Here is a 53,696-nt window from a genome sequence, read left to right as displayed (position 1 = left end):
TGCCGCAATGGTCGAGCAGCCAGAGCAAGATTAATTGCGCATTTGGCTCTGGCTCCATCCACAGTTCGGCCAAGTCATACTCCGAGAACAGCTCGATCAGACCGCGCCCCTTAAGGCCCGAACTGTCGAGGCGCCAGGAGGGCGTATCGTCCAGCCAGTGAGGACCCGATGGGTGCATCGTATGCGGCGCAAAGAATGCATTAAGCTGCGCAGCGGATGGCGGCGCCCCCCAAACAAGCCGACGCTCGGTCGCAATGACGAGATCGGCAAGGCCGGCCTGTTGGATCGCGCCGGCGGCGGCCGAATCTGTTGTCAAGATCAGACGCTTCATCGCACCACCCGATCACAACGGCGCAAAAAGAAACGGGCACCGAAGACGTCGGCAACTCAACGTCTTCAGCGCCCGCTCCTCGCGAAAAACTTTCGGCGTTAAGGCTTACTCCTCCGCCGGCTCCTCGCCGTCGGCGTCGCGCTCCGGCGTGCCGGCCAGAATCTGCTCGGCGATCAGACCGGAGTTCTGGCGGATCGCAGTCTCGATCTTGGCGGTGATGTCGGGATTGGCCTTCAAGAACGCCTTCGAGTTCTCGCGGCCCTGGCCGAGGCGCTGGCTGTCATAGGAGAACCAGGCGCCTGATTTCTCGACGATGCCGGCCTTGACGCCGAGATCGAGAATTTCGCCCATCTTGGAGACGCCCTCGCCGTACATGATGTCGAACTCGACCTGCTTGAACGGGGGCGCCAGCTTGTTCTTCACCACCTTGACGCGCGTGGTGTTGCCGACCACCTCGTCGCGCTCCTTGATCGCACCGATGCGGCGGATGTCGAGGCGGACGGAGGCGTAGAACTTCAGCGCGTTGCCGCCGGTGGTGGTCTCGGGCGAGCCGTACATCACACCGATCTTCATGCGGATCTGGTTGATGAAGATCACCATGGTGTTGGACTTGTTGATCGAGGCGGTCAGCTTGCGCAGCGCCTGACTCATCAGACGAGCTTGCAGGCCCGGCAGCGATTCGCCCATCTCGCCCTCGAGCTCGGCCTTCGGCACCAGCGCCGCGACCGAATCGACCACCAGCACGTCCACCGCGCCGGAGCGCACCAGGGTGTCGCAGATTTCCAGCGCCTGCTCGCCGGTGTCGGGCTGCGAGATCAGGAGCTCGTCGATGTTGACACCGAGCTTGCGGGCATAGACCGGGTCGAGCGCGTGCTCGGCGTCGATGAAGGCGCAAATGCCGCCCTTCTTCTGCGCTTCCGCCACCGTGTGCAGCGCCAGGGTGGTCTTGCCCGAGGATTCCGGCCCGTAGATCTCGACGATGCGCCCCTTGGGCAGGCCGCCAATGCCGAGCGCGATATCGAGCCCGAGCGAGCCTGAAGACACCGCCTCGATGTCCATGGAGCGGTCGTTCTTGCCCAGCTTCATCACCGAGCCCTTGCCGAACTGGCGCTCGATCTGGGAGAGCGCGGCGGCCAGAGCTTTACTCTTGTCCATGGAAGATCCTTCGACGATACGCAGGGCAGTTGCGGACATTGGGTCGTGCTCCTTATGGCGAGGATTCGCGTCTGGGACAAACGGTTGCGAGGCGGCTCGGCGAAGAAAGCAATGTACCCTATTTGTTCTAGGTTCGCAATATGTTCTTTTGCGGATTTAGATCCTGCGGACCGCGTGCGCGTCGCACTCCGAGCCGCGGATCGTGTCCAGTCGATCGGGGACTTGATTGATGCAGTCGCGCCGCTCGAGCGGGTGCCGGAATCGAAAGGGGCCACCTCTCGGTAGCCCCCTGCCGGTCGCAATATTTGTTCGGGATGAAATACCAGCCTCGGCTTGCCAAGTTTTCCCGAGGTATCGGGTTCCGGCCATATCGAATGTGAATCAATGTCCTAATTTCAAATCGCGGGTGTCCTGATCAGGACAGCACTCGGATTCGGAGCTGTTCATATCTAGGGCCGGGCGCCCTCGCTCGGGGCGAGTTCGAATCCCCCGCGGTCATAGCGCCGCGGCATTCGTTGACGGGCCGCGGCTTTTTTTGAGAGGCGGCGCCCCCCGACCGAAGCTGACCTCCATCAAAGGCACAGCCGGCCGCCGCCGTCATAATTCCGTAATCCTTCGGCACCGAACCTTTTCGCGGTCTCCGGCCTTCTCCGGGAGAGACCGGAATTCTGGGGATCTCAGTCATGACGGAAAACGAGCACCGCGAAACGATCAAGCGCAATCGCCTGCTGCAGGCGGCGCATGAGGAGATGATGAAGTTCGAGCGCAAGGAGAACGAGTTCCGCAAGAAGGATCGTGAGGAACGCGTCAGCGAGCTCCATCTTCCCCTGAACGAAATCAAGATCCACTAAGTGCTGCCGGAGTCGGGTTCGTAGGCCCGCAACGGGCGACGGCTGACGGCGCGCCACCCGCGTCCTCGCTGACGGTGGTCGGTTTCGGCGGGGCGCCTCAGCCCATGGTGACGCCGCAAGGCCCGAAACAGCGGTTGCGCACAATTGAGGTATCTAAATACTACCTCTAAGCCATTGAGAGAGCGAAGACATTCCCACGCTGTCTACTGTGCATGGGGTTGTTTTCCAGTTTTGATGGCGGCGGGGCCTGCCCCCGGTCGCCGCAGAGCACGGCTGCTACGCGGCGGTCTTACAGCAGCGCCAGCAGCACGAGGCCGATCACCAGCACGACGAAGCCAGCCGCCGTCGCGGCGGCAAATGACCGCTCTACGTTATCCATGATGCCACCCCGTTGCCGGCGTGCCACGTTTCCCCCATGGCTGCGCCGAACGATCCGGAATCTTGCCGACCGGTGTGTCCGCAGTTGTGCGAACGAATGTCGAAATTGGGACCGGTGCGGGGCCAGTCTGCGGCCTCGAGCGGAGCTCGGAAGCCTGCCGCCTGTCAGGCTGCCGTAAGCGGAGCGGGCTAGGATAGCGCGGCTATGGTGTTGCAGCCCAGCACCTCAGCCTCCAATAACTTCTCTGCCCCGCCTGGCTCTCCCCAGGCGGGGCTTTTTCATGCCTGCCGGCCGGCCCGCGGATCCCTCTCCTCCTGCGTCAGAAGCAGCGCGAAAGCGCGGATCGCCGGCGCGGCCAGGAGCACGATCGGCAACATCGCGGCCCAGGCGATCAGCCATGACACCATCCAGTGCGCGACGAACGTCATCGCATTGTCGGCGGGAAAGCTGGCGATCCCCGCCGCGACCAACGACGTCAGTCCGGACTGGATGATGCCGAACACGAAATGACTGTAGCGGCGGGGAATGCCGAGCATCGCGGGCCCTGTTGCTTAACCGTCCTCAGCCCAAGCAAGGCACGTGCCGCAGCTTGCTAAAACCAAGGCCCCTTCCGGCGGGAACGGCGCGCGCGGAGTCTCGATCTCTGCGCGAACGGCAACCGGGGGCGCAGCCCAGGAACTCTGTTCATGGACGGAGAACCACGGGGTTGGACCGATTTTTCTTGTCTGCGGAATATTGTTACGACCATCATGTTAGCGATGATGGAAAGTGAATCGTGGGAGGCCGCCATGAATCACAGGGGCATCGAATTCACCATCGCCAAGACGGCGATCCCCGGAATCTGGCAATGGCAGTTCCGCATTGGCGAGCAGGTCAAGACCGGCAAGACCGAGACGAAAATTGACCTGCTCGCGATCCGGCGCGTGCAGCTGCGGATCGATCGGGAGCTGAAGCGATCGGCCGCGGCACAGTCTGAACCGGCCGGATAAGGATCGATGGTCGTAGCGGAGCGTGCGCCGCACCGCGAGGGCGGCTGCATCATCCGTAGCCGCCCGGAATTGATCTGAAGCTGGTTTGGGATTGGACTGCGCCTGCCCATGGCCTTGGGGGCGAGGCCATTGCGCGCGATCGGTGCCAGCCATGCCGCTCTATTTCTTTCGAATCCGGAATGGCCGTTATTCCGGCTGCGCCGATCAGGCGACGGAATTCGCCGATCGCGATTCCGCCTGGAAGGAGATGACCAGCGTCTGTGCCGACATGACCGCCGGCATTGCCCGCAAGCTCCAGGAAAATTCCGAATGGCACATGGAGCTGCTCGACGAGGCCAAGGAGCCCGTATTCCGGATCCGCATCGTTGCCGAAACCCTCGACTAGCAAGACTTCCGGATCGAGCCGGCGCTCAAGCATGATCCGGAAAAGTGCGCAGCGATCTTCGAAAAGGATCGCGCCTTAATCCGCGCTGGGCAGCCGCCGCATCGTGAACTCGATGTCGCCGCCGGGCAGTTCGCGCCAGGTCTCGACCGCGCTCATGTAGCCGGCCTTGGGGTAGCGGGCGAAGAAGGCCTGCGCCCGTTGCCGCGCCGCCGCGCGTGGCAGCGTGAAGGTCTCGCGCAGATAGCCGTCGCCGACCGTTGGGCCGGGCTTGCCGGCCGCCTTGCGCCGGCGCGCCATCCGCTCGGCGAGATCCCGCGGACGATCGGCCATGTCCTTGCCCTCCTCTACGCACAACGCTCACGGCCAAATGTAGGGCGCGGGCCGGACGAAGAGGAGTCCCGGCCGAACGGCTATTGCCGCCCCGAACGGAGCCGCCGTCAGTTGGCGGCCGTGCCGCCCTTCGACTTCTTCGGCGCGCTGGTTGCCGCCGAGGCCTTCGGCGCCGGCTGCTTCGGCGGATCCGAGCGCATGCCGCCCCAGGGATCGTTGGACGCCTTGGAATCCGGAATCTTCTTCAGCGTTTCCTTGTAGGCCTTGTCGCGCTCGGCTTCCGCGGCCTTCTCCTCGGGGGTCTTGCTCGGGACGTCCTGCAGCAAATTGAGATTTGGCATTTGCGCGTAGGCAGGTCCCGCCAGCACGACGGCCAGCACCGCGGCCAAACGGAAAAGCTTCATTCTCTACTCCTTGATCATCCCTGGGGCACGGATCGCCCGCGCCGCGTCATCCTGGTCGCCGGCGCTCGCGGCCCGCTAGAGCCGATCCGACCTGCACGATTTCGGCCCATGCAGCCAGTCGTCCCAGATCGGGCCGCATCTGGTGCACCCGCTCAGCGCGAGGCCGAGCGCAGCCATGGAAAAAACGAGGACGCACCGACGCAACATCATCCACCCGTACCCAAGCCAGGCATCATACCGGGCCAAGTCGGGCATTTTCAAGCCGACGGGACCGGCACGAGACCGGGTGACTTTGCCGCGCCGGTGCGCGCACAATGGGGCGAAACATCCGGAAATACAGGAGAGCGCGACAGCAATGCAAATGCAGCCAGACGTCGAATTCGGCCTCGCCGACGCCAGACGCATCCTCGGCGAGGTTTTTGCGCCCTGGGTCCAGGATCTCGACCTTGCGGTCGAGCGCATCGAGCACGCTCCGCCGGCGGACGTGCCGGACTGGCAGCCGGCCGCGCTGCTGCGCATGCCGTTTTCGGAGCGGCTGTGCCGGAATGGCGGCGTGGTCTGCGGCCAGGCCCTGATGGCGCTCGCCGACACCGCGATGGTGATCGCGATCCTCACGGCCAATCGCGGCTATCGCCCGATGACCACGGTCGACCAGACCACCCATTTCATGCGCGCGGTCTCCTCGTCGGACGTGTTGGCGGATGCACGCGTGGTGCGGCTCGGGCGCACCATGAGCTTTGGCCGCGTCACGCTGCTGTCGGCCAGCGACAACAAGCCGATCGCAATGGTGTCCAGCGCGTTCGCGATGTTGCCGGGGTGATCCAAAAAGCGAGAGCTGCGTGAGCGCAAAGCGAAAGGCGGACAGCACAACGCCACCGTGTTTTCAAAGGTGGCACGATCAGCTTCGAGCACGACGGCATCGCTTGCACGGTGCGCAACATGTCGGCGAGCGGGGCGGCAATCGACCTCGGCGCCCCCGTCGATTTGCCACCATCGTTCACGCTCTCGATCGCGCGTGACGAGTTCGTACGGAACTGTCGCACAGTTTGGTGCAGTGACAAGCGCGTCGGCCTCGCCTTTGTGCAATAGTCCGCGCGATGCCTCGCTGAAGGGCGAGCAGAAGGTCACCTTTCCTCGATGAATAGCGGCGTCGCCTCGAATGGCTTCGCCGCGCACCTTGGGCGGGTGCACCGTGAGATCGCGGGCGCGGGATTCGAAAGCCGAGCCGGAGCCCGCCTGTTCTATTTCGGCTTCTTGGCCGGCTCGCCCGGGCGGGCTCCGCTCCACGGGTCGTACTTGTCCTTGGGCTCGGGGATGCGCTCGAGCGCGGCCTTATAGGCTTTCTCGTCGACCTTGGGCTTGTTATCCGCCGGCTTGGCTGCGTCAGCGGGTTGCCGCCGGCTCTGCGCCTGAGCCGCGGCAACCGTCAGTCCCAGCACGGCGGCCGCAATGACCAAAATCCTCATTGGTGCAATCCCCTTCCTCTGGGGTGCAAACTAGCCCGCAATCGCGGAATAGCAAATGCCGCGGGTTTCAAGATTGGATGGAGAGTTCAGCAAATCTTGATCGGCAAGGACTTCGCCGCACCGCATTCGTGCCTATCTGTTCGCCCGCAGGGGATCCTCAGGGATGTTACGGATTGTTGCTCATGCGGCGCTGCTCGCCGGCACGCTCGCGCTCGCTGCCTGCGGCTTTGCCGACAGCCGCGCGCCGGTGCCGGAGTTCATGCGGATCAAAGAGGCCGAGCAGCCGCCGCCCGAAGCGCCGCCGGACGTCAAACGGGTGGTGCGCGAGCAGATCGACGTCGTCTTCCTCACCACCTCCTATCCGCGCGAGGTGCACGTCGCCCCGCCTCATCGCGAGGTGCGAGGGCCGGGCTGGACCGCCTGCGTCCGCGCACAGCTCACCTCCGCGACCGGCTCCTCGCTGGGCGCCCAGACCTACATCGTGACGATCAATGGCGGGAAGGTCGTGGACCGCCGGCGGGCGGAGCCCGACGACATCTGCGGGACCGAGACTTACGAGCCGATCTAGCGCGACCGCGACAATGGAGGTCTCGCCCGGTCGTTTTCGGACGCCGTCATCGCATCGGACTCGCACTGCAAGAATGTGGACGCTATAGCGAGCTCCATGCTCGACTTCGACACTCAGTACGGCGCTCTTTGCCGCCGCGACGTCGCGTTGGACGGCGTGATATTCGTCGCGGTGAAAACGACGGGCATCTATTGTCGTCCCGTCTGCCCGGCGCGCACGCCCCTCGCTCGCAACGTAACCTTCTATCGCAGCGCGGCCGCGGCCGAACATGCTGGCTTCCGTCCTTGTCTGAGATGCCGCCCGGAATCAGCGCCGTTCTGCCCTGCATGGAAAGGCTCCAGGACCACAGTCGAACGTGCGCTCGCCCTCATCGAGAAAGGAGAGCTCGACCACGGCAGCGTGGAGCGGCTGGCTGAACAGTTGGGAGTCGGTGCGCGGCACCTGGCGCGCCTGTTCGCCCGACATCTCGATGCGTCTCCATTGCAGGTGGCGCTGTCGGTCCGAGTGCGGCGCGCCAGGCACCTGCTTGATACAAGCGATCTTCCGATGGCCATCGTCGCCGAACGCTCCGGCTTTTCGAGCGCGCGCCGCATGAGCACCGCGTTCGCGCGACTCTACGGACGTCCGCCATCGACCTTCCGGAGAAAGGCCGACGCCTCGCAACTCCGACACGGGTGAGTGCGATGGGGAGATTCAGATGATCACCAAGAGATATGGAACGGTCGAGGCCGAACGACAGAAGCAGATGAGCGGGCTGGAGTTCGTCCAGGGCCTTGCCGCCGGAACCCTGCCCCTCAACACGATCGCGCAAACGCTCGGCTACGATGTGGTGGAGGCGGAGAACGGCCGCGTCGTCATCGCGCTGGTGCCGACCGGCGCTCACCTCAACCCGGCAGGTACGGTGCACGGCGGTCTCACTGCGACCTTGCTCGACAGTTGCATGGGCTTGGCGGTCCAGTCGACCCTCGACAAGGGGATCGGCCAGACGACAATCGAGTTCAAGATTTCGCTCCTGCGCCCCATCACGCCGGAGACCGGCCTGATCACGGCCGAGGGCAAGGTTCTGAACTGCGGACGTCGCATCGGAACGGCCGACGGACGTGTGACGGATGCGCAGGGCCGATTACTCGCTCATGGCACGACCACGTGCCTGATTTTCCCCACTTGAGATGTCGGGAACAACCGCTGCAAAGCCGAAGTTCCCGGGAAAAACCAGCATTCCAGCCGGGAACGATCCCCGCCTCCCTTTCTTGTTACGGCCGAGGGCAGTTTCGGAGGAGGACATGATGAAGACGTTTGCGATTACGCTGTTGGCGGGCGTGGGTGCCTTGGCAGCCGTGTCGGGGGCGAAGGCTTCCGATATCTACGCGACCAGCGAGTACACCAATCCGGACCTGGTTCAGCAGGTTCGGCTAGTCTGCGACGAGGACGGCCGTTGCTATCGCACGCGCGGCGGTTCGCGCGTGATCGTGCGCGATTCCTATAACTACATGCCGCGCGAGCGCTACTACGAGCGTCGCACCTATCATCGCGATTGGGACGACGGGCCGCGCGCAGGCGTCGGCATTCGCGCGCCTGGCGTCAGCGTCGGCGTGGGCGTCGACGATCGCTGGTAATCGATAAAGGCTTGACGGTTGGGACCGGACGAGACGACTCGCCGGTCCCGTTCGTTTGATCCTGTCGGGCGACCGCCGTTATCCGGCGGCCGATTGCTGCTGGAACTGTTCGTACGCCGCAATCGCGTCGGCCGCGTACATCAGCGACGGCCCGCCGCCCATGTAGACGGCCATGCCCAGCGTTTCTTCGATCTCTTCGCGCGTCGCACCGAGCTTGACGAGCGCCTCGGCGTGAAAGCCGATGCAGCCGTCGCAATGTCCGGCGACGCCGAGCGCCAGCGCCATCAGCTCCTTGGTTTTCTTGTCCAGCGCGCCGTCGCGCGTCGCAGCCTGGGCAAGCGCGGCAAATCCTTTCATGGTGTCGGGAATATCGCTTCGCAGCTTCTTCAAGTTGGCGGAGATGTTCCTGGTGATGTCGACGTAGTTCTTGTCCATCGGACCCTCATTAGCTGGATTTGCCTGTGCTCGGAGGTGCCTCGCGCGGTGCGCGCAAAGCGATATAGATCGCGGGAATCACCAGCACGGTGAGCAGCGTTGACGAGGCAAGCCCGAACAGGAGCGAGATCGCCAATCCCTGGAAGATCGGATCGAGCAGGATGGTCGCAGCCCCGATCATCGCCGCAAGCGCGGTGAGCAGGATCGGCTTGAAGCGGACCGCGCCGGCTTCCAGCACCACCTCCCGAAGCGACTTGCCGTCCCCACCGCTGTGCCGGATGAAATCGACCAGCAGAATCGAATTGCGCACGATGATGCCGGCCAGCGCGATGAAGCCGATCATCGAGGTCGCGGTGAACGGCGCACTCAGGAGCCAGTGCCCAATCAGGATGCCGATCAGCGTCAGCGGAATCGGCGTCAGGATCACGAGCGGCAAACGGAAGCTCCTGAACTGGGCGACGACCAGCACGTAGATGCCGAGGATGGCCGCGCCGAAGGCGGCGCCCATGTCGCGGAAGGTCACCCAGGTGATCTCCCACTCGCCGTCCCACAGCAGCGTAGGCCGCGACTCGTCCGATGGTTGGCCGTGCAGGCTGATCGCAGGCTTCGGCAGCTTGCCCCAATCATGGGCATCGACACGATCGGCAACCGCGAGCATGCCGTAAAGCGGTGCCTCGAAGCGCCCGGCAAGCTCGGCCATTACCATGTCGGCGAAGCGGCCGTCGCGGCGGAAGATGCTCGGCGATCCCTCCTCCAGGGTCGCTTTCACGACCTGGCCGAGTTCGACCACCGTCTTGCTGCCGGGCAACGTGTTGGCCGGCACCGGCGTCGAGGCCAGCGCCTCGTCCCAGACCAGATCACGCTTTCCCAGATGCACCGCGATCTCGATCGGGTTGCGGTCCTCGCCACGATGCGAGTATCCGATCGAGATGCCGCCGAACAGCGTCTGGATGGTGTCGTAGACGTCGCGCTGCTCGACGCCGAAGAATTCGAGCCGGTCCTGGTCGATCGAGAGCCGCAGCCGCGGCCGCTTCTCGCCAATGGAATCGTCAATGTCGACGACGAACGGCACCTCCGCGAACACCTTCTTGAGCTCGGCCGTGACTGCGCGACGCGTGGTCGCATCAGGACCGTAGACCTCGGCGAGCAGCGTCGAAAGCACCGGCGGCCCGGGCGGGACCTCGACCACCTTGATGCTGGTGCCCGCAGGCGGATCAAGCGCCCTCAGCTTCTCGCGCAGCTCGAGCGCGATCTCATGGCTCGCCCGCTTGCGCTCACCGCGCGCGGCCAGGTTGACCTGCACCTCGCCGAGCTCGGGCCTCTGGCGCAAGTAATAGTGACGCACCAGCCCGTTGAAATTGAAGGGCGCCGGCGTGCCGGCATAGGATTGCAGCGAGGTAACCTCCGGCAATCGCCGCGCGATCGCGGCCGCCTCGAACAGGGTGCGCTCGGTCGCCTCCAGGCTCGCGCCTTCCGGCAGGTCGACGACCACGGCGATCTCGGACTTGTTGTCGAACGGCAGAAGCTTGACCGTCACCGACTTGGTTGCAAACAGCGTCATCGACAGCAGCGTCGCGATGCCGACGCCGAGCAGGAATGTCCAGGCCGACCGCTTGCTGCGCACGATCGGCGTGGCGAAGCGCCGATAGAGCCGGCCGAGCCGGCCTTCATCGTGGGCCGCATGCACCGAGACGACCTCGCCCCTCGGGGCCAACTTGAGCATCAGCCAGGGCGCGACCACCATCGCAACGAAGAACGAGAACAGCATGGCCGCCGACGCGTTGGCCGGGATCGGCGCCATATAAGGACCCATCAGGCCCGACACGAACAGCATCGGCAGCAGCGCGGCGACCACGGTCAACGTCGCGACGATGGTGGGGTTGCCGACCTCCGCCACCGCCTCGATGGTTGCCTGCAGGCGCGGCCGGCCGTCGCGCATGCCCCAGTGCCGCGCGATGTTCTCGACGACGACGATGGCGTCGTCGACGAGAATGCCGATGGAGAAGATCAGCGCGAACAGGCTGACACGGTTGATGGTGTAGCCCATCAGATTGGCCGCAAACATCGTGAGCAGGATCGTCGTGGGAATCACGACGAACGTCACCAGCGCCTCGCGCCAGCCGATCGCGATCGCGATCAGGACCACGATCGAGAGGGTCGCAAGGCCGAGGTGGAACAGCAGCTCGTTGGCCTTCTCGTTGGCAGTCTCGCCATAGTCGCGCGTCACCGTCACCTGGATATCCCCGGGGATCAGGCGCGCCTTCAAGCCTTCGAGGCGCCTCGCGATGTTCTCGGACACGACGACGGCATTGGCACCGGCCCGCTTGGCCAGCGCCAGGCTGACGGCGGGCGTTCGCGCCCACTGCCCGGCGGGGTTACGGGAATCGGTCCAGACACGATGCTCGATGGTGCTTGGACCGACGACGACAGAGGCGACGTCCTTGACGTAGACCGGGCGGCTGTCGCGGCTCGTGATCAGCAACAGTCCGATGTCGGGAATGCCGGACAGCGTCTGCCCCGCCGCGACGTTCCGCACGATGCCGGCATCGCGGACCTGCCCGGCCAGGAACGAGCGATTGGCGTCCTTCACCTTGGCCACGAGCTGCTGAAGCGTGATACCGAACAGCGACAGCTTCTCCGGATCGGGCTCGACCCGGATCTGTTGCGCCGCACCGCCGGAGATGTAGGTGAGACCGATGTCGTCGACCTTCATCAGCTCGGCCCGCAGCTTGTCGGCGAGCTCGTAGAGGTCCTTGTCGGTCCAGCGGCTGGCGGCCTCCGGCTTGGGCGATAGCGTCAGCACCGTCACTGCAACGTCATTGATGCCCCGGCCGACGATGAGCGGCTCGGGGATGCCGACGGGAATGCGGTCGAGGTTGGCGCGGATCTTCTCGTGAACCCGCAGGATGGCATCCTCGAACTTGGTGCCCACCAGGAAACGCGCGGTGACCATCACGCGGTCGTCCTCGGTCTGGCTGTAGACATGCTCGACGCCGTCGATGCCCTTGACGATCGATTCCAGCGGCTTGCTCACCAGCTCGACCGCGTCGGGCGCGCGCAGACCGTCGGCGTTGACGCGGATATCGACCATGGGAACGCTGATCTGCGGCTCCTCCTCGCGCGGGATCACCACGACGGCGATCAGCCCCACGACGAGAGCCCCGAGCAGGAATAGTGGCGTAAGCGGTGATGCGATGGTCGACCTGGTCAACCGTCCGGACAGCCCGAGATTCACGGCCGCACCAATTGATCATCGGCCCGGATGCCCGACACTATCTCGAGGCCATCCGGAAGCGATGGCGTCGGCATCTCACGGCCGCGCTGCACCGGCACGTCGATCGTCTCGCCGCCCTTCCGGAGCTGGACATAGTCGATGCCGAAACGGGTCGTCACATAGCTCGAAGGAATCACGAAGGCCCGCCGCGCCCCGCCGGCGATCCAGACCCGCAAGCGATCGCCGACGAAATACTCGCCGAGCCCCTCGACGGTCGCGTCCGCAATGACACGACCCTCCTCGATCTGGGGATAGACGAGGTCGATGACGCCCGACTTGGCGGCTTCGCCGACGAACTCCGCACCGTCGATGCGAATTCTGTCCCCCGCCTTGAGGAAGCGAGCATGCCGCTCCGGCACGCGAAGGCGCAGCTTGAAATTCTGCTGGGCGACGGTGACGATGGGATCGCCGGCAAGCACCACGGATCCCACGGTGATGAGCCTCTTCAGCACGCGACCATCCGCCGGCGCGAGCACCTGGCCCTGGTTGAGCTGCTCGTTGATCACCGCACGTTCGGCCGTTTTGGCGCGCAGGCCGTTCTCGGCGACGTTCAGCGCGGTGCGTTGCTCGTCGAGCTTGACCCGTGGCAGGATACCGCGCTCGACCAGCCCTTCGGTCCGGGTGAAGTCGAGCTGCGCCTGGTTCGCCTGCGCCTGCAGCGCTTCGATCTGCGCGTCGAGCGATTTCATCTGGAGCACGAGCTTGTCGTCGCCGATGGTCGCGATCGGTTGCCCGGCGGCGACGCGATCCCCTTCCCTGACCTTGAGCTGAGCCACGGTGCCGCCGATGCGTCCGCGCGCCGGCACCACGCTGATGCTTTCGACCGTGGCGAATACCGCCTTTTCGTCTGCGATCGATTGCGCCGTGACGACGAGCGTCTCGGCCGCCGTCGCCGGTGCTTCAGACAGGCCGGTCGCCGCGAATGCGGCCAGTAAGCCCAAACATCTCGTCAGACATCGCATGGAACATTCCGTGTCTTGATCAAACCACCACCACGCTGCTGCGCGGCTCATTTCATCTGCGTCGGGATAGAGCGTGTTGATCCTGCTCAAGGCACCCTCTCCCAAGCGCTCCTAGGGTTCATTTGGTCCTGGCGGGCTTTGGCGCGCAGAATGCCTGATAGAGCGTCTTCAGCACCTCGCGCGCCGGCTCGCTGGCGATCGAATAGAAGATCGTCTGCGCCTCACGCCGAGCGGACACCAGGCCATCCTTGCGAAGGAGCGCAAGATGTTGCGACACGGTGGAGTCCCGCAGGTTCAGGAACTCGGCAAGTTCGCCAACCGAGCGCTCGCCATCGATCAGCTGGCAGATGATCAGCAGGCGATGCCGATTGGCGAGCGCCTTCAGCAACTCGCTCGCCTGATCCGCCGCCCGCTCCATAATTTCGGAATTTATGTTCATACTTGCGTATATACGAAATTACGAATATATCGTCAAGCACCTGCACGACGGCCGGAACTGAACCGGCGGAGCAGCCTGGTCCAACGGAGGTACCCATGGCGGAAGTTGTAATTATCGGAGCCGGTCTGAGCGGAACGCTGATGGCCTATGAATTGCTGCCCCAGTTGAGAAAGGACGATCACCTCAGCGTCATATCGCAAGGCGCCGTCTATCATTTCGTCCCATCAAATCCCTGGGTCGCGGTCGGCTGGCGCAAGCGCGAAGATATCGAGATCAATCTCGCGGACGTGATGAAGCGCAAGGGCGCGCGGCTGTTGACGCAAGGCGCAAAGCGCGTCCACCCGACCGAAAACCGGATCGAGCTCGGCGACGGCACGTCGATTGACTATGACTATCTGGTCGTCGCGACCGGGCCTGAACTTGCATTCGACGAAATCCCCGGCCTCGGGCCGCAAGGTCATACCCAGTCGATCTGCCATGTCGATCACGCCGCGCACGCCCGTGAAGCCTTCGAGAAGCTCGCGGCCAATCCCGGCCCGGTCGTGATCGGAGCCGTTCAGGGCGCCTCCTGCTTCGGCCCGGCCTACGAATTCCTCTTCATCCTCGAGACCGAGCTGCGCCGGCGCAAGCTGCGCGACCGGGTCCCGATGACGTTTGTCACCTCGGAGCCCTATATCGGCCATCTCGGTCTCGACGGTGTCGGGGACACCAAGGGTCTCCTGGAAAGCGAGATGCGCGAGAAGCACATCAAGTGGATCACCAACGCCCGCATCGACAACGTCGCCCCCGGCGTGATGACGTTGGAGGAGTTCTCCGACAGCGGCACGTCCCGCAAGGCTCATGAGCTGCCATTCGCCTACTCCATGATGCTGCCCGCCTTTCGCGGTGTCGAGGCGGTGCGCGGCATCGAGAAGCTGACCAATCCGCGCGGCTTCGTCATCGTCGACAAGCATCAGCAGAACCCCTCCTTCCCCAATGTCTTTGCTGTCGGTGTCTGCGTGGCGATCGCGCCGGTTGGCGCGACGCCGGTGCCGGTCGGCGTTCCCAAGACCGGCTTCATGATCGAATCCATGGTGACGGCGACCGCGATCAACATCGGCGCGCTGCTCCGTGGTAAGGAGCCGACGGCGCAGCCGACCTGGAACGCGATCTGCCTCGCCGATTTCGGCGACTCCGGGGTCGCCTTCCTGGCGCAGCCGCAGATTCCGCCGCGCAACGTCAATTGGTCCTCCAAGGGCGAATGGGTGCACTTCGCCAAGGTCGCCTTCGAAAAATACTTCCTGCGCAAGATGCGGCGCGGCGAGAGCGAGCCGTTCTACGAGCGCTTCCTGCTCGACAGGCTGAATATCGCCAAGATCAAGGAGGTCCGAACCGGCACATGAGCACGACACGCCAGATCGTCTGCGGACGCTGCGGCCGCATCAACCGCCTGCCCGCCGAGCGCGCAGCGGAAGGTGCGCGCTGCGGCGCCTGCCACCAGCCGATGTTCACCGGCCAGCCGATCGAGGTGGACGAAGCAGCCTTCGCTCGCCATGTCGCCAGCAACGATATTCCCGTGCTCGTCGACGTCTGGGCGCCGTGGTGCGGACCCTGCCGCGCCATGGCACCGATGTTCGACCGCGCGGCGCAACAGCTTGAGCCCGGCGTGCGGCTCCTGAAGCTGAATTCGGACAATGCTTCCGCATTGTCGTCGCGGCTCAACATCAGCGGCATTCCGACGCTGCTGCTGATGCGCGGCGGCCGCGAGATCGCGCGCCAATCCGGCGCGATGGATACGCGCAGCATCATCGCCTGGACCGAAGCCAACCTGACCCGTTCGTAGCGTTGCAAACAAGAGGAGCCTACCATGAATGTCGACAAAGCCGTTCTCGCCTTTGCGGGATTCGTCGTTCTGCTCGGTCTCGCACTGGGCACCTATGTGAATGCGTATTGGTACCTGCTGACGGCCTTTGCCGGCCTGAACATGTTGCAGGCCTCGTTCACGGGCTTCTGCCCGGCAGCGATCGTGTTCAGGAAGCTCGGCCTGAGCAGCGGCTGCGCGTTCTCCTGAACGCGCGCGGATGCAGTTTGTGATGCAGGGGAATTTGCCATGACCGACGACACCTTCATCGAAGGGCCTCTCTACGAGAAGCGCAGGAAGGTCTATCCGCAGTCGGTGCACGGGCCGTTCCGCCGCATCAAATGGACGATCCTCTGCGTAACGCTCGGGATCTATTACCTCCTGCCGTTCGCGCGCTGGAATCGCGGACCCGGCCTGCCCGACCAGGCCGTGCTGATCGACCTGCCGCATCGGCGGTTCTACTTCTTCTTCATCGAGCTGTGGCCGCAGGAGGTCTATTATTTCACCGGCCTTCTGATACTCGCCGCGATGATTCTGTTCTTGATGAACGCGGTCGCGGGACGGCTGTGGTGCGGCTACATGTGCCCGCAGACGGTATGGACCGACCTGTTCTATGCCGTCGAACGCTGGGTCGAAGGCGACCGGCGCGAGCGCATGCAGGGCGACAAGCGCTACTGGACCTTTGGCCACATCCGAAAGGTCGCGCTGAAGCACTTTCTCTGGATCATGATCGCCTGGTGGACCGGAGGCGCCTGGGTGCTCTACTTCGACGATGCGCCGACGCTGGTGAGGGAGCTCGCCACCTTTCAGGCCCCGTTCATCGCCTATCTCTGGATCGGCATTCTCACCGCCACGACCTACGTCTTCGCCGGCCACGCCCGCGAGCAGATGTGCATTTACATGTGCCCTTGGCCGCGCATCCAGGCGGCCCTGACCGACGAATGGGCGCTCAACGTCACCTATCGCCGCGACCGCGGCGAGCCGCGCATGTCGGTGAAGAAGGCCGATGCGGCGCGCGCTCATGGCGATGTCGCCGGCGACTGCGTCGACTGCCACCAGTGCATCAATGTCTGCCCCACCGGGGTCGACATCCGCAACGGCATCCAGCTCGGCTGCATTCAGTGCGGCCTGTGCATCGACGCCTGCGACAACGTCATGCACGAGATCGGCCGGCCCAAGGGCCTGATCGGCTACGACACCGACATCAACATGCAGCGCCGGCGCGAGGGCAAACCGCCGCTCTATCGCATCATCCGCCCGCGCACGCTGATTTACACGGCAGCGATCGCGATCGTTGGAAGCATCATGCTCTACACGCTCGCCACCCGCGCGACCATGGACGTCAACGTGCTGCACGAGCGCAATCCGCTGTTCGTTCAGCTCTCGGATGGCGGCGTGCGCAACGACTATACCGTGCGCATTCTCAACAAGAGCGTACAGCGATCGTTCGCGCTGGAGCTCTCGGGCCTGCCGGGCGCGACCCTGCGCGTCGCCGGCGTCGAGGCGGGACCCGACGGTAAGCCGATCATCGAGGTCGGGCAGGATCAGACCCGCGAGGTCAGGCTGTCGGTCCAGGTCGGCCGAGCCGACCTGCCGAAGACCTCGCGCGACATCGACATTGCCATCACCGATATCGTGGGAGGTGGACGGGCGAGCGCCCGCGACCATTTCGTCCCGGGTGAGCAATAGCATCCGCGTTGGAGCATCTGGCGGCCAGCCTCCGGATGCTCAACGAGACGTTAACACTACGACTCGAATTGAAGTGGCGCCCCAACGGTATTTTCCATTCTTTGCGCTAAGGATGCCTGCGTAACACGGGCTCAGCCCGCGTGATTGGGGACGACGGGACGTGGCCGACATCGCGCAGCAGGCGGCGATCAATCCGGCATCGGCACGGAATGCCGGAGCTGCGCATGCGCTCGTCCCGCTGACGGCGATCGACCCCGGCCAGTGGCGCGCCCTCGCGCAGCGGGCGATCGAGCCGAACGGATATTACCTGCCCGCCTGGGAGCTCGCCGTCAGCGCCACGGCGCGGGGCCGCACCAAAGCCTCGGCATTGGCCGCATTCGACGGCTCCTCGCCGCGGTTGATCGGGCTGATGCCGGTAATCTCGCTATGGCGGGCCTGGAAGATTCCTCTGCCCGCGCTGGTGAGCGCGCACCCCTACGGCACGCTGTGTAGCCCGCTGATCGACCGCGACGGCTCGATCGAGGCAGCCACGCAATTGTTGCAGCAGGCGCGTCAGGCCGGCGCGCATGCGCTCGTGCTGAACGACGTCGCGCTCGACGGCGCTGCGATGAAGGTGCTCAAGCAGGTCATGGAGCGCGACGGCCTGACGCCGCGCGTCCTTTCGTCCTACATCCGCGCCAGCCTCGATGCGACGCAGGATGACGAAACGCTGCTGCGCGACGCGCTCGGCGCCAAGAAGCTCAAGGAGCTGCGCCGCCAGCGTCATCGGCTCGAAGAGCATGGTCCTGTTACGTTCGAGGTCGCGCGCCGACCTGACGAGATCGGGGCCGCGCTCGAAACATTCCTGCAGCTCGAAGCCAGCGGCTGGAAAGGCAAGCGCGGCACCGCGCTGGTCCAGCATGCGGGCGATGCCGCCTTCATTCGCCGCGCCGTGCCGGCGCTGGCGGAGACCGCGCAGTGCGAGATGATCATGCTTCGCGCCGGCGCGACGCCGATTGCGGCCGGCATCGTGCTGCGCCATCAGGATCGCGCCTTCTTCTTCAAGCTCGGCATCGACGAGCGCTTTGCAAGATATTCGCCGGGCGTGCAGCTCACGCTCGATCTCACCCGTCACCTCTGCGCCGATCCCGCCATCGCCAGCGCAGATTCCACCGCGAGCGCCGACCATCCCATGATCAACCGGATCTGGCGGGGGCGCTTTGCGATCGGTGACGTGGTGATCCCGCTCCGGCGGCACGATCCTGTCGTGGCGCTCGTTCACGGCGCGCTGGTCGGTCTCAATGCCGCGCATGAGGCCGCGCGAAGCGTGGTTCGACGGCTCCGCAAATGAGCGACGCTACTCCGCCGCTTGCGCGTTGATCTCCGCCGAGACCTGGCGGATGGCGCGCGCGAGAAGGTTCGGGTCCTGCGCGCCGGAGACGGCGTATTTCTGTGCGAACACATAGGTCGGCACGCCGGAGATGCCCTTCTCGGCGGCTTCCTGCGCATCCGCCGAGACGCGCGCGACGTCCTCGTCGGTGGCGAGGCGCTTGCGCACGTCCTCGCCATCGAGACCGATATCGGCGGCCGCCTGCACCAGCACGTTCACATCGGTGAGATCGCCGCCGTCGCGGAAATAGAGCTCCATCAGGCGCTGCTTCATCTCGGGCGCCTTGCCGATCGCGTCCGCCCACAGGATGAGGCGATGGCAATCGGTCGTGTTGGGCTGGCGCGCGACCAGCTCGGGCTTGTAGACGAGGCCCTCCTCGGTGGCGGCCGCAACGACGCGCCCGGCAATACCCTTATAGGCCTCGACCGAGCCGAACTTCTGGGTGAGATAGGCCTCGCGGCTGATACCCTCGCGCGGCACCCAGGGATTGAGGAAGAACGGGCGGAAGTTGAGCTTGACCGGAACGTCCGGAACGAGCGCCAGCGCGCTTTCGATCCGGTGCTTGCCGATATAGCACCAGGGGCAAACCACATCGGAGACGACGTCGATCTGGAGCGGTTTCAGCGTGCTCATGTCAGGCGCCTCCTTGGCGGTAAAGGTTGGCCCAAAGATAAGCCGAACCCGCCCCGAGGCAAGGGCGCTATGTCATGGCTGCCGCCATCCGCTTCAGCCGTTCCGCGGTGCGCTCGTCCGCCGGGAAGAACGTCTCCAGCGCCAGCTCCGACAGCGTGATGTCGACAGGCGTGCCGAACACCATGGTGGTGGAGAAGAAGCTCAAGATCTCGCCCTCGTGGCGCAGCTTGAAAGGGATGGCGACATTATCGCTCGACAGCGGCCCCGCGCGCGCCGGGATCGGGTAGCTCTTGAGATCGCCATAGAGCTTGATCAATTCGGGATCGGCCGTCGCCTCGCATTGCCGGTGCAGCCGCTCCAGCAGGTGCCCGCACCATTCCGCGAGGTTGACCGTGCGCGATGCCAGCGCCTCGGGGTGAAAGGCGAGCCGCAGCACGTTGAAGGGCTGGCCGAGCAGATGCGGCGGAATGCCATCGAGCAGCGGCGCCACCATGCGGTTGGCCGACACCAGGTTCCAATGCCTGTCCACCGCGAGCGCCGGATTGGGTTCATGCGCCCTGAGCACGAGGTCGATCGCCTGGCGGGCTGATTTCAAGGCGGGATCCTCCAGCGGGCGCTGCTGGAATGCCGGCGCATAGCCGGCAGCGACCAGCAGCACGTTGCGTTCGCGCAAGGGCACATCCAGCCGCTCGGCGAGCCGCAGCACCATGTCGCGCGAGGGCGCGGCACGGCCGGTCTCGACGAAGCTCAGGTGACGCGCCGAGATTTCGGCCTCGCCCGCAAGATCGAGCTGGCTCATGCGGCGGCGCTGCCGCCATTCGCGCAGATGGTCGCCGATATGGACCGGCTGGCTGCGTTCGGACCGTGCCGTGGATGCATGTGCGTTCATGAGCAGAAACGTAGCACGCAGATTTCGGCCCTTCCATTACCAGCGAGGTAATCGAATTGGCCCGCGGGCCGGCGCATCTTTGGCTGCAACGGGAGATGATCATGATCGCGCTGCTGCTCTACCGGACCGTCGCCGACCACCTTGTTCCCTGGGCCATGGCCTTCGCAACGCGGATGCTGGCACGCAGCCTCAACATGCCGGAGCCGCTGGTGCATTCGACCGGCGATTACGTGGTCGCACAGGTCATCGCCTTCGAGCACGGCGTCGGCAGAAGCCTCTGTCCGTTCCGCCTCGCCCGCCTGCTCCGCGCCTGGTGGCGCGGACGGCACTGAGTTTCACCCCGAGCCCACCCCAACCATGGAGACCCCCGATGATCGATGCTTCCACCTTCCTGCGCCGCGCGCTGCTCGCTGATGCCCTTTTCAGCGGCGTCGCCGCGCTCGGCTTCAGCTTCGGCGCCGGACCGTTCGCGACGCTGTTCAACCTGCCCGAAGCGCTATTGCGCGAGACCGGGCTGTTCCTGATCGCCTATACCGCCCTGGTCGGCTGGCTCGCTTCGCGCGCCACGGTGGCGAAACCGTTGGTCCTGCTGGTCGTGATCGGCAATGCGGCCTGGACCGTCGGCAGCATCGCGCTGCTGCTCTCCGGCGCGGTGTCGCCGAATATCGCCGGCGAGCTGATGGTCGTCGCGCAGGCGATCGCCACCGGCGTGTTTGCCGAGCTGCAATATGTGGGATTGCGGAGGAGTGGGCGCGTGGCGGCGGCGTGAAGGCCAGTTCGACGGTCATTCCGGGCTGGTGCATGAGCACCAAACCCGGAATCTCGAGATTCCGGGTTCGATGCTGCGCATTGCCCCGGAATGACTGCTTCTTGCCGGAGCGACTGCTTTTTGGATCGTTGCTACGCCCGCGCGCGACCGTTCGCCTTGCCAACGGCGTGGCCGTTGAGCTTCTTCTTTTTGGTGGACTTGTTGGCCGGGCTCGTGCCCCCCGCCTTCTTGGCCTTGCGGGCCTTCGCCTTGGCGGCTTCCGCCCGCGCCTCGGCACGCAGCTTCTTGCGCTTCTTCTCGCAGGAGTCGCATTTGCAGCCGATCGGCTTCAGATAGGCTTTGAAATAGTCGGTGCCGTAATCGTAGTTGATCTCGTCGCCCGGCTCGATGTCCTTGATGGCCCGAATGAAGACCTTGCGCTCGCGCGGACGGACGTCGGACTCGGCGTTGGGCCGGCAGGAATGGTTGATGTAGCGGGCGAGGTTCTTGCGGACCGAACCGTCGATGGTCCAGCGGCCGTTGAGCTCGAACAGATATTTGTTCTCGATCTCGTCCTGCTCGGGAATCCGTGAATCCAGGATCGGTCCGAAATAGCGGATGATCCGGGTGCCCTTTTTGATCGGCTTGGTGGCGAAGAGGCCGAGCCCGGTCTTGGAGCGGCCGACGCGATAGGGTTTGTTTGAGGTGGCTGGCATGATCGAGAAAATGAGGACGCAAACGAGGCTGGAGGAGCCCAAGCGAAGCCGCTCTTCTAGAACGATTCCGCGCCGCTGTCAGGTCTATCCCGCCCCAGTTTGAACCTTGCCCACAATGAAGACGTCTGATGGAAGGAAGTTCCAATACCATCAAAGCCTCATGATGAGCCGCATCACCAGCATAGGCCTCGCCGTCCTGATGATTTGCATCGGCCTGAACAGCGCCGCCGCTCAATCCATGGGCAGCACCTACACCTCGACGGCGGCAAAGGACTGCCGCCAGATCGGCAAGCCCAGCGAGCTCGACGGCAGCACCACGCGGGTATGCAAGGGCAAGGACGGGCTCGTGGTGCTGATCGCAGAGGACGATCTTCGCGAAATCGTCTCGGTCGGCCGCAATCGCAGGGCTGCCGCCGAGGAACCGGCGGCCAAGGTCTGGTTCGCCCCATTCAATTCATCGGAGACCACGATCGAATGGCGCGCGGCCGGCACGAAGCCGTTTGCGATCATCCAGCGCTGGCACATCGCCGACGACAGCGATCCCGACAAGCAGGGACGGCCGAACACCAAGGCCATGCTGGTCGTGACCCGGCTACCACCCGGCCCGGTTTGCCACGTCGCCTATGTCGATGCGATCGCCAATCCCACCGCCAATGAGCTTGCGCGCAAGGCCGCGGACGATTTCGCCCGCAGCTTCGCGTGCGACAAGGACGAGGTGAAGATCATTGGCACGCGCGGACGCGCCGTCGAGCTGGCGACAATGCGGTAGCGCGTTTTCGGGCTCAACGGCTGCTAAACGGGAGGCTTCGTGCTGGCGGGCGCGGTCAGCATGGCCTCGAGCAGCCGTTCGGCTGTCATCCCCTCGGGCAACCGCTCCAGAATATCCTTGAGACGTCCGTCGAGCAGCAGCATGGTGAAGCCGTGCACCATCGACCAGGCGCGCGCGATCGCGGCGCCCTGGTTCAGCGTCAGCGCATCGCCGCTGATCTGCTCCTGCCGCATCATGCCGACCGCATTGGCAAGTCCCGCGAACGAGGCCTCAGCCGCCTCGTGCAGCGACGGCCGTGAATAATCCAGCCGCTCGGTGCGGAACATGATGCCATACATGCCGGGATGCGCCTGCGCATAGGCGACATAGGCCTTCGGCCGCGCCAGCGCGCGCTCGAGCGGAGTCGTGGCGGCGTCGGAAGACGAGGCCATCGCGGCGTTGAACTGGCGGAAGCCCACGGCCGCGAGCTCGCTGAGGAGGCCGGTGAGATCGCCGAAATGATGGGTGGGGGCGGCATGCGAGACGCCGGCCTCGCGCGCCACCGCACGCAACGTCAGCCCGGCGAGGCCGTCGCGCTCCAGCACGCGCTCGGCGGCCTGGAGCAGCGCCTCGCGCAAGGCGCCGTGATGGTACGGCGTCTCGGTCTTCGCGCTCGTCGCGCGGCGTGAACTGCGCGATGCCGCGGTCGAAATCGTTCGTCTGGGAGCACGCGAGCGTCGCGCCGTTTCGCTCTTGGTGTCGGTCTTGGCCATTTGCAAGCTATATGACGCAATATTGACAGTGTAAAGATTTCACTTGACGAAAGCCGCAATCGGGCCTATTCGATCTTTACGATGTAAAGATCGGGGAGGATTCGCCGTGCAGCATGACGCCATGGCCGAGCGCCGCAGCAATATCGCCCCGATCCCGTTCGAGGCGGATGCGCCCTTCCTGACGATCGTCGGCGAGTTGCCACGCGACCTAAACGGAACGCTCTATCGCAACGGTCCCAATCCGCAATTCGCTTCGCCCGGCGCCCATTGGTTCGTCGGCGACGGCATGCTGCACGCTTTCCATCTCGAGAACGGCCGCGCCAGCTACCGCAACCGATGGGTCCGCACGCCGAAATGGCTGGCCGAGCACGATGCCGGCCGCGCCTTGTTCGGCGGTTTCGGCCGCAAGCTGCCGGATGCTCCGGCTGATCTCACCGACGGCGGCGTCGCCAATACCAATATCATCTTCCATGCCGGCAAGCTGCTCGCGCTGGAAGAGGCGCATCTGCCGACCGAGATCGAGCCGGGCACGCTGGCGACGCGCGGCTATCACAACTATCACGGTCGCATCGCGGGCAGCTTCACCGCGCATCCGAAGATCGATCCCGCCACCGGCGAGCTCGTGTTCTTCGGCTACAACGCCGCAGGTCCGTTGACCCCTGCCCTCTCCTACGGATCGATCGACGCCTCCGGCAAGGCGACGCGCTTCGAACGGTTCGAGGCGCCCTATGCCAGCATGGTGCACGATTTCATCGTCACCGCGAACCATGTGCTGTTTCCGATCCTGCCCATCACCGGCAGCATGGAGCGCGCAATGAGCGGACGGCCGCCCTACGCCTGGGAGCCGGACAAGGGCGCCTATGTCGGCGTGATGAAGCGCAGCGGCAGCGCGGAGGACATCGTCTGGTTCCGCGGTGAAGCCTGCTACGTGTTCCACATCATGAATGCGTGGGAAGAGGACAGCCGCATCGTCGCCGACGTCATGCAGTTCGAGGAAGCGCCGCTGTTTCCGCACCCCGATGGACGACCGACCGATCCGGAGAAGTCGCGCGCCCGCCACTGCCGCTGGACGTTCGACCTCGCAGGCAATACCGACCGCTTTCAGCAGACTTACCTCGACGATCTCACCGGCGAATTTCCGCGCATCGACGATCGCCGCGCCGGGCTCAGAAACCGTCACGGCTGGTACGCCTGCGCCAATCCAAAGCTGCCGATGTTCGGTGCGCTCTCCGGCGTCGTCCATGTCGACGGCAACGGCAGGCGGCTCGGCCATTATTTGCTGCCCGCCGGCGACACCATCTCCGAGCCGGTGTTCGTCGAGCGATCGAAGGATGCGACTGAGGGCGATGGCTGGCTGCTCGCCGTGGTCTGGCGCGCGCGAGAGAACCGCAGCGACCTCGCGGTATTCAATGCCAGAGATGTCGAAGCCGGCCCCGTGGCGCTGGTGCAGCTCGGCCATCGCGTGCCGGATGGCTTTCACGGCAATTGGGTGGGTGCGCAGTAGCGGCTGTCACTCCAGGGCGCCTCCTTTGCGCTCGAAGACACAGCACGGATGGACCACCGAAGAGGCCCTCGCATGCAGATGCACTCACTGACCACAGACATCCTCGCCGTCCTCGCGCTGATCTGCGCCGTAGCTGCCGTTCAGATGATCCGGTTGCGGCGCAGCGGGGAAGTCATCTTCAACGGCGGCATCCTGCTCGCCCTCGGCCTCGCTATCGCCTGCGCGCTGCCGATCCTATCGCGCCTGCCCTGGGCGGAATTCGCCGAGGAGGCGTCCGATCAAGCCCTTGCAGCAATTCAACTTTTACATGTCGCTTACGTCATTTTGACACTGTAAAGATTTCGCTTGACCCGCCGCCGGTCCGGAGTTATTCATCTTTACAACGTAAAGATCGGCCTTACCGAGGCGGCCATGACGATTTTCCTGATCCTCGCGCCCTACGGCGTTTACACTGTGCTGATGCTGGTGACCTCGGCCACCTCAAGCGTGTTCGCGGCCTCCGCGATCTGCCTCGGCACCATCGCAATCGATGTCGCGCGTGGCCGCTCGGTGAAGACCCTCGCTGCAGGCTCGGCGGCCGTGTTCGCCGCAATCGGGCTCTACCTCGCCCTGCTCGATCCGCAGCTCGGCACGCTCGGCGTCAAGCTGTCGGTTGACATCGGCATCTTCGTGATCTCGCTCGGCTCAATGCTGGTCCGCCGTCCCTTCACGCTGCAATATGCGCTGGAAGCGGTGCCGGCCGAGACCGCGGCGATGCCAGGCTTTCTCCATGCCAATTACGTCATCACCGGCGCCTGGACCGTGGCCGCGCTGCTGATGGCGGCCGCCAATCTCGTGCTGCTCTACCTCCCCGGCCTGCCGCTCTGGTTCAGCCTTGCGGTCGCCTTCGCCGCCCGCAACAGCGCGATTTACTTCACAAAATGGTATCCCGAGTATCGCCAGATCAAGTACGGTACCCCGGCCGGCGCATTGCCCGACGCCCGCTGAACAGGATTGACGATGAAGGACGTATTCGCCCGCCTCGCCTCCGATCTCTTTTCCGCCATCCTCTTCCTGGTCATCTACCTCGTCACCGACAACGTCATCCTGGCGACATCGGTGGCGGTTGCCGGCGCGATCGCGCAGGTGATCTACGCCCGCGTCAAGGGCCAGAAACTCAACTACATGACCTATGCGAGCCTCGCGCTCGTCGTCGGCCTGGGCGCGATCACCCTGCTGACCAATGATCCTCGCTTCATGATGGCCAAGCCTTCGATCGCGCATTTTGCGATCGGCCTCATCATGCTCAAGCGCGGCTGGATGCTGCGCTACATGCCGCCGATCGTCGTCGAGACCGTTCCGGAATATGTGACGGTCGCGGGCTATGCCTGGGCGGTGCTGATGTTCGTGATCGGCGCCGGCATGATCGCGGTCGCCTCAACCGGCGATCTGAAGCTGTGGGCGTTCTATCTCACGGTGGTCGCCGGCGGCGCCAAGATCCTAGCCTTTGCCGTGCAGTACGTCGTTCTGAGGCTCATCGTCACCAGCCGCCGGCGCGCCGCCGCTCGCGCCTGATTGGCTGATCGCAGGGTTAGGCAGGAGCTACGAGTTGGGCTATAGCCTCGCTCAGGACGGCCGCGGATCGTCGCGGTCCGCCGGGATTTGTTGGGGAGACGGGAATGGCCGTAGACGGCAACTGGAATCTGACCATGACGACGCCGATGGGCGAGCGCCAGGCGACGCTGAGCCTGAAGGCCGCGGGCGGCACGCTGACGGGCACGCAGGGTGCGGAAGGTAATACCGCCGAGATTTTCGACGGCACCGTCTCCGGCGACAACGTCTCCTGGAAGGTCTCGATCGACAAGCCGATGCCACTCACGCTCGAATTCAACGGCACCGTCTCCGGCGACAGCATCAGTGGCGAGATGGGCATCGGCCCGATGGGCAGCTTCCCGTTCACAGGCGCCCGCGCGTAAGGCTGCGCGGCCACCATGCGCGTGCTCCGTCTCGTCGCGGCAACGCTATTGTCTGTCGCGACACAAGCCGCGGGCGCGGACGACAGCGAGCCGGCGTGGCGCGCAAGCGCGCTCGCCATGGTGCCGGCCGGCTATGTCGCCGGCCTCGCCTACCGGACCGAAGGCTCGACCGGCTACCTCGCCGTTTATCCCGCAACATCGAACGATCCGAAGACTCCGGCCAGCGTGTTTGCTGCGCGTCAGGTCCTCGTCGTCACGCTGACGCCGGACGCAACGCGCGCGGTGTCGGCCGAGATCAAGCCGCGAGCTGCGCCGGATCCCGACGACGACGACACCGATTTCGCCAAGCTGCACGCCGAACTGGCCGCAAAGCGCGTAAGCCTGCCCGAGGGCACCGAGCCCTGCGATCTGGGCGCCTGGTCGATCGACAAGGATCCTGATGGCCTCAACGTGCGCGCCGAACCCTCGGTGAAAGCGCGCGTGCTCGGCATGCTGCCGCCGCCCTATCGCCTCAAGCTCGGCGGCGCCGAGAACACGCCCGAGGGTGGCTGGCTCACCGAATTCCGCATCATCGGCTTCAGGGACGGCTGGTTCCTGATCGAAGGCGCGAAGCCGCCGGGCAAGGACTACGAGGACGAGAAGCGATATCCGCGCAGCGCGCCAAAGCCCTATGCGGGACGCGGCTGGGTCGCCTCGAACAAGGTCGGCGCAAATTACGCCAACGGCGCCACGCGGGCGGGCGGACTGTTTCAGGCGCCCTTCACCGATGCCAAATGGATGCCGGCCCAACGCGAGCTCGGCGGCCCGATCGACGGCGACGGCGGACCGAAGCGGCTTCTTGCCTGCAGCGGGTATTGGGGGCTCGTCGAGAGCCACGACGGCGTCCGCGGCTGGTGGCGCGCGCTGTGCTCCAACCAGGTCACGACTTGCAGCTAAGTATTCTCCGTCGCCACGGGAAGCGGCAGAGCAATAGCGCTTTGTGAGTCCCGAGCGCGCGCCTCGTCCTTCGAGCCGACCGCTTCGCGGTCCCTCAGGATGAGGCTAAGCAGCATCGGCGCTCGTTGAAACGCCAGCCGCGTGATCGGTCCTCATCCTGAGGGCCCGCCAGCGGCGGGCGTCTCGAAGGATGGCCTCAGGCGAAATCGCTCGCCTCTGCGACGGCTTTACCGCAAGTGAAGGCGATGTGAAGGGCTAGCCCAAATTCAGCTCCTTGAAGAAGTCGTTGCCCTTGTCGTCGATGATGATGAAGGCGGGGAAGTCGACGACTTCGATGCGCCAGATCGCTTCCATGCCGAGCTCGGGATATTCGAGCACCTCGACCTTCTTGATGCAGTGTTCGGCGAGGTTCGCCGCCGCACCGCCAATCGAGCCGAGATAGAAGCCGCCATATTTCTTGCAGGCCTCGCGCACGGCCGGCGCGCGGTTGCCCTTGGCAACCATCACCATCGAACCGCCGGCGGCCTGGAACTGGTCGACGAAGGAATCCATCCGGCCTGCGGTGGTCGGACCGAACGCGCCGGAGGCGTAGCCTTCGGGCGTCTTGGCGGGGCCGGCATAATAGACCGGATGGTTCTTGAAATAGTCCGGCAGCGGCTCGCCCTTCTCCAGCCGCTCACGCAGCTTGGCATGGGCGCTATCGCGCGCGACGATCATGGTGCCGGTCATCGAGACCCGGGTCTTGATCGGGTACTTCGAGAACGTCGCCAGAATGTCCTTCATCGGCTGGTTGAGGTCGATCTTGACGACCTCGCCACCGAGCGATTGCTCGACCTGCGGCAGGTACTGCGCCGGGTTGTGCTCGAGCTCCTCGAGATAGACGCCGTTTTTGGTGATCTTGCCGAGTACCTGGCGGTCGGCCGAGCAGGACACGCCAAGTCCGATCGGGAGCGAGGCGCCATGACGCGGCATGCGGATGACGCGCACGTCATGGCAGAAATACTTGCCGCCGAACTGCGCGCCGACACCGAGCGACTGCGTCATCTTGTGGATTTCCTTCTCCATCTCGACGTCGCGGAAGGCGTTGCCGTCGGGCGAGCCGTGGGTCGGCAGCGCATCGAGATAGCGCGCCGAAGCGAGCTTCACCGTCTTCATGCAGAGCTCGGCCGAGGTGCCGCCGATGACGATGGCGAGATGATAAGGCGGGCACGCCGCGGTGCCGAGCGTGAGGATCTTTTCCTTCAGGAACGCGAGCAGCCGGTCCTTGGTCAGCACCGACGGCGTCGCCTGGAACAGGAAGCTCTTGTTGGCGGAGCCGCCGCCCTTGGCCATGAACATGAACTTGTAGGCGTCATCACCTTCGGCGTAGATCTCGCACTGCGCCGGCATGTTGTTGGCGGTGTTCTTCTCCTCGTACATCGAGAGCGGCGCGACCTGCGAGTAGCGCAAATTGCGGCGCAGGTAAGCATCGCGCGCGCCTTCCGATAGCGCCGCCTCGTCGTCGCCGTCGGTGATGACGTTGCAGCCCTTCTTGCCCATGATGATCGCGGTGCCGGTGTCCTGGCACATCGGCAGCACGCCGCCGGCCGCGATGTTGGCGTTCTTGAGGAAGTCCAGCGCGACGAACTTGTCGTTCGGGCTGGCCTCACTGTCCTCCAGGATCGAGCGGAGCTGCTTCAGGTGCCCCGGGCGCAGGTAATGGTTGATGTCGCCAAAGGCGGCCTCCGACAGCGCCCGCAGCGCCTCGCGCGACACCACCAGCATGTCCTTGCCGAGCACCTTCTCGACCCGGACGCCCTCGGACGAAATCTTCTTGTAGGGCGTCTCGTCCTTGCCCAGCGGGAACAGCGGGGTGTGCTTGTAGGGCGGAACGGGCTTGGACTGGTCGGGGAAAGCGGTCGGAGCGTTCATGGGGCAAATCTCGGGGTTTTTGGGCCCTGGCGGGCCTCTCAGCATAGAAGCGTTCTAAGCCCATTTTGACCGGAAAGGAAAGGGAACGGCGCGCATGGAAGGGGCCGGCGCGGGCACGGGGCAGGCACGGACGCAGCACGTGGAAAGCCCGACCCCGCCCTTGCGCTTCGCCTCCGCCGACGCTTGAATGCGCGCCCTAAGGGGCTTTTCATCATGACATTCAAACTGAACGTCCGCGGCGCGATCCTGGTCGCCGCCGCCCTCACCGGCCTTGTCGCTCTCGCTTCGCCTGCCCGCGCCGATCGTTGTGACGACAGCGCCAAGGAGCTGGCGAACCAGATCGACCGCCTCAAGGTGAACTTTCGCGCCGGCAATATTGTCTACCTGACTCACCCGGCCGCGAAGGAGCTGTCGGTCGGCTGCCGCGGCGACAAATATTCCATCGAGCTCTACGCCAAGGGTGATCGCAAGCCGAAGCCCGAATTCTATACGCTGGTCGGATCGATGGCGGCGATCGTCTTCACCGTGACCAAGGACGACACCACGACGGGCGCGACACGCTGCCTGAAGCGGATGGGCCTGCTCCGCGGCGACAAGATCACCATGCGCTACCGCCGCCTCAACATGGAATGCACCCGCACCAAGACGGAGGCGTCCATCGCGATCACGCGCGGCAAGGACGAATAGAGCACGCATTGCTCTTGCTGCCTTCGCGGTGCAGCTGGGCCGCGACGCCGCCGGCCACGGACTCCGTCATTGCAAGCTACGCTCGCAATGACGAGGAGAGATCTGTGTGCGCTCTCATGCAGCTGGATGAAACCGTGTCCCGCATCGATTCGCTCGCATTTTAACGATCGCCTTGAAGGAATTTTCGCTCCTCACAGCGCAGGCTCAATTGTTTCCATGTGTGAGGATTTGCGGATGAAGGCTTCTACCGTAGCACCGCCGCCGATCGCGATCGTGGTTCCGAGCTACGACACGACCAAGCAGCAGGACGATCAGACCAAGGTCAAGGACGAGGATCCCACCTTCAAGCCGCAGCCGCCGGCGCCGCTGCCGCCGGGTCAGGGCACGCGGATCGATCAGCTCGCCTGATCGGTCCCTCCAAGGGCCGATCGCCAATCCGGTCGATCAGCCTCATTTCGCGTCCGGCCGCATCTTTGCCGGATAGCGCGATCATACATGCGCGGCCGCTCGGGACCTGCGCATGATCGCAAGACCGCAATTGCCGAACCTGATCCTGGTTGCCGCGCCATCGGCGCGCGGCCGGTTCCATTCGCGCGGATGCCGCACGGGCTCTCCGCATGCCCCGCCTTGAACCCAGCCCCGCCTCGGCCATCTCCCCTCCACGTATCGTCAGCTGGTAGCCCCCGCCTCCGGTTTGGAAGGCGTCGTCAAGTGTGATCCGGCTCATGAAATTTCCGCATCCGGCGTGCTCATCTGCGAGGCCGAACGAGCCCATCCAAGCGTCTTGTGGGCGAGCGTCTGTGGGACAAGCCAATGGAAATGAATGAAAAGCTGCTGTCGCTGGTGGCGGACATCTACGATGCAGCGCTCGACGATTCGCGATGGCCGGCCACGCTCGGCAGCATCGTCGACCTCGCCGGTGGCCAGAGCGGCGGCCTCGTCCGGATCGGAGCGGCCGGCGAGCCCGTGATCTCGCATGCCGTCGGCGTCGACCCCGCCTATATTCAGTCCTACGTCGAAACCTACGAGCCATTCGACCCCTCGCGCGGCGTGCTCCACGCGCCGGTCGGCCGGATCCAGACGATCGGGGACTGGATCGACGCCGAGGAATTCCGGACGACCGTGTTCTACAACGAATGGACGCGGCCGCAGGGGCTCGAGGATGCCGCCAATGTTCTGCTCGACAAATCCTCCGAGGGAATATCCCGCCTCTCCATCATGAAAGGCGGCGGTCCCGTCGACCGCAGGATGTACGGGGTGATCTCCCACCTCACGCCGCACGTGCAACGGGCCATGCTGGTGAGACAGAAGCTGCTGCAGCAGGAGGCGTTGGAGACGAATTCGGTCCGCACACTCGACGCGCTGCGAACCGCCGTGCTGCTGCTCGATGCCGAAGCTCATATCACGCACCTCAATGCGAGCGCGCGCGACATCCTGGAAGAGGCCGAAATCCTTCGTTCGGTCCATGGCCGGCTGGTGGCGTCCGACCCGAATGCCGATCGTCTGCTGCGCCAGGCGCTGGCGGACACGGTTCTCGGCGACCGGGCGATGACGAACGCAAGCATCTCGCTGCATCTGACGGCGCGCGACGGCTCGAATTATGTCGCGCATCTGCTGCCGCTGACCGCCGGGCGCCGGAAAAGATTCGGGGCCAGCTACGATGCCTGCGCCGGGCTGTTCGTCAGTAAGGCAGCGCTCGATACGAGCGTCGCGCCCGACGTCATCCGCAAGCTGTTCAAGCTGACGCCGACCGAGCTGCGCGTGTTCCTGTCGATAGTCCAGATCGGCGGGGTTCCTGACGTCGCGAGAAGCATGGGCGTCGCCGAGACGACGATCAAGACTCATCTCGCCCGGATCTTCGCCAAGACCGGGACCAAGCGGCAGGCGGATCTGGTTCGGCTGCTGGCGGCCTTCACACCGCCGATCAAGGTCTGACTCCAGCTCCCGTCGCGCCGTGGCCGCATGTTTGCCGGAAAGAAACGGCATCAATGTGCCGGCGCAGGATAGAGCAAGATCGACCATGATCGCCAGACTGTTGCTGCAGAACACGATCACGACCGTCGCGATGGGCGCGCTGCTGTTCGCCTCCGCCGGGACCTTGCGCTGGCCTTCGGCCTGGGTCTTCCTCGCGACGTGCATCCTGCTCGGCCCGCTCTGCGGCTGGTGGCTCTACCGGGCCGATCCGGCGCTGCTCGCCGAGCGCTTGCGGCCACTCCTGCAGAAGGATCAGCCCGCCGCCGACAAAGTGTTCATGAGCGCACTCATCCTTGCGATGCTGGCCTGGCTGGTGCTGATCGGCGTCGACCGGCGATTTGAATCGTCCGACATGCCGCTCGCATTGCAGGCGGCCGGCTTCGCGCTATTCCTGCTCTCGACGCTGATCACGCTCTGGGTCTTCCGCGAGAACTCGTTCGCTGCTCCCGTGGTGAAGTTGCAAGCCGAGCGCGCGCAGCGCGTGATCTCGAGCGGCCCCTACGCCCATGTACGCCATCCCATGTATAGCGGCATGGTGCTGTTCTTCAGCGGCGTATCGCTTTTGCTCGGCTCGTGGTGGGGCGTTGCGATGGTCCCGATCCTGGTCCTGCTGTTCGCGATCCGCATCGGAATCGAGGAACGCACCTTGCGCGACGGCCTGCCCGGCTATGCCGACTACGTATCACGGGTGCGATATCGCCTGGTGCCGGGTGTCTGGTGAGGGCCGATCAGGCTAAACATCCAGCTCGCGATAGCGGCGGAAGATGCCCTGCTCGTTGAAGGGAATGCGGCGCGGGCTTTCGAGATAGGCCTTGATGCTCGGCCGCGACGCGACGCGATCGTGCAAGGCCACCAGTCCCGGAATGTCCGTCTCGAACGCCTTCATGCGCTTGGGGAAGGCATAGCGCAGCCCGGCAACGATCTGGAACAAGGAGAGATCGACATAGGTCAGCCTTCGGCCGGTGACATAGGCGCCGCCATTGCCGGTGAGAAGCTGCTCGAAATAGCCGAGATATTTCGGCACCCGCTGGTCCCAGAAATCGGCCGTGCGTTTCTTCGCCGGCGGCTTCTGATCTTCGTAATAGAGCGAAGGCCCGAGCGGATGATGGGTGTCGTGGATCTCAACCACGAAATCGGTGATGGTGAGCTGCAGCTGGTGCACCCAGAGCCGGCCGGCTTCCGTCTTCGGCGCAAGCCCGTGGCGGCCGCCGAGATAGAGCAGGATATTGGCGGTCTGGCCGATGACGAGCTTGCCCGCTTTCAGGAACGGCGGTGCAAAGGGCGGCGTACCCTGTTGCGCCCCCATCATCTTCATCATCGCAGCCGTGCCGCGCGTTCCGCGCGCGACATCGACGTAAGCCGCGCCCGCCTCCTCCAGCGCCAGCCGCACATATTCGCCGCGGCCCTGGATCTCGGGCCAGTAGTAGAGCTCGTATTTCATGGGAGAGGTCCGTGAGCGTGAATGCGTCAGGACCAATGTAGCATATGGCTCCGAGTTCCGGCAGGATGAGACGCAATGGCCGCGCCAAATACTCGGTCAGCGCAGCGAAGCAATCCAGAAATTCCTCCTGGAGGCATTCTGGATTGCTTCGTCGCAAGGGCTCCTCGCAATGACGGGAGAGAGCTTCGTGGCCTTACTCAATTCGACGCGAAGCAGTACAGCCCATCGTCGGCTGTGTTCTTCAGATCGGCCTGATAAGGGCACCCAAAGAAAAGGCGCCGTGCCGAAGCACGACGCCTTTCCCAGCTCAATCGCTTGGCGATCAGTTGGTCTGCTGGATCGCCGACAATTCCCAGCCGGTGCCAGGCCGCCGGGCGAACGTCCACACCTCAGTGGCTTCGCCAGGCTGCTCGCTGCCGGCGACGACGGCGCCGCTGTTGCGGTCCAGCGTCTTGTCGGTCAGCGCGAAGCGCAGCGCCACCGTGGCGTAGTCGGTCTCGCCTTCGCGCCAGGCTTCGGCGAGATCGCCCTGCAGCAGCTTGACGTTAGTCACCTTGTTGACGACGCCGCGCGCGCGGTTCTGGGCAAGGTCCTGCTCGAAGTAGGAGACCATCTCCGGCGTTGCGAGCGTGTGGAGCTTGGCCACGTCCTCGTTCGACCAGGCCGTCTGGATCTCGCCGAGCAGGCGCTCGAACGCTTCATAGTCATCAGGCTTGATCTCCAGCGGTGCATTGTTGGCGTTGGCGCCGAAGCCGAAGCCACCAAGACCGCTGCGCTGGTTCACCTGGGGTCCGGAACCTGCGCCTGCGTCGGCATTGGCATAGGCTGCCTGCGGCGTGTGACGGCGCTGCCACCAGGACATCGCCAGCCGCACCACCAGGACCACGAGCGCGATCTGGATGATCAGGCCCAGGATCGAGGACAGACCGCCGAGGCCGCCGAACAGGCCGCCACCGAACAGCATGCCGAGCAGGCCGGCGCCGAGGAAGCCGGCCGCGAGGCCGCCCATGAAGCCGCCGGCGCGGCCGAACAGGCCGCCGCGGGCGGGCGCGGAGGCAGCCGAGTTCATGCCTGCACCGGGCTGGGTGTAGGTACGGTTGAACTGCGAGGCCGAGCCCGGCGCCGTCGAGGTCGACGGCGGGGCCGAATAGGTGCGCGAGCCGCGCGAACCCGACGACATGCCGCCACCGACGCGCGCGTCGGCCGACGAGATCGCCAGCGCCGTCGGTAGCGCGAGCGCCAGCACGACGGCAAGCGTCTTGAAGAGAGTGCGGGAGCGTAACGAGAAATTCATGTGCGTTTCCCAAATCCCCGGCATGGGGACGTGCGCTTAAGATGGGCAGACTTCCCGAAAAGTGAAGCCGTTTTCGGAACTTGCGGCTGCGGCCCTCAGTCGCGGGGATGTGGCAAAAGCCCATATTCGGCGGGGATTTGGGCCGGTGCGGGGGAACCGTGGTTGCCGGTTACCGGTCCACCAACGAGGTGGCTTCCGGTTTTTCTCGTCGCATCGGAAGCGCAGCTCTCACCCCGGCTTCGTCATGGTCTCCTTCACCGCCGCCACCAGCTGACTAAGCGTGAACGGCTTTGGCAGGAAGTCGAACTGCTGGCCTTCGGGCAGGCTCTTCTCGAAGGCGTCCTCAGCATAGCCGGAGACGAAGATGAACTTGATGTCGGGGTTCTTCTCCCGCATCGCCTTGAGCAGCGTCGGCCCGTCCATCTCGGGCATGACGACGTCGGAGACGACGAGATCGATCGCACCGCCCTGCTCGTCCAGCACCTCCATGGCCTCGACGCCGTTCTCGGCCTCGACCACGGTGTAGCCGCGCGAGCGCAGACCGCGGGCGTTCAGCGCGCGCAGGCCCTCTTCGTCCTCGACCAGAAGAATCGTGCCCTGCCCGGTGAGATCCGTGCGCGGCTTGGTCTCGACGGCCGCAGGTGCGGCGTCCTTCGCGGCGCCATTGGTCGCGCCGGCCACGGCCGGCTGCTCGACCTGCACCTCCGGCTCGGCGTGATGGCGCGGCAGGAAGATGTGGAACGAGGTGCCCTGCCCCGGCTCGGAATCGACGTAGATGAAACCGCCGGTCTGCTTGACGATGCCGTAGACGGTGGAGAGACCAAGGCCCGTGCCCTTGCCGACCTCCTTGGTCGAGAAGAACGGCTCGAAAATCTTGTCGCGGATGTCGGCGGGAATGCCGGTGCCGGTGTCGGCGACCTCGATCCGGACATAGTCCGCGGCCGGCATGCCCTTGTAGGCGAGCTTGCCTGCCTCTTCAGTGGTGACGTTGGCGGTGCGGATGATCAGCTTGCCGCCGTCGGGCATGGCGTCGCGCGCGTTCACCGCCAAGTTGACGATCACCTGCTCGAACTGGGAAACGTCGACCTTCACCGGCCAGAGATCGCGGCCGTGGACGAGGTCGAGCTTGACCTTCTCGCCGATTAGGCGGCGCAGCAGCATGGTGAGATCGCTCAAGGCATCTCCGAGATCGAGCACCTGCGGCCGCAGCGTCTGCCGCCGCGAGAACGCCAGCAGCTGCCGCACCAGGGTCGCGGCCCGCGTCGCGTTCTGCTTGATCTGCATGATGTCCTGGAACGACGGGTCGGTCGGCTTGTGCGCGTTCAGCAGGAAGTCGTTCGCCATCATGATGGCGGAGAGCACGTTGTTGAAGTCGTGAGCGATGCCGCCGGCGAGCTGGCCGACCGTCTCCATCTTCTGCGACTGGTTGATCTGGTTCTCCAGCGCGCGCCGCTCGGTGGTCTCGAGCATGTGCACGATGGCGGCTTCCGCCTCGTTCTCGGCCGCATCCACCGGCGTGACGAAGAACTGGCCCCAGCGTTCCTTGGCCCCTTCCAGCGCCACCTCGACGGGGGCGATGTCGGCCTGGCCTTCGGCAGCCTGGTTGATGGCCGCGATCAAGAGGTGCCGGTCGCGCGAATTGACCGCGCGGAAGATCGACTTGGAGGCGCTGTCGAGCCCGAGCGCCTGGCCGAGCTTGGCGTAGCGCGCATTGGCACGCACGACGTTGCCGGCGCGGTCGACGGTCGCGATCGCCATCGGCGTATGGTCGAAGAAGCGCATGAAGCGCACTTCGGCGGCGCGGTCGGGATCGCTGCGCTCATCGCGGGCGCGGCTGATGACGAGCGTGCGTGACGGCCCCGGCGCACCATCGGCACCGAAGGCGAGCTTGTGATAAAGCCGCACCGGCATGGTCTTGCCGGTGCGCATGCGCAGGTCGATGTCGAAGACCTCCGTCTTCACTTCGCCCGGCACCGCCACGATCGAAGTCAAGAGCGAAGCGCCGTCGCCGGAGACGATGTCGGTCAGCCTCAGGCCGCCCGAGCCGATCTCGGCGAGGTCGTAGTCGAGCCAGTTCGCCAGCGTCGCGTTGACATAAGCGAGCTCGCCGGCCGGGTTGACCGAGAAGAAGCCGCACGGCGCGTGATCGAGATATTCAATGGCGTGCTGGAGCTCCTGGAACACGTCCTCCTGGCGTTCGCGGTCGCGGGTGATGTCGGCGATCGACCACACCGCGTATTTCGCCTCGCGCTTGCCGGGGCCGAGCGGGCGCACCCGCATCCGCAGCCAGCGGCCCTGGCTTCCGTCGTGGCCGGAGATGCGCACTTCTTCCTGCTGGCGCTTGCCTTCGCGCGCGGCCTTCAGCAGCCGGAATACGGCCTCGGAGACGTCGGGATTGCCGATGAAGACGCGCTCCACCGGCCGCACGTCCTGCGGGCCGCTGGCGCCGGTCAGCGTCAGATAGGCGGCGTTGGAATAGACCACGTGGCCGCGGCTATCTGTGACTGCGAGCCCGTCGAACGCGTGATCGGAGATGCGGCCGATGATGGGATCATCGAGGTTGCGGTCGGCAAAGCGGATGATGCCGGCGGCGAAGGCGAACAGGTTGAACAGGCCGACCATCGCCAGCACGGCAAGGATGCCGAGGATATAGGGCTGGGCCTGCGCACGCCCGAGCGTCATCAGCCCGACGGCGACGGCGACGAGGCCGGCAGCCACCAGCAGCACCAGCGCAATGCTGCCCGAGCGCGGCGACGGCTCGTGCGCCGCAACGGGCTCGCGTGTGAGGTCGTGGTCGGTCTCGACGGTCATTCTCGAGCTGGCGCAGCCTGTCGGCAGAGAATCAACGCGCACCGGGGCGCGCGGGGTCCTCCCTGCCTGAATCGGACCCTGAGGTGCAAGGGCAGCGGGGGCGAAAGGTACGCTGATTCCCAGATTACGGCCATTTCCGGTACTTTTCGGGTGTTTTATCCCCGCCCTGCGCTGAATCCGCGCTTCAGCCGCATGACGTAGCCGATGACCTCGGCGACCGCATGGTAGTGCTCGGCCGGGATTTCCTGGTCGATGTCGACGGTGGCGTAGAGCGCACGGGCCAGCGGCACGTTCTCCACGATCGGGATGTCGTGCTCGCGGGCGATCTCCCGGATCTTGAAGGCGAGGTTGTCGACGCCCTTGGCGACGCAGATCGGCGCCGACATGCCCCGCTCGTAGGACAGCGCCACCGAATAGTGGGTCGGGTTGGTGATGATCACCGAGGCCTTGGGAACCGCCGCCATCATGCGCTTCTTGGCGCGCTGCTGCCGCAATTGCCGGATCTTGCCCTTGATGTGCGGATCGCCTTCGGACTGCTTGAATTCTTCCTTGATCTCCTGCAGCGACATCTTCTGCCGCTGGAACCAGCTGCGATACTGGAAGAAATAATCGGCGATGGCGATGATCGCGAGCGCTGCGACCACCGCGCCGAGCAGGTGAACGGTCATGCTGGTGCTGGCGCCGAGCATGGCGGCCGGATCGAGCCTCACCATCGCCTCCATGCGATGCCGCTCCGGCCACAGGATCATGGTCATGACCGCGCCGAGCACCACCAGCTTGCCGATGCCTTTGAGGAAATTAGCCGCCGCCTGCTTGCCGAAGATGCGCTTGAAGCCTGCCGCGGGCGAGATCTTGCTGAACTTGGGTGTCAGGGATTCGGCCGACCAGACCAGGCGGTGCTGCAGCATGTTGCCGGCAATCGCGGCCAGCATCAGCATCAAGAGAGGCACGCCGACCGCGGCAAGCACGGCGAATTCGATCTGCTGCATCAGCGCGAGCAGAGCCTTGCCGTCGGTCTTGATCATCCAGGAATTGGCGAGCAGATTGCGCATCGGCGTCAGCAGCCCGCCGCCCACCGAGCCCGAGAAGGTCGAGACCACCAGCGTGCCGCCCGCCATCATGAACCAGGTGTTGATCTCCTGGCTCTTGGCGACGTCGCCGCGTTCGAGCGCGTCGTCGAGACGCTTTTGTGTCGGGTCTTCTGTTTGACTTTCGGGATCGTTGTCTTCCGCCATCTATCCCTCACTTCAGCGGCATCATCTGGTGCATGACACCGATGAAGTAATCCAGATAGGTGCCCATCATCGCCGTGAGCACCACGGCGAGTACCAGGAAGCCCGCGAAGATCGAGAGCGGCACGCCAACGAAATAGACCTGCATCTGCGGCATCAGCCGCGCCAGAATGCCCAGCCCGATGTTGAAGACGAGGCCGAACACCAGGAACGGCCCGGAGAGCTGCAGGCCCAGGCGGAACGCGGCGGCGAAGGCGCGCGTCGCGAGCGAGGCGACATCGCCGCTCGACACCGTCTCGCCCGGCGAGAAGATCGTGTAGCTGTCGTTCAGCGCCGCGATCACCAGATGATGGCTGTCGGTGGCAAACAGCAGCGTCACCCCCAGCATGGTCAGGAAGTTGCCGACCAGCACGCCCTGCTGCCCCTGTGTCGGATCGACCGAGGTGACGAAACCGAGACCCATCTGCTGCGCGATCACCGATCCCGCGACCTGGAGCGCCGACAGCGTCACGCGCGCGGTCGCGCCCAGCACGATGCCGATCGCGATCTCATGCAGCATCAGGACCAGGAGCGGCGCGAGCGAGCCCATGTCGACCTGGTAGGCGTTGCGGTGCAGCGGCAGGATGATCAGCGTGAGCAGCAGCGCGATCGACAGCTTGATCCGCGTCGGAATGTTGGTCTCGCCGAGGCCAGGCAGCAGCATCACCATCGCACCGACCCGGGCGAAGGCGAGCATGAAGGACGCGGCGAGCGCCGGCAGCAGCGAAACGTCGATGCGCATAGCCGAATGCCTCGGCTCCAACATTCGCATGCCATCGCGGCAGGCACTTTTGCGAATGTTGGAGCCAAAGAGGCATTCGCAAATATCAATAGTCGTGCGGCTATTGGATTTGACATTCGCCAACGCGACTCGCGGAGCCCCAGGGCGAATGTCAAATCCACCGCACGACGCATTGTGCCTCAGCCACCGATGATTCGCGACGAGATCCGCAGCATGTGGGCGTGGAGCGAGTCGGCCATGAACGGCAACGCCAATAGCATCGTGGCGAAGATGGCGAGGATCTTCGGCACGTAGATCAGCGTCTGCTCCTGGATCTGCGTCAGCGCCTGGAACAGCGACACGATGACGCCGACCACGAGGCCGACCACCATCAGCGGCGACGACACGATCACGATGGTCCAGATCGCATCACGCGCGACGTCGAGGGTTTCGGGTCCGGTCATTTGGGAATTCTCACTGCAGGATATTTCCGTCATTCCGGGGCTCGCGAAGCGAGAACCCGGAATCTCGAGATTCCGGGTTCGGTGCTTCGTGCCGCCCCGGAATGACAGCTGTCATCAGATCGGCATCTTCATGATGTCTTCATAGGCCGCGATCACGCGGTCGCGGACCGAGACCAGCGTGGACACCGCGACGTCGGTGTCGGCGACCGCCGTCACCACGTCCATCACGTTGGCCTTGCCGGAGGCCATCGCGATCGTCTGCGCGTCCGACTTGCGACCGGATTCCATGACGCTGCCGACGGCGTCCTTCAGCAGCGAAGCAAAGGATTGCCCGCTTGCCTCGGTGCCTTTGCCGGCACCACTGTTCTCCAGCACCCGGGCGAGGTTGGCATAGGCGTTGGCGGCGATTGTCGGTGATGCCATGGCTCAATTATCCTGTTCAGCTCTTGAGAATGTCGAGCGTGCGCTGGATCATCCGGCGCGTCGCACTGATGATGTTGAGATTGGCCTCGTAGGACCGCTGCGCATCGCGCATGTCGGTCATCTCGACCACCGAGTTCACATTGGGATATTTGACGTTCCCTGCCGCGTCCGCGACCGGATTGTTCGGCTCGTATTTGACGCGGAAGTTCGACTGGTCGGGCTTGATCCGTCCGAGGGTGACGACCTGCGCGTCGAGCGTGCGATCGAGCGCGGAAGAGAAGGTCGGAACCTTGCGCCGGTAGGGATCGCCGCCGGGGGTCTGCGCGGTCGAATCCGCATTCGCGATGTTTTCCGAGATCACCCGCATGCGGCCGGCCTGCGCCCGCAGGCCGGAGGTCGCGATCGCCATCGAGCGGGCAAAGTCGCTGCTGTCATTGGCCATGATGCGCCTTCCCTAGCTGTTCTGTTCCGGGATCATGCTCTAGGCCTTGCCGATCGCGGTCTTGAGCAGGTGCAGGCTCTTCGAATAGAGCGAGGTCGCTGCCGCGTAGTCCATCTGATTGCTGGCCGCCTTCATCATCTCCTCTTCGAGATTGACGGCGTTGCCCGCAGGGCGGGTTTCGAAGCCCGCGTTCTTGTTTTGGTCGAATCCGGACGCCGCGCCTGACGGCGTCATGTGCGAGCCGCTGGTCCGGGTCAGCGCCAAGGGGCCCATCGAGCCGGTGACGGCCCCGCTCTTGTCGAGTTTCGGCTCGACCAGGTCGCGCGGCCGGAATTTGGGCGTGTCGGAGTTGGAGACGTTCTCGGACAGGACGCGCTGGCGTTCCTGGTGCCATTGCATCTTGGTCCGAAGCGCCGACAGCACCGGGAGGTCGTTGATGGACATCGTCGCGGCTCCTTCCGCCTCTTGCGGACCTCGAGGTCCGAAGCTAGGCAGAATTTGCCGCCTGTATGGTTAACAGCTGGTTAAGGAAGACCTCGGCGCCTGTCCCCGCGTGGGACAGGAAATTGCGCCCGGCGTGATTCTACGCCTCCAAAAGTGGCATTAACCCAACCATTTGGCGGCGAATGCACAGGCCAAGAAGTCGTTTTGGATCGAGCGATTCATAGGTTATTAGGGAGTTGGGGACGGCAAAACTTGCCGTAGGACGTTAAGAGATCGCAGTTTGGGGCATCGTAGGCCCGTGGTCGGCACATCTGACCATGGGCACGAGAAAAGCGCCATTTGTCGGGGACAAGAATGCAAGGCAGCCCTATCACGTTCATCGTCGCGTTCATCGTCGTTCTGGCGTTGATCGGCGTCGCTGCTTGGCTGGTTCGCCGATTCGCCAGCAGCCGGCTCGGCGCCAACACCCAGCGCGGCAGGATGCCCCGCCTTGCCGTGATCGACGCCGCCGCCGTCGACGGGAGGCGTCGCCTGGTGCTGGTCCGGCGTGACAATGTCGAGCACCTCCTGATGATCGGGGGCCCTACGGACATCGTCGTCGAGCCCAACATCGTTCGCGCCGCACATAGCCGCGATCAGCTGCCGCAGCGTCCGAGCGCTGCCGAGCCGCCGCGTCTTGCCCCCATGCCCGATACCGGCGGCTGGGCCGACGAGGCGCCGCGGCCCGAGCTGCTCGATCATCCCGAGCCGCAAATGCCCGAGCCGCCGCCGCGCCCCACACGCCCGTCCTTCGCCGACGAATTGCGGCGGCCGGCTCCCACGCTGGCCGAACGCCGCAGCGAGCCGCCGATGGGTGGCTTTCCGCCCGAGCCGATTCCCCCGCGTGCCGAGCGCGAACCGCGTCCCGAGCCGCTGCCGCCGCGCGCCGCGCGCAGCGAGCCACCGCTGATGCCGCGTCCGCCGCGCCAGAGCGAGCCGGTCAAGATGCCGCCGCCGGTGCGCGCCGAGCGTCCCGCAGCACCGCCGCCTCCTCCCGTGCCGCAGGCCCCGCCCGTCCCGCCGCCGGCGCCCGCGGCTGCGCCGTCGAGCGCGGAGCAGAACCTCGCCGAAATGGCCCAGCGTCTCGAAGCTGCGCTGCGCCGCCCCGCTGGCGAGACGGTCGCGCCTCCCGTCGCGCCGGAGCCGCCGGCCGCCGCCCCGCGGGCGGCACGCAGCGAGCCGGCGACGCCACCGGCTCCGCCGCCGAAGCCGGCCGCGGAAAAGACCAGCTTTGAAAATCTCGAAGACGAGATGGCCTCGCTGCTCGGCCGTCCGAAGCCGTCTTCGTGAGGCTGCCGTCCCTCCCGCGTAGAGTTCTCTTCCTTTCTGTCCTGTTCGGCGCGGCCTCGCTCGCAGGCTTTGCGCATGCGCAGGACATCAGCATCAATCTCGGCGGCGGCGCCGGGGGTGGCGGCGTCACCGAGCGCGCGATCCAGCTCATCGCGCTGCTCACCGTGCTCTCGATCGCGCCGTCGATCCTGATCATGATGACCTCGTTCACGCGCATCGTGGTCGTGCTGTCGCTGCTGCGCACCGCGATGGGCACCGCGACCGCACCGCCGAACTCGGTGATCATCGCGCTGGCGATGTTCCTCACCTTCTTCGTGATGGGGCCGGTCCTGCAGAAATCCTACGACGACGGCATCCGCCCGCTCGTCGCCAACCAGATCGGCGTCGAGGACGCGCTCGAGCGGGCCTCGGTCCCCCTGCGCGGTTTCATGCAGAAGAACGTGCGCGAGAAAGACCTCAGGCTGTTTCTGGATCTGTCGCGCGAGCCGCCGCCGGCCACCCCCGACGACCTCGCGCTGCGCATCCTCGTCCCCGCCTTCATGATCTCCGAGCTGAAGCGCGCCTTCGAGATCGGCTTCCTGTTGTTCCTGCCCTTCCTGATCATCGACCTCGTCGTCGCCTCGGTGCTGATGTCGATGGGCATGATGATGCTGCCACCGGCAACGATCTCGCTGCCGTTCAAGCTGATCTTCTTCGTGCTGGTCGACGGCTGGTCGCTGGTGGCGGGGAGCTTGGTGCAGAGCTACGGGGGGTAAGGCGCTTCAGGCAAGGACGCCAGCGAATCCCCTCCGCCACAACACGAGCCTTCCGCTCTCTCCTCGTCATTGCGAGGAGCCCTTGCGACGAAGCAATCCAGACCGCCCCGCGGAAAAACTTTACCCGGCAGCCGTTCCCTATCGCGTCATCTTGATCTGCCGCACGACCGGGATCGTCGGCAGCGAGCCGGTGTGCTCGGCTTCGTCCTTGGCCTGCGGCGTGCCCGGCGCGCGGGCGGTGGCGTCGGGGAAGCGCTGCTTCATCTCGCGCAGGAAGCCGTCGAGCGTATCGACGCTGGCAGCGAGCTTGGCGATCTCGGCGAATTCGGCGCTGGAGGCCGCGGCCGGCTTGCTGGCGATGTCGAAGGCAAGACGGTCGGCGCTCTCGCTCATCAGCGGCGCGTACTTCTCACGGAAGCGCGACAGGCCAATTGAATCGTCGGCGAGCGCATAGCCGACGGCGGCGCGGATGATGTCGCTCTTCTCCACCGTGTTGAGCGGCTTGAAGTCGCGGAAGCGCTCGCCGTAATAGAGCTCGATCTGCTCGGCAGACTCGCGCCAGCGCCGCGCCGCCCAGAAGATGTCCGAGCGCAGGCGGAGCACTTCGCGCCCCGAGACGTTGGAGACGATGTCGAGCGCGAGATCGTGACGGCCGACATCGCTCTGTGCGCGCGCCTCCAGCAGCAGGCGCTGCTGCCTGAGCTCGCCGGAGAGATCGCTGATGCGGCTCGCGCGCAGCGCGGTGATCGCCATGTCGGGCTTGCGATTGGCGAGATAGATCATGGCAAGGCGCGCGGCCACCTGGGCGCGCGCGGCACCTTCAAGGCGGTGGTCGACCTGGTATTGCAGGAGCTCGGCGGCCTGGTCGAGCAGATCGATCGAGGCGAGACGGTCGGCGAGCCGGCGGATCAGTTCGTCGCCGCGACGGCCGATCGGCGTCAGTTCGCGAAACTCGTAGAACATCCCGAGTGCCTCGACCGGCGGCAGTTCGTCGCCCTTCGGTCCCAGGAAGATCTGCGTGAACAGCTCGGAGGCGAGGTCCTGCGCCTGTCGCGAGGCTTCCGCGTTCGGCTGGAGCCTCGTCGCGGTGCGCGCGGCGGTGAGCGCGTCCCGGTAACGTCCGTTCTCGGCATAAAGGCGCGAGAGCATCTGCAGCGTCTTGACCTCGATCGCGTCGCCGCGCCAGGTCATGGACAACGTCTCGAGCTCGCGCAGCGCCTCTTCCTTGCCGATCTCGTCGCGCTTCTGACGCAGCGCGACCTCGAGCTGCTTGGCCTCGGCCGCCGCCGCACGGTCATTCGAGGCGACCGCGAACTTGTAATCGTCCAGCGCGTCCTTGTCGTGGCCGAGCGCCTCGGCGAGCCGGCCGCGCAGCACGGCGAAGCCGGGCGCGGCCTCGGGCGGGACGCCGACGACCTCGAGCTCGCTGCGACGCTTGGAGGCGCCGGCATAGTCCTTCACCTCGAGCGAGGCGCGCATCGCGTCCATCGTCACGATGCGCTGGATGTCCAGCGGCAGCGAGGCAATGGCGAATTCGACATTCTTGAACTTCTCGCGGGCATCCGCCCATTTGCCCTGACGCGCAAACGCGAGCGCCTTCCACAGCTGGGAATCATGGCTGTTGCCGATCACGGGATTGGCGAGGTCCTTCAGGCCCTGCGACGGCCGGCCGATCAGGATATTGGCAATCGCATGCATGATCAGCGCGCCGCTCTCCTCCTTGTTGAGGGGGTCGGTCAGCATGACGTCGGTGACGGCCTTGGCCTCGTGATACATCGCGCGCGACATGTAGAACTGCGCGAGGTCGAGCCGCGGCAGCGAACGCAGGGCCGGTTCGACAGCCGCGATCGCCGTCATCAGCTCGCTCTGGCGCGCCATGAAGTTCTCCGACTGGCCCTTGCGCCAGCCTTCGGGGCTGAAGACCGGGCGCACCGCGGTCGGCGCCCGCTCGGCCGAGATGTCGACCGGCGACAGCGTCAGCCCACCCTTCTTGCCGAGGATCACCTTATCGGAGCCGACCTCGACGCCGATCTCTTCGGAGTTCGGCCGGATCGCGATGCCATGCGCGGATTCCAGCAGCGAGAGATCGACGAGGTCCTGCCGCTTGATGAAGCCGCGCACCGGCCGCTGCGCAGTGACGACATAGAGCGCGTCGCCGGCGTCGGGATCGATCAGCTTGTGCAGCAGGCCCGGATTGGCGAAGGGGATCGCGATGTTGGCGAGCGCGGGATCGGTGATGTTGCGCGACATCATCAGCGGCAGCGGCGTCGACTGGATCTTGTCGGCCAGCGTCAGCAGCCAGTTGGTCTCCTTGCCGACCTCCTCGCTCGCCAGCGAGTAGACCAGCGGGCGGGTGAGACGGATGCGCACCGCCTGCCCCTGGTCGAGCGGGATGCGACCGACCTCGCCGATCATCGCCCCGCCCTTGGTGCGGATCGCCTCGACATCGATCGGCTTCGGCGTATCGAACACCAGCCAGACGGTGTCGCCGCGGCGGAACGCGGCTGCGGCCGTTGCGACTTGAATCGGGAACGTCACGCGCAAGCCATCGCTGTCGCGACGCGCATCGACGCTGGCAACGGTCGGCTGCGACGCGGCCTTGGGGGTTTCTTTGGGGGCTTCCTTGGCAGCTTGCTTGGCAGCCTCCTTGGCAGCTTCCTTGACCGGCTCCTTCGCGGCCTCTTCGGGAGGCGCGGGCATGGACGACGCGGCCGCGGCTTGCGCAGCGGGGGGCGCCGGCTTCGCAGCTTCCTTGGCAACTTCCTTCGCAACTTCCTTGGGAGCTTCCGCTGCGTGCGCGGCCTCGGCCATGGGAGCCGGCGCCGGTTTCGGCGCTTCGGCGGGCGGCATCGCGGCGGATGCGTCCGGTTTCGCCTCGGGCTTGACCTCGATCCTCGCCTCGCGCGCGATCATCTCGGAGGTCGGCGGGGCGACGTCGCGATGGGCGTCCTTCGGCTTCTCGGCCGCAGGCTTGTCGGGCGCCGGTCCGTGACCGGCCGGCTTCATTTGCGAGATCGCCGCCTCGGGCGTCGCGGCCGTCTTGCCCTTGTCGGGCTGGAAGGCGACGTCAACGACGTAGTTCTTCTCGTCGCGGAACGAATGCACGTCGGAATCGCCGATCAGCGCGATCTCGACATTGGTCTGGTCGATGTCGGCCTTCTGCTTGATCGAGGCGACGTTCGGCGGCGCCGCGACGACCGCATCCGCCAGATCGAAATTGAGGTTGGCGTTGAAGGCGAGCGTGAGCTTCTGCTCGTTGAGCACGGAGGACACGCCGACGCCGTCGGGCATCTCGAACACGAAGCGCACGAAGGTCGGCTGCACCGAGGCGCGCACGCGGATCGGCGGACGCTTCTTTGTCTCCGCCGCGGCGCGCTGGGCGCGCAGCGCGCGCTCGGCGATGCGCGCACGCTCGGCCAACTCCTTGACGACATCCATGGGCAGGCTCGGCGGCGGTCCCTTCCAGCCCTCGGGCAGGAGGTCGATGAAGGTCCGCTCGCCGGCGTTCATGGTGTTGACGGTGACGCGCCGCGCCAGCGACAGGCGGATCGCGCTGCCGTCAGGATCGCGGCGCGCGGAATTGATGTAATCGGGGGCGCCTTCCGGCACGCGGTCGACGGGAACGTCGACGGGCCGGTCGAAGCGGACGATGAGGATGGAGCCTGCGGTCGTCACCTCGGAGGGAACGTCCTCGCCGAGCTTGATGACAAGGCGGGCAAAGCCGCCGCCGGCGGAAAAACTCGCCTCACCCCTGACGGGATCAGCCGCCCGGGCAGGCGCACCAAGGCCGATCAGCAGGCAGACCGCCAGCACGCCCGCATGTCGGACATGACGCGACAGCCCCCACGCCGAAGCGCGGGCTCGCGACACAAATCCAGCGGCAGCCTCTCGCGCCATTGGCGGAATTCTTCCGTTTCGACGGTTGACGCCGGTCCTGATGCCGGCCCCTGCCCTCGACTCTAAGGTTTGGCCAATTAAGGACTTCTTAAGTATGAGCCCTCAATTCGGCTTTTGCGTCGGCTTGCCGTCGATCTTGGGCAGGTCGCCGGCCGAGGCCGACTGATCGCCGCCGCCATTGGCGCGGCGGGCCATCTCGACCGTCAGCCGCTCGGCGGCCTCCGGTGACATCAGTCCCATGATGTCCGACATCTTTCGCGGCGCGATCGCCGAGGCGATCTCGATCAGCACGGGCATTTCGAGGCGATCGAACACCCGTGCGGCGTCCTTGGGCTTCATGCCCTCGTACATGGTCACAAGGCCCTTCATGCGCTGGGCTTCGGCGGCCTTCTGCTCGGCCTGTGTCGCAGAGATGCGGTTCTCGACCGCCTTCATCTCCTCGACCTTGCCTTCGATGCGCTTCTCGGCCGATTTGAGCAGGCTCTCGCGGATGTCGATCTCGCGCTGGCGCGCCTCGATCTCCTGGCGCCGGGCCTGCAAGCGCTCGAGGATTGCGCGCTCGGAGGCCGAGACCTGCGGCTGGGCTTCGTCGACCTTGACCACGGTGCCTTCCGGCTTGGTCTCGGGCGCGGCAGGCTTGGGCGCCTCCTTCGGCGCGCCATGGGTCGAGCCAGTGGTGATCTCAGGCTCCTCGCGGCCGGTCGGGAAATTCAGGTTGTTCTCCGCCCAGGACTTCGTGGCCTGGTTCGGCTTGTAGTCGAAGACATAGCCGCCATTGGTGACGAGGCCCGCCACCTTCAGCGTGGCGAGGCCAGCGACGGCAATCAGAACGACCGGGATGACACGGATGTTACGAAAGGACTTCATACCCTGACTTCATGCGGCAAGACCGTTGGAGCGTCGACGCTCGGAGAAGGCTTCGGCCGCAGCCGCCACCGCCTTCGCGGTCGAGGGCTTGGCCGCCGGCGCGGCAACCGCTTCCGGATTGGTGACGGGGCGCGCGGCGATCGCGATCTTGGACAGGCGCCGCACCACGTTGTCGGCTTCGCCGAGCTGCTTGTAGAGCTGGTCCGACATCTGCGTCGCCGCGGCGAGCTGGCTGCCGAGATTCTCGTTGACGTCACGCACGGCGAGCTTCAGCCCGCCGATCGCACGCTCGGCGATCTCGGTCGCGGTGATCAGCTCGCCGATCACCGCCTTCAGCGAATGCTCGTCCGCCTTCAGCCGCGTCAGGCGCTTATTGAGCATGACGCAGTAGACGATCGTCAGCATCAGCAGGACAGCCACCAGCGTCTCGATCGCCATTCCCAGGGAGTGGTTCATGGGGCCTCCATCATCTTGTTCTGCTCGTCCACCTTCTCGAACATCGCAAGTGTCGTACTTGGCTTGCGCAAGGGTTTCGTCACGCGGATCGCGACACGGTCGCCGACCCGGCCCATCCGGCCCTCGGTCAGCGTGACGTCGCCGCAGCGCACGGTGACGTTGGCGTCGGCGCGCATGTCCAGCGGCAGCGTGTCGCCGACCTTGAGCCGCATCAGCTGCTTGAGCGGGATGTCGGCCTCGTAGAGCACGGCATCGACGGCGATCTCGGCTTGCACGATCTCAGTGGCGAAATGGCCTTCCCAGACCGGATCGCGGCCGAATTTTTCGCCCATGAACATCTGGAGCAGGACGCCCCGGATCGGCTCGATGGTCGCATAAGGCAGCAGGAGTTCGATGTTGCCGCCGCGATCTTCCATGTCGATGCGCAGGCGCACCAGGATCGCGGCATTGGCGGGACGGCTGATCGCGGCGAAACGCGGGTTGGTCTCGAGCCGGTCGATCGTGAAGGTCACCGGCGACAGCGGCCGGAACGCCTGCTCGGCGTCGGCCAGCACCACCTCGACCAGCCGCTTCACCAGCTCGGTCTCGATCGTGGTGTAGGGCCGGCCCTCGATGCGGAGCTGGCTGGTGCCGCGGCGGCCGCCGAGCAGCACGTCGATCATCGAATAGATCAGGTTGGAATCGACCGTCGCCATGCCGAAGTTCTCCCACTCCTCGGCCTTGAAGACGGTGAGGACGGCGGGCAGCGGGATCGAGTTCATGTAGTCGCCGAAACGCACCGAGGTGATGCGGTCGAGCGAGACTTCGACGTTGTCGGAGGTGAAATTGCGCAAGGACGTCGTCATCAGCCGCACCAGGCGGTCGAAGACGATTTCGAGCATCGGCAGACGCTCGTAGGAGACCATCGCCGAGTCGATGATCGCACGAATGCCGGAATGGTCGTCGAGCGTGACGTCGCCGACGGTGAAGCCGAGGAGATTGTCGATCTCCTCCTGCGACAGCACCCGCTCGCCGGAGTTCTTGCCGCTTCCGAGATCGCGGCTGCCGTCCTCGACCATGGCGGCCCATTGCAGGGCCATGGTTTCCGACAGCTCGTTTTCGGCGGCGGCCTTGGCGGCCTCCGCGGGATCCTCGGAATCGAGCGATGCCTCCCATTGGGCGGCAATCGCATCCTGGTCCATTTGCTCGTTGCCGGCCATGACGCTAGTCCGTCACCTTCCTTGGCGCCATCACTGGACCACGACTTCCTTGAACAGCACCGCGCTGACCTGGATCGGGGCGACTGCCGCGTTGACGCGCTTGGTCAGCTCCTCCTTGAGGCGGAAGATGCCGGCGGAACCGTTGAGGTCGGAGGGGCGCAGCTCGCGCACATATGTCTGGAAGATGTCGGTGACGCGCGGCATCGTCGGCTTGATCGCCTCGATCTGCTTCTCTTCCTTCAGCTCCAGCACGATCTTCAGCCGCAGATATTGCACGCGCTCGCCCGGCGCGCCGGCGAGGTTGACCATCATGTCGGGAACGTCGACGAAAGCCGGCGGCTTCGGCGGCGGCGCGGCCTCGGCATGATGCTCGTCGTCGCCGTGACGGAAGAAGAAGAACCAGGTCGCAGCGCCGCCGCCGAGGACGGCGAGCAGGCCGACGGCCATGATGATGAGCTTCAGCTTGTTCTTCGGCGGAGCGGCTTCCGCGCCCTCAGCGGCTGCGCCGCCTTCCGCTTCATTCTCTGCCATGGTCGCCGCGCCCGGGTCTCTCAAAGGGGTCGAAAGAGCGAAGCCTCAAGACAGTGACGCGATACAAATGCCCCGGCGCAATGCGCTCCTTTTCATGGCAAACGCTACGGTAATAATGGTTAACGGAATCTTTCGATTGGGCTTCCACTAGGAAAAATCTGCCGGGCAAACATGGCTAACAGAACCTTTCTGCCGCCCTCCCGCGCCCAGAAAAAATCGCCAAAACACTGAAAATACAAGATTTTCCGGGTTGGCACGGCTTTCGCTGAGAGAGGGCCGAGACCGAACGGTTTGGGAGAACCTGACGGTCTCGTTCACGGGGTCCGCCAAGGCGCTTGGGAGAGCGAAATGGCAGACCTCACTCAGGGGAGATCTCCGATGCAGAACGCGCTTCTGATCGGCTTGTCACGGCAGATGACGTTGGAGCGGCAGATGGATGTCATCGCCAACAACGTCGCCAACGCCAACACCAACGGCTTCAAGGCCGATCATTCGCTGTTCGAGGAGTACCTCAACTCGAACGCGCGTGAGGACAATTTCATGGGTCCGGACCGCCGAGTCTCCTATGTGCAGGACCGCGGCACCTACCGCGACATCGGCCAGGGGCCGATGGAGCCGACCAGCAATCCCCTCGACATGGCGATCGACGGCAACGCCTATTTCGCGGTGCAGGCCAATGGCGGCGAGCTGTTCACCCGCGACGGCAAGTTCTCGCTCAACAACACCGGCCAGCTGGTCACCTCGGACGGCAACCTGGTGCTCGGCACCGGCGGCCCGATCACCTTCCAGCCGACCGATCACGACATCAACATCGCGCCCGACGGCACCATCACGGTGCTCGAGGGTACCGCCAAGACCGACTCGATCCGCGGCAAAATCCGCATGGCCTCGTTCGACGACCCGACCAAGCTGACCAAGCTCGGCGCCAATCTCTATTCGGCCGGCTCAGCCACCCTGCAGGCCGAGACCAAATCCAGCGTGCGCCAGGGCTACATCGAGAAGTCGAACGTGAACTCGGTCGGCGAGATGACGCGCATGGTCGAAGTCATGCGCAGCTACACCGCCATCGCCAATCTGCTGCAGCAGCAGAGCGACCTCCACAAATCGGCGATCGAGAAGCTCGCCGACGTTCCGGCCTGATTGAGGGAGAACTGAGATGCAGGCGCTTCACACCGCAGCGACCGGAATGGCGGCACAGGAACTCAACGTTCAGGTGATCTCCAACAACATCGCCAACCTGCGCACCACCGGCTTCAAGAAGCAGACCGCGGCGTTCCAGGACCTGATCTACGAGCATGTGCGCCGCGTCGGCGCGCAGGCCTCGGACCAGGGCACCATCCTGCCCGTCGGCGTCGACATCGGCGGCGGCGTCCAGACCGTCGGCACGCCGCGCAGCATGACCCAGGGCACGCTGTCGCAGACCGGCAACGATCTCGACCTCGCGGTCTCCGGCGAAGGCTTCTTCAAGATCCTGATGCCTGACGGCACCTACCAGTACACCCGCGACGGCACCTTCCAGATGGACAACCAGGGCCGCGTTGTCACCGCGCAGGGCAACCCGGTGCAGCCGACCATCACCATCCCGCAGAACGCCTCGGGCCTTTCGGTCAATGAGCAGGGCCAGGTCTCCGTGACGCTGCCCGGCTCATCGACCTCGACCATCCTCGGCCAGATCGGCCTGACCCGCTTCATCAACAAGGCGGGCCTGCAGCCGGTCGGCAGCAATCAATTCACCGAGACGCCTTCTTCCGGCCCGCCCCAGGACGGCACGGCCACGGCCGAAGGTTACGGCAAGATCTCGCAAGGCAGCCTCGAGCAGGCCAATGTCGACGTCGTCTCGGAGATGAGTGATCTGATCGCCGCCCAGCGCGCCTACGAGATGAACGCCAAGGTGATCAGCGCTGCCGACCAGATGATGCAATCGACCACGGCGCTGTTCCGCTGAGGCAATGACGATGATCCGCGCCACCCTCGCCACGATCTCCGCCCTGCTCGCGCTGGCCTTGCCGGCCGCGGCCGCGGACGATGTCATCGCCTCGCCGACGCTGCGCGCGAGCGTCACCGTGACCGCGGACGTGGTGCGGGTCGGCGATCTCATCGACAATGCCGGATCGGCTGCGCTGATCCCGGTCTACCGCTCGCCCGATCTCGGCACCACCGGCACGCTGACGGTCGGGCAGGTCCTGTCGGTGCTCCGTGCCAAGCAGGTGATCGGCGTGATGACCGGCGACATCAAGGAGGTGCAGGTCACCCGCCTCGCCCGCACACTCGCGAGCAAGGATCTCGAAAACGCGGTCGCCTCGACGCTCGAGCGCCGCTTCGGCCTCGGCGACGCCGCCAACATCACCGTCACCTTCGACCGCGGCGTCGCCGAGATGCGGCTGGACGCCTCCAACACCGGTGCCCTGCAGCCTGTCGCAACTCGTTACGATGCCCGCAGTGGCCGGTTCGACATCGCCTTCGAGATCGCCAACGACAACAGTCCGGCCCCGACCAAGCTGCGCTTCACCGGCACCGCGATCGAGACGGTGGAAGTGGCCGTGCTGACGCGCGACATCGACCGTGCCGATCTCCTGAAGTCCTCCGACCTCTCGCTGGAGCGCCGGCCGAAAGCCGAAGTCACCGGCGAGCCCGCCTCGCGCGACCGCAGCATCGGCATGCAGCTGCGCCGGCCGATGCGGGCCGGCACGCCGATCCGCGTCGCCGATATCGTCAAGCCCGACTTTGTCGTGCGCGATCAGGCCGTCACCATCATCTATGAGGTCCCCGGCCTCTACCTCACCACCCGCGGCAAGGCCATCGAGAGCGGCGCCGAGGGCGACACCGTCAGCGTGATCAACCCGCAATCCAAGCGCACGCTGACCGGAATCGTCACCGGCCGCGGCCAGGTCACCGTGCAGGGTGCCAGCCAATCCGCGCCGGCGGCGCCCGCGGTCGAGCAGACCTCGCTCAAGCGCGACGAGGCGCCCGCCCCCGTCGACACTGCAGCCCTCGTCAGGAGCCTGGTCGAGACCCCCGGGTCGCCGGCTCAAACTGCCCAAACCCAAACTGCCCAAGCCCAGATTCCGCAAGTTCGCCTCTCGCAAGCTCCAGCCAAGTCAGAGTAAGTCATGTCTTCGTTCAGTTCGGCCCTCCGCCTCCGTCGCATCGCGATCTCTGCCCTGCTGCTGGCCTCTTGCGCGCTGGGCGGCTGCTCCTCGATCGACCGCCTGTCGCAGATCGGCGAGCAACCAAAACTGTCGGCGATCGACAACCCGACGACGCAGCCGGGCTACAAGCCGGTGCAGATGCCGATGCCGAAGCCGGAAGTGGCCTCCTACAATCCGAACTCGCTGTGGCGCAACGGCAGCCGCGCCTTCTTCAAGGATCAGCGCGCCCGCCAGGTCGGCGACCTC

62 protein-coding genes (2 of these 62 running past the window's edge) are annotated in these 53,696 nt (G+C 65.1%); 33 read left to right on the top strand and 29 right to left on the bottom strand.

Annotated elements, in window-relative coordinates; translation table 11 throughout:
* Positions 1 to 331, bottom strand: the beginning of a protein-coding gene (locus P6U31_RS13655) for a hypothetical protein (protein ID WP_407188961.1). Its footprint begins 668 nt before the window's first position; the window shows 331 of its 999 coding nt (coding positions 1-331); it begins with the start codon at positions 329 to 331; its stop codon lies off the left edge, out of view.
* A gap of 105 nt (positions 332 to 436) precedes the next feature.
* Positions 437 to 1,525 carry a recombinase RecA gene (gene recA, locus P6U31_RS13650; RefSeq protein ID WP_407188960.1) on the bottom strand — a complete coding sequence of 363 codons (1,089 nt, stop codon included), beginning with the start codon at positions 1,523 to 1,525 and terminating at the stop codon, positions 437 to 439.
* A gap of 644 nt (positions 1,526 to 2,169) precedes the next feature.
* Here recA and P6U31_RS13645 point away from each other — a divergent pair.
* Positions 2,170 to 2,337, top strand: a complete 168-nt coding sequence (locus P6U31_RS13645; RefSeq protein ID WP_407188959.1) for a hypothetical protein — start codon at positions 2,170 to 2,172, stop codon at positions 2,335 to 2,337.
* Positions 2,338 to 2,994: 657 nt separating this feature from the next.
* Here the strand turns inward: P6U31_RS13645 and P6U31_RS13640 are convergent.
* A complete protein-coding gene (locus P6U31_RS13640) occupies positions 2,995 to 3,252 on the bottom strand; it encodes a DUF2798 domain-containing protein (protein ID WP_407188958.1) in 258 nt (85 codons plus the stop codon).
* 252 nt (positions 3,253 to 3,504) lie between these two features.
* Between P6U31_RS13640 and P6U31_RS13635 the strand changes: the two genes are divergently transcribed.
* Complete coding sequence (locus tag P6U31_RS13635; RefSeq protein WP_407189844.1) at positions 3,505 to 3,705, top strand: hypothetical protein; 201 nt, start codon at positions 3,505 to 3,507, stop codon at positions 3,703 to 3,705.
* 151 nt (positions 3,706 to 3,856) lie between these two features.
* A complete protein-coding gene (locus P6U31_RS13630; RefSeq protein ID WP_247552281.1) occupies positions 3,857 to 4,090 on the top strand; it encodes a DUF6894 family protein in 234 nt (77 codons plus the stop codon).
* Positions 4,091 to 4,165: 75 nt separating this feature from the next.
* Here the strand turns inward: P6U31_RS13630 and P6U31_RS13625 are convergent, their stop codons facing one another.
* Together P6U31_RS13625 and P6U31_RS13620 are read right to left on the bottom strand one after the other, a co-directional pair.
* Positions 4,166 to 4,420, bottom strand: a complete 255-nt coding sequence (locus P6U31_RS13625; RefSeq protein ID WP_407188957.1) for a hypothetical protein — start codon at positions 4,418 to 4,420, stop codon at positions 4,166 to 4,168.
* 107 nt (positions 4,421 to 4,527) lie between these two features.
* Entirely contained in the window at positions 4,528 to 4,824 is a 297-nt protein-coding gene (locus P6U31_RS13620; RefSeq protein ID WP_407188956.1) for a hypothetical protein, read from the bottom strand.
* A gap of 355 nt (positions 4,825 to 5,179) precedes the next feature.
* Here P6U31_RS13620 and P6U31_RS13615 point away from each other — a divergent pair, with 355 nt between their 5' ends.
* Both P6U31_RS13615 and P6U31_RS13610 read left to right on the top strand, forming a co-directional pair.
* Positions 5,180 to 5,644, top strand: a complete 465-nt coding sequence (locus P6U31_RS13615; protein ID WP_407188955.1) for a PaaI family thioesterase — start codon at positions 5,180 to 5,182, stop codon at positions 5,642 to 5,644.
* A 77-nt stretch (positions 5,645 to 5,721) separates the two neighbouring features.
* A complete protein-coding gene (locus P6U31_RS13610; RefSeq protein WP_407189843.1) occupies positions 5,722 to 5,913 on the top strand; it encodes a PilZ domain-containing protein in 192 nt (63 codons plus the stop codon).
* 152 nt (positions 5,914 to 6,065) lie between these two features.
* On the opposite strand, the gene P6U31_RS13605 is transcribed toward P6U31_RS13610, so the two are convergent.
* A complete protein-coding gene (locus P6U31_RS13605) occupies positions 6,066 to 6,290 on the bottom strand; it encodes a hypothetical protein (RefSeq protein WP_407188954.1) in 225 nt (74 codons plus the stop codon).
* Between the two features lie 163 nt (positions 6,291 to 6,453).
* Between P6U31_RS13605 and P6U31_RS13600 the strand changes: the two genes are divergently transcribed.
* The 4 genes from P6U31_RS13600 to P6U31_RS13585 all read left to right on the top strand — a co-directional run bounded on the left by P6U31_RS13600 (position 6,454) and on the right by P6U31_RS13585 (position 8,474).
* Positions 6,454 to 6,858, top strand: a complete 405-nt coding sequence (locus P6U31_RS13600) for a hypothetical protein (RefSeq protein ID WP_407188953.1) — start codon at positions 6,454 to 6,456, stop codon at positions 6,856 to 6,858.
* A gap of 96 nt (positions 6,859 to 6,954) precedes the next feature.
* Positions 6,955 to 7,536, top strand: a complete 582-nt coding sequence (locus tag P6U31_RS13595) for a bifunctional transcriptional activator/DNA repair enzyme AdaA (RefSeq protein WP_407188952.1) — start codon at positions 6,955 to 6,957, stop codon at positions 7,534 to 7,536.
* 19 nt (positions 7,537 to 7,555) lie between these two features.
* A complete protein-coding gene (locus P6U31_RS13590; RefSeq protein WP_407188951.1) occupies positions 7,556 to 8,026 on the top strand; it encodes a PaaI family thioesterase in 471 nt (156 codons plus the stop codon).
* Positions 8,027 to 8,141: 115 nt separating this feature from the next.
* Entirely contained in the window at positions 8,142 to 8,474 is a 333-nt protein-coding gene (locus tag P6U31_RS13585) for a hypothetical protein (protein WP_407188950.1), read from the top strand.
* Positions 8,475 to 8,552: 78 nt separating this feature from the next.
* On the opposite strand, the gene P6U31_RS13580 is transcribed toward P6U31_RS13585, so the two are convergent.
* From P6U31_RS13580 to P6U31_RS13565, 4 genes are all read right to left on the bottom strand, one after another.
* Positions 8,553 to 8,909, bottom strand: a complete 357-nt coding sequence (locus P6U31_RS13580) for a carboxymuconolactone decarboxylase family protein (RefSeq protein ID WP_407188949.1) — start codon at positions 8,907 to 8,909, stop codon at positions 8,553 to 8,555.
* A 10-nt stretch (positions 8,910 to 8,919) separates the two neighbouring features.
* A complete protein-coding gene (locus tag P6U31_RS13575) occupies positions 8,920 to 12,144 on the bottom strand; it encodes an efflux RND transporter permease subunit (RefSeq protein WP_407188948.1) in 3,225 nt (1,074 codons plus the stop codon).
* Positions 12,141 to 13,145, bottom strand: coding sequence for an efflux RND transporter periplasmic adaptor subunit (locus P6U31_RS13570; RefSeq protein ID WP_407188947.1), 1,005 nt, complete (start codon positions 13,143 to 13,145; stop codon positions 12,141 to 12,143). The genes P6U31_RS13575 and P6U31_RS13570 overlap by 4 nt, the downstream gene beginning before the upstream one ends.
* A 118-nt stretch (positions 13,146 to 13,263) precedes the next feature.
* The gene (locus P6U31_RS13565; RefSeq protein WP_407189842.1) at positions 13,264 to 13,563 is read right to left on the bottom strand and encodes an ArsR/SmtB family transcription factor; all 300 of its coding nucleotides are present in this window, start codon (positions 13,561 to 13,563) and stop codon (positions 13,264 to 13,266) included.
* Positions 13,564 to 13,679: 116 nt separating this feature from the next.
* Between P6U31_RS13565 and P6U31_RS13560 the strand changes: the two genes are divergently transcribed.
* The 5 genes from P6U31_RS13560 to P6U31_RS13540 all read left to right on the top strand — a co-directional run bounded on the left by P6U31_RS13560 (position 13,680) and on the right by P6U31_RS13540 (position 18,443).
* Positions 13,680 to 14,966, top strand: coding sequence for an NAD(P)/FAD-dependent oxidoreductase (locus P6U31_RS13560; protein WP_407188946.1), 1,287 nt, complete (start codon positions 13,680 to 13,682; stop codon positions 14,964 to 14,966).
* Complete coding sequence (gene trxC, locus P6U31_RS13555; RefSeq protein WP_407188945.1) at positions 14,963 to 15,406, top strand: thioredoxin TrxC; 444 nt, start codon at positions 14,963 to 14,965, stop codon at positions 15,404 to 15,406. The genes P6U31_RS13560 and trxC overlap by 4 nt, the downstream gene beginning before the upstream one ends.
* A gap of 24 nt (positions 15,407 to 15,430) precedes the next feature.
* Positions 15,431 to 15,634: a DUF2892 domain-containing protein gene (locus tag P6U31_RS13550; RefSeq protein ID WP_028181089.1), complete on the top strand. Its 204-nt coding sequence runs from the start codon at positions 15,431 to 15,433 to the stop codon at positions 15,632 to 15,634.
* 39 nt (positions 15,635 to 15,673) lie between these two features.
* Complete coding sequence (ccoG, locus tag P6U31_RS13545; RefSeq protein ID WP_407188944.1) at positions 15,674 to 17,113, top strand: cytochrome c oxidase accessory protein CcoG; 1,440 nt, start codon at positions 15,674 to 15,676, stop codon at positions 17,111 to 17,113.
* Positions 17,114 to 17,273: 160 nt separating this feature from the next.
* On the top strand, positions 17,274 to 18,443 hold the full coding sequence (locus P6U31_RS13540; protein ID WP_407188943.1) for a GNAT family N-acetyltransferase: 1,170 nt from the start codon (positions 17,274 to 17,276) through the stop codon (positions 18,441 to 18,443).
* A 6-nt stretch (positions 18,444 to 18,449) separates the two neighbouring features.
* Here P6U31_RS13540 and P6U31_RS13535 read toward each other — a convergent pair whose 3' ends face one another.
* The gene (locus tag P6U31_RS13535) at positions 18,450 to 19,115 is read right to left on the bottom strand and encodes a DsbA family oxidoreductase (RefSeq protein WP_407188942.1); all 666 of its coding nucleotides are present in this window, start codon (positions 19,113 to 19,115) and stop codon (positions 18,450 to 18,452) included.
* Positions 19,116 to 19,182: 67 nt separating this feature from the next.
* On the bottom strand, positions 19,183 to 20,004 hold the full coding sequence (locus P6U31_RS13530; RefSeq protein ID WP_407188941.1) for a helix-turn-helix domain-containing protein: 822 nt from the start codon (positions 20,002 to 20,004) through the stop codon (positions 19,183 to 19,185).
* A gap of 101 nt (positions 20,005 to 20,105) precedes the next feature.
* On the opposite strand from P6U31_RS13530, the gene P6U31_RS13525 reads away from it, so the two are divergent.
* Both P6U31_RS13525 and P6U31_RS13520 read left to right on the top strand, forming a co-directional pair.
* Entirely contained in the window at positions 20,106 to 20,336 is a 231-nt protein-coding gene (locus P6U31_RS13525) for a hypothetical protein (RefSeq protein ID WP_407188940.1), read from the top strand.
* A 38-nt stretch (positions 20,337 to 20,374) separates the two neighbouring features.
* Complete coding sequence (locus P6U31_RS13520) at positions 20,375 to 20,773, top strand: hypothetical protein (protein WP_407188939.1); 399 nt, start codon at positions 20,375 to 20,377, stop codon at positions 20,771 to 20,773.
* A 131-nt stretch (positions 20,774 to 20,904) separates the two neighbouring features.
* Here the strand turns inward: P6U31_RS13520 and P6U31_RS13515 are convergent, their stop codons facing one another.
* Positions 20,905 to 21,468, bottom strand: a complete 564-nt coding sequence (locus P6U31_RS13515) for an SET domain-containing protein (RefSeq protein WP_407188938.1) — start codon at positions 21,466 to 21,468, stop codon at positions 20,905 to 20,907.
* A gap of 163 nt (positions 21,469 to 21,631) precedes the next feature.
* On the opposite strand from P6U31_RS13515, the gene P6U31_RS13510 reads away from it, so the two are divergent.
* Positions 21,632 to 22,237, top strand: coding sequence for a hypothetical protein (locus P6U31_RS13510; RefSeq protein ID WP_407189841.1), 606 nt, complete (start codon positions 21,632 to 21,634; stop codon positions 22,235 to 22,237).
* 23 nt (positions 22,238 to 22,260) lie between these two features.
* Here the strand turns inward: P6U31_RS13510 and P6U31_RS13505 are convergent, their stop codons facing one another.
* The gene (locus P6U31_RS13505) at positions 22,261 to 22,989 is read right to left on the bottom strand and encodes a TetR/AcrR family transcriptional regulator (RefSeq protein ID WP_407188937.1); all 729 of its coding nucleotides are present in this window, start codon (positions 22,987 to 22,989) and stop codon (positions 22,261 to 22,263) included.
* Between the two features lie 106 nt (positions 22,990 to 23,095).
* Between P6U31_RS13505 and P6U31_RS13500 the strand changes: the two genes are divergently transcribed.
* From P6U31_RS13500 to P6U31_RS13475, 6 genes are all read left to right on the top strand, one after another.
* The gene (locus P6U31_RS13500) at positions 23,096 to 24,493 is read left to right on the top strand and encodes a carotenoid oxygenase family protein (RefSeq protein ID WP_407188936.1); all 1,398 of its coding nucleotides are present in this window, start codon (positions 23,096 to 23,098) and stop codon (positions 24,491 to 24,493) included.
* A gap of 72 nt (positions 24,494 to 24,565) precedes the next feature.
* A complete protein-coding gene (locus P6U31_RS13495; RefSeq protein WP_407188935.1) occupies positions 24,566 to 24,829 on the top strand; it encodes a hypothetical protein in 264 nt (87 codons plus the stop codon).
* 75 nt (positions 24,830 to 24,904) lie between these two features.
* Entirely contained in the window at positions 24,905 to 25,480 is a 576-nt protein-coding gene (locus tag P6U31_RS13490) for a hypothetical protein (protein ID WP_407188934.1), read from the top strand.
* Between the two features lie 12 nt (positions 25,481 to 25,492).
* A complete protein-coding gene (locus P6U31_RS13485) occupies positions 25,493 to 26,047 on the top strand; it encodes an inner membrane-spanning protein YciB (RefSeq protein WP_407188933.1) in 555 nt (184 codons plus the stop codon).
* A 104-nt stretch (positions 26,048 to 26,151) separates the two neighbouring features.
* The gene (locus P6U31_RS13480; protein WP_407188932.1) at positions 26,152 to 26,448 is read left to right on the top strand and encodes a hypothetical protein; all 297 of its coding nucleotides are present in this window, start codon (positions 26,152 to 26,154) and stop codon (positions 26,446 to 26,448) included.
* Positions 26,449 to 26,463: 15 nt separating this feature from the next.
* On the top strand, positions 26,464 to 27,384 hold the full coding sequence (locus tag P6U31_RS13475; protein ID WP_407188931.1) for an SH3 domain-containing protein: 921 nt from the start codon (positions 26,464 to 26,466) through the stop codon (positions 27,382 to 27,384).
* Positions 27,385 to 27,639: 255 nt separating this feature from the next.
* Here the strand turns inward: P6U31_RS13475 and P6U31_RS13470 are convergent, their stop codons facing one another.
* Positions 27,640 to 29,295, bottom strand: coding sequence for a fumarate hydratase (locus P6U31_RS13470; RefSeq protein ID WP_407188930.1), 1,656 nt, complete (start codon positions 29,293 to 29,295; stop codon positions 27,640 to 27,642).
* A 213-nt stretch (positions 29,296 to 29,508) separates the two neighbouring features.
* Between P6U31_RS13470 and P6U31_RS13465 the strand changes: the two genes are divergently transcribed.
* The 4 genes from P6U31_RS13465 to P6U31_RS13450 all read left to right on the top strand — a co-directional run bounded on the left by P6U31_RS13465 (position 29,509) and on the right by P6U31_RS13450 (position 32,677).
* Complete coding sequence (locus P6U31_RS13465; protein WP_407188929.1) at positions 29,509 to 29,982, top strand: hypothetical protein; 474 nt, start codon at positions 29,509 to 29,511, stop codon at positions 29,980 to 29,982.
* A gap of 234 nt (positions 29,983 to 30,216) precedes the next feature.
* A complete protein-coding gene (locus tag P6U31_RS13460; protein WP_407188928.1) occupies positions 30,217 to 30,390 on the top strand; it encodes a hypothetical protein in 174 nt (57 codons plus the stop codon).
* Between the two features lie 405 nt (positions 30,391 to 30,795).
* A complete protein-coding gene (locus tag P6U31_RS13455; protein ID WP_407188927.1) occupies positions 30,796 to 31,917 on the top strand; it encodes a helix-turn-helix transcriptional regulator in 1,122 nt (373 codons plus the stop codon).
* An 85-nt stretch (positions 31,918 to 32,002) separates the two neighbouring features.
* Positions 32,003 to 32,677 (top strand): methyltransferase family protein, encoded by a 675-nt coding sequence (locus P6U31_RS13450; RefSeq protein ID WP_407188926.1) that lies wholly within the window; start codon positions 32,003 to 32,005, stop codon positions 32,675 to 32,677.
* A gap of 12 nt (positions 32,678 to 32,689) precedes the next feature.
* Here P6U31_RS13450 and P6U31_RS13445 read toward each other — a convergent pair whose 3' ends face one another.
* From P6U31_RS13445 to flgB, 9 genes are all read right to left on the bottom strand, one after another.
* Complete coding sequence (locus P6U31_RS13445) at positions 32,690 to 33,397, bottom strand: glutathione S-transferase (RefSeq protein WP_407188925.1); 708 nt, start codon at positions 33,395 to 33,397, stop codon at positions 32,690 to 32,692.
* A gap of 322 nt (positions 33,398 to 33,719) precedes the next feature.
* The gene (locus P6U31_RS13440; protein WP_407188924.1) at positions 33,720 to 34,715 is read right to left on the bottom strand and encodes a Tim44 domain-containing protein; all 996 of its coding nucleotides are present in this window, start codon (positions 34,713 to 34,715) and stop codon (positions 33,720 to 33,722) included.
* A gap of 204 nt (positions 34,716 to 34,919) precedes the next feature.
* On the bottom strand, positions 34,920 to 37,502 hold the full coding sequence (gene cckA / locus P6U31_RS13435) for a cell cycle histidine kinase CckA (protein ID WP_407188923.1): 2,583 nt from the start codon (positions 37,500 to 37,502) through the stop codon (positions 34,920 to 34,922).
* A gap of 155 nt (positions 37,503 to 37,657) precedes the next feature.
* A complete protein-coding gene (gene flhB, locus P6U31_RS13430; RefSeq protein WP_407188922.1) occupies positions 37,658 to 38,737 on the bottom strand; it encodes a flagellar biosynthesis protein FlhB in 1,080 nt (359 codons plus the stop codon).
* Between the two features lie 7 nt (positions 38,738 to 38,744).
* The gene (fliR, locus tag P6U31_RS13425) at positions 38,745 to 39,515 is read right to left on the bottom strand and encodes a flagellar biosynthetic protein FliR (RefSeq protein ID WP_128926711.1); all 771 of its coding nucleotides are present in this window, start codon (positions 39,513 to 39,515) and stop codon (positions 38,745 to 38,747) included.
* Between the two features lie 179 nt (positions 39,516 to 39,694).
* Positions 39,695 to 39,958 (bottom strand): flagellar biosynthesis protein FliQ, encoded by a 264-nt coding sequence (gene fliQ / locus P6U31_RS13420; protein WP_011088555.1) that lies wholly within the window; start codon positions 39,956 to 39,958, stop codon positions 39,695 to 39,697.
* Positions 39,959 to 40,072: 114 nt separating this feature from the next.
* Positions 40,073 to 40,381, bottom strand: coding sequence for a flagellar hook-basal body complex protein FliE (gene fliE / locus P6U31_RS13415; protein WP_128926713.1), 309 nt, complete (start codon positions 40,379 to 40,381; stop codon positions 40,073 to 40,075).
* A gap of 16 nt (positions 40,382 to 40,397) precedes the next feature.
* Complete coding sequence (flgC, locus tag P6U31_RS13410) at positions 40,398 to 40,823, bottom strand: flagellar basal body rod protein FlgC (protein WP_407188921.1); 426 nt, start codon at positions 40,821 to 40,823, stop codon at positions 40,398 to 40,400.
* A gap of 39 nt (positions 40,824 to 40,862) precedes the next feature.
* Positions 40,863 to 41,267, bottom strand: coding sequence for a flagellar basal body rod protein FlgB (flgB, locus tag P6U31_RS13405; protein WP_407188920.1), 405 nt, complete (start codon positions 41,265 to 41,267; stop codon positions 40,863 to 40,865).
* 354 nt (positions 41,268 to 41,621) lie between these two features.
* Here flgB and P6U31_RS13400 point away from each other — a divergent pair, with 354 nt between their 5' ends.
* Positions 41,622 to 42,596, top strand: a complete 975-nt coding sequence (locus P6U31_RS13400; RefSeq protein ID WP_407188919.1) for a flagellar biosynthetic protein FliO — start codon at positions 41,622 to 41,624, stop codon at positions 42,594 to 42,596.
* The gene (fliP, locus tag P6U31_RS13395) at positions 42,593 to 43,351 is read left to right on the top strand and encodes a flagellar type III secretion system pore protein FliP (RefSeq protein ID WP_407188918.1); all 759 of its coding nucleotides are present in this window, start codon (positions 42,593 to 42,595) and stop codon (positions 43,349 to 43,351) included. The genes P6U31_RS13400 and fliP overlap by 4 nt, the downstream gene beginning before the upstream one ends.
* A 138-nt stretch (positions 43,352 to 43,489) precedes the next feature.
* On the opposite strand, the gene P6U31_RS13390 is transcribed toward fliP, so the two are convergent.
* The 5 genes from P6U31_RS13390 to fliL form a co-directional block, all read right to left on the bottom strand.
* On the bottom strand, positions 43,490 to 47,248 hold the full coding sequence (locus P6U31_RS13390; protein ID WP_407188917.1) for a tetratricopeptide repeat protein: 3,759 nt from the start codon (positions 47,246 to 47,248) through the stop codon (positions 43,490 to 43,492).
* A gap of 102 nt (positions 47,249 to 47,350) precedes the next feature.
* On the bottom strand, positions 47,351 to 48,115 hold the full coding sequence (locus P6U31_RS13385) for a MotE family protein (protein ID WP_407188916.1): 765 nt from the start codon (positions 48,113 to 48,115) through the stop codon (positions 47,351 to 47,353).
* A gap of 9 nt (positions 48,116 to 48,124) precedes the next feature.
* Positions 48,125 to 48,571, bottom strand: coding sequence for a DUF6468 domain-containing protein (locus P6U31_RS13380; RefSeq protein ID WP_407188915.1), 447 nt, complete (start codon positions 48,569 to 48,571; stop codon positions 48,125 to 48,127).
* Positions 48,568 to 49,770, bottom strand: coding sequence for a flagellar motor switch protein FliM (gene fliM / locus P6U31_RS13375; protein WP_018321852.1), 1,203 nt, complete (start codon positions 49,768 to 49,770; stop codon positions 48,568 to 48,570). Before fliM ends, P6U31_RS13380 begins: the two co-directional genes overlap by 4 nt.
* A gap of 30 nt (positions 49,771 to 49,800) precedes the next feature.
* On the bottom strand, positions 49,801 to 50,301 hold the full coding sequence (gene fliL, locus P6U31_RS13370; protein ID WP_128926721.1) for a flagellar basal body-associated protein FliL: 501 nt from the start codon (positions 50,299 to 50,301) through the stop codon (positions 49,801 to 49,803).
* Positions 50,302 to 50,679: 378 nt separating this feature from the next.
* Here fliL and flgF point away from each other — a divergent pair, with 378 nt between their 5' ends.
* The 4 genes in view from flgF to flgH are tightly spaced (at most 16 nt apart) and all read left to right on the top strand, a layout consistent with a single transcriptional unit that may run on beyond the window.
* Positions 50,680 to 51,441, top strand: a complete 762-nt coding sequence (gene flgF, locus P6U31_RS13365) for a flagellar basal-body rod protein FlgF (protein WP_407189840.1) — start codon at positions 50,680 to 50,682, stop codon at positions 51,439 to 51,441.
* Between the two features lie 16 nt (positions 51,442 to 51,457).
* Complete coding sequence (flgG, locus tag P6U31_RS13360) at positions 51,458 to 52,246, top strand: flagellar basal-body rod protein FlgG (protein ID WP_407188914.1); 789 nt, start codon at positions 51,458 to 51,460, stop codon at positions 52,244 to 52,246.
* Positions 52,247 to 52,256: 10 nt separating this feature from the next.
* Positions 52,257 to 53,408 (top strand): flagellar basal body P-ring formation chaperone FlgA, encoded by a 1,152-nt coding sequence (gene flgA / locus P6U31_RS13355; protein ID WP_407188913.1) that lies wholly within the window; start codon positions 52,257 to 52,259, stop codon positions 53,406 to 53,408.
* A 3-nt stretch (positions 53,409 to 53,411) separates the two neighbouring features.
* Positions 53,412 to 53,696: the start of a flagellar basal body L-ring protein FlgH gene (flgH, locus tag P6U31_RS13350; protein WP_407188912.1), read on the top strand. Its footprint extends 477 nt past the window's final position; only the first 285 of its 762 coding nucleotides appear in the window; the start codon lies at positions 53,412 to 53,414; its stop codon lies beyond the right edge, outside the window.

It is taken from the genome of Bradyrhizobium centrosematis (assembly GCF_045571495.1).
Lineage (GTDB): Bacteria > Pseudomonadota > Alphaproteobacteria > Rhizobiales > Xanthobacteraceae > Bradyrhizobium > Bradyrhizobium centrosematis.
The sequence above is the reverse complement of the archived record's forward strand: the minus strand, read 5'-3'. Positions and strand labels throughout refer to the sequence as shown.

Excerpts from the sequence above, each read along its gene's own strand:
- recA (WP_407188960.1), bottom strand. The coding sequence starts at position 1,525 with ATGTCCGCAACTGCCCTGCGTATCGTCGAAGGATCTTCCATGGACAAG.
- P6U31_RS13645 (WP_407188959.1), top strand. The coding sequence starts at position 2,170 with ATGACGGAAAACGAGCACCGCGAAACGATCAAGCGCAATCGCCTGCTG.
- P6U31_RS13640 (WP_407188958.1), bottom strand. The coding sequence starts at position 3,252 with ATGCTCGGCATTCCCCGCCGCTACAGTCATTTCGTGTTCGGCATCATC.
- P6U31_RS13635 (WP_407189844.1), top strand. The coding sequence starts at position 3,505 with ATGAATCACAGGGGCATCGAATTCACCATCGCCAAGACGGCGATCCCC.
- P6U31_RS13630 (WP_247552281.1), top strand. The coding sequence starts at position 3,857 with ATGCCGCTCTATTTCTTTCGAATCCGGAATGGCCGTTATTCCGGCTGC.
- P6U31_RS13625 (WP_407188957.1), bottom strand. The coding sequence starts at position 4,420 with ATGGCCGATCGTCCGCGGGATCTCGCCGAGCGGATGGCGCGCCGGCGC.
- P6U31_RS13620 (WP_407188956.1), bottom strand. The coding sequence starts at position 4,824 with ATGAAGCTTTTCCGTTTGGCCGCGGTGCTGGCCGTCGTGCTGGCGGGA.
- P6U31_RS13615 (WP_407188955.1), top strand. The coding sequence starts at position 5,180 with ATGCAAATGCAGCCAGACGTCGAATTCGGCCTCGCCGACGCCAGACGC.
- P6U31_RS13605 (WP_407188954.1), bottom strand. The coding sequence starts at position 6,290 with ATGAGGATTTTGGTCATTGCGGCCGCCGTGCTGGGACTGACGGTTGCC.
- P6U31_RS13600 (WP_407188953.1), top strand. The coding sequence starts at position 6,454 with ATGTTACGGATTGTTGCTCATGCGGCGCTGCTCGCCGGCACGCTCGCG.
- P6U31_RS13595 (WP_407188952.1), top strand. The coding sequence starts at position 6,955 with ATGCTCGACTTCGACACTCAGTACGGCGCTCTTTGCCGCCGCGACGTC.
- P6U31_RS13590 (WP_407188951.1), top strand. The coding sequence starts at position 7,556 with ATGATCACCAAGAGATATGGAACGGTCGAGGCCGAACGACAGAAGCAG.
- P6U31_RS13585 (WP_407188950.1), top strand. The coding sequence starts at position 8,142 with ATGATGAAGACGTTTGCGATTACGCTGTTGGCGGGCGTGGGTGCCTTG.
- P6U31_RS13580 (WP_407188949.1), bottom strand. The coding sequence starts at position 8,909 with ATGGACAAGAACTACGTCGACATCACCAGGAACATCTCCGCCAACTTG.
- P6U31_RS13570 (WP_407188947.1), bottom strand. The coding sequence starts at position 13,145 with ATGCGATGTCTGACGAGATGTTTGGGCTTACTGGCCGCATTCGCGGCG.
- P6U31_RS13565 (WP_407189842.1), bottom strand. The coding sequence starts at position 13,563 with ATGGAGCGGGCGGCGGATCAGGCGAGCGAGTTGCTGAAGGCGCTCGCC.
- P6U31_RS13560 (WP_407188946.1), top strand. The coding sequence starts at position 13,680 with ATGGCGGAAGTTGTAATTATCGGAGCCGGTCTGAGCGGAACGCTGATG.
- trxC (WP_407188945.1), top strand. The coding sequence starts at position 14,963 with ATGAGCACGACACGCCAGATCGTCTGCGGACGCTGCGGCCGCATCAAC.
- P6U31_RS13550 (WP_028181089.1), top strand. The coding sequence starts at position 15,431 with ATGAATGTCGACAAAGCCGTTCTCGCCTTTGCGGGATTCGTCGTTCTG.
- ccoG (WP_407188944.1), top strand. The coding sequence starts at position 15,674 with ATGACCGACGACACCTTCATCGAAGGGCCTCTCTACGAGAAGCGCAGG.
- P6U31_RS13535 (WP_407188942.1), bottom strand. The coding sequence starts at position 19,115 with ATGAGCACGCTGAAACCGCTCCAGATCGACGTCGTCTCCGATGTGGTT.
- P6U31_RS13530 (WP_407188941.1), bottom strand. The coding sequence starts at position 20,004 with ATGAACGCACATGCATCCACGGCACGGTCCGAACGCAGCCAGCCGGTC.
- P6U31_RS13525 (WP_407188940.1), top strand. The coding sequence starts at position 20,106 with ATGATCGCGCTGCTGCTCTACCGGACCGTCGCCGACCACCTTGTTCCC.
- P6U31_RS13520 (WP_407188939.1), top strand. The coding sequence starts at position 20,375 with ATGATCGATGCTTCCACCTTCCTGCGCCGCGCGCTGCTCGCTGATGCC.
- P6U31_RS13515 (WP_407188938.1), bottom strand. The coding sequence starts at position 21,468 with ATGCCAGCCACCTCAAACAAACCCTATCGCGTCGGCCGCTCCAAGACC.
- P6U31_RS13510 (WP_407189841.1), top strand. The coding sequence starts at position 21,632 with ATGAGCCGCATCACCAGCATAGGCCTCGCCGTCCTGATGATTTGCATC.
- P6U31_RS13505 (WP_407188937.1), bottom strand. The coding sequence starts at position 22,989 with ATGGCCAAGACCGACACCAAGAGCGAAACGGCGCGACGCTCGCGTGCT.
- P6U31_RS13495 (WP_407188935.1), top strand. The coding sequence starts at position 24,566 with ATGCAGATGCACTCACTGACCACAGACATCCTCGCCGTCCTCGCGCTG.
- P6U31_RS13490 (WP_407188934.1), top strand. The coding sequence starts at position 24,905 with ATGACGATTTTCCTGATCCTCGCGCCCTACGGCGTTTACACTGTGCTG.
- P6U31_RS13485 (WP_407188933.1), top strand. The coding sequence starts at position 25,493 with ATGAAGGACGTATTCGCCCGCCTCGCCTCCGATCTCTTTTCCGCCATC.
- P6U31_RS13480 (WP_407188932.1), top strand. The coding sequence starts at position 26,152 with ATGGCCGTAGACGGCAACTGGAATCTGACCATGACGACGCCGATGGGC.
- P6U31_RS13475 (WP_407188931.1), top strand. The coding sequence starts at position 26,464 with ATGCGCGTGCTCCGTCTCGTCGCGGCAACGCTATTGTCTGTCGCGACA.
- P6U31_RS13470 (WP_407188930.1), bottom strand. The coding sequence starts at position 29,295 with ATGAACGCTCCGACCGCTTTCCCCGACCAGTCCAAGCCCGTTCCGCCC.
- P6U31_RS13465 (WP_407188929.1), top strand. The coding sequence starts at position 29,509 with ATGACATTCAAACTGAACGTCCGCGGCGCGATCCTGGTCGCCGCCGCC.
- P6U31_RS13460 (WP_407188928.1), top strand. The coding sequence starts at position 30,217 with ATGAAGGCTTCTACCGTAGCACCGCCGCCGATCGCGATCGTGGTTCCG.
- P6U31_RS13455 (WP_407188927.1), top strand. The coding sequence starts at position 30,796 with ATGGAAATGAATGAAAAGCTGCTGTCGCTGGTGGCGGACATCTACGAT.
- P6U31_RS13450 (WP_407188926.1), top strand. The coding sequence starts at position 32,003 with ATGATCGCCAGACTGTTGCTGCAGAACACGATCACGACCGTCGCGATG.
- P6U31_RS13445 (WP_407188925.1), bottom strand. The coding sequence starts at position 33,397 with ATGAAATACGAGCTCTACTACTGGCCCGAGATCCAGGGCCGCGGCGAA.
- P6U31_RS13440 (WP_407188924.1), bottom strand. The coding sequence starts at position 34,715 with ATGCCGGGGATTTGGGAAACGCACATGAATTTCTCGTTACGCTCCCGC.
- cckA (WP_407188923.1), bottom strand. The coding sequence starts at position 37,502 with ATGACCGTCGAGACCGACCACGACCTCACACGCGAGCCCGTTGCGGCG.
- flhB (WP_407188922.1), bottom strand. The coding sequence starts at position 38,737 with ATGGCGGAAGACAACGATCCCGAAAGTCAAACAGAAGACCCGACACAA.
- fliR (WP_128926711.1), bottom strand. The coding sequence starts at position 39,515 with ATGCGCATCGACGTTTCGCTGCTGCCGGCGCTCGCCGCGTCCTTCATG.
- fliQ (WP_011088555.1), bottom strand. The coding sequence starts at position 39,958 with ATGACCGGACCCGAAACCCTCGACGTCGCGCGTGATGCGATCTGGACC.
- fliE (WP_128926713.1), bottom strand. The coding sequence starts at position 40,381 with ATGGCATCACCGACAATCGCCGCCAACGCCTATGCCAACCTCGCCCGG.
- flgC (WP_407188921.1), bottom strand. The coding sequence starts at position 40,823 with ATGGCCAATGACAGCAGCGACTTTGCCCGCTCGATGGCGATCGCGACC.
- flgB (WP_407188920.1), bottom strand. The coding sequence starts at position 41,267 with ATGTCCATCAACGACCTCCCGGTGCTGTCGGCGCTTCGGACCAAGATG.
- P6U31_RS13400 (WP_407188919.1), top strand. The coding sequence starts at position 41,622 with ATGCAAGGCAGCCCTATCACGTTCATCGTCGCGTTCATCGTCGTTCTG.
- P6U31_RS13390 (WP_407188917.1), bottom strand. The coding sequence starts at position 47,248 with ATGGCGCGAGAGGCTGCCGCTGGATTTGTGTCGCGAGCCCGCGCTTCG.
- P6U31_RS13385 (WP_407188916.1), bottom strand. The coding sequence starts at position 48,115 with ATGAAGTCCTTTCGTAACATCCGTGTCATCCCGGTCGTTCTGATTGCC.
- P6U31_RS13380 (WP_407188915.1), bottom strand. The coding sequence starts at position 48,571 with ATGAACCACTCCCTGGGAATGGCGATCGAGACGCTGGTGGCTGTCCTG.
- fliM (WP_018321852.1), bottom strand. The coding sequence starts at position 49,770 with ATGGCCGGCAACGAGCAAATGGACCAGGATGCGATTGCCGCCCAATGG.
- fliL (WP_128926721.1), bottom strand. The coding sequence starts at position 50,301 with ATGGCAGAGAATGAAGCGGAAGGCGGCGCAGCCGCTGAGGGCGCGGAA.
- flgF (WP_407189840.1), top strand. The coding sequence starts at position 50,680 with ATGCAGAACGCGCTTCTGATCGGCTTGTCACGGCAGATGACGTTGGAG.
- flgG (WP_407188914.1), top strand. The coding sequence starts at position 51,458 with ATGCAGGCGCTTCACACCGCAGCGACCGGAATGGCGGCACAGGAACTC.
- flgA (WP_407188913.1), top strand. The coding sequence starts at position 52,257 with ATGATCCGCGCCACCCTCGCCACGATCTCCGCCCTGCTCGCGCTGGCC.